Source organism: Thermoanaerobacter kivui (genome assembly GCF_000763575.1).
In the GTDB taxonomy this organism is placed as follows: domain Bacteria; phylum Bacillota; class Thermoanaerobacteria; order Thermoanaerobacterales; family Thermoanaerobacteraceae; genus Thermoanaerobacter; species Thermoanaerobacter kivui.
Genome location: NZ_CP009170.1, coordinates 1,655,858 through 1,713,528 on the forward strand (window position 1 = coordinate 1,655,858; position 57,671 = coordinate 1,713,528).

Annotated in this window: 59 protein-coding genes, 1 tRNA gene, 9 pseudogenes and 3 riboswitches (2 of these 72 running past the window's edge); of the genes and pseudogenes, 5 read left to right on the forward strand and 64 right to left on the reverse strand. The window is 33.9% G+C overall.

Annotated elements, in window-relative coordinates; translation table 11 throughout:
• From TKV_RS08400 to TKV_RS08490, 21 genes are all read right to left on the reverse strand, one after another.
• Positions 1-320 carry the 5' portion of a DUF134 domain-containing protein gene (locus TKV_RS08400; RefSeq protein WP_049685551.1) on the reverse strand. 31 nt of this gene lie to the left of the window's left edge, so the window shows 320 of its 351 coding nt (coding positions 1-320); it begins with the start codon at positions 318-320; the stop codon falls past the left edge of the window.
• Between the two features lie 67 nt (positions 321-387).
• A complete protein-coding gene (locus TKV_RS13580) occupies positions 388-765 on the reverse strand; it encodes an HD-GYP domain-containing protein (protein ID WP_322785821.1) in 378 nt (125 codons plus the stop codon).
• A gap of 9 nt (positions 766-774) precedes the next feature.
• The gene (locus tag TKV_RS13585; RefSeq protein ID WP_236617229.1) at positions 775-1,239 is read right to left on the reverse strand and encodes a GGDEF domain-containing protein; all 465 of its coding nucleotides are present in this window, start codon (positions 1,237-1,239) and stop codon (positions 775-777) included.
• Complete coding sequence (locus TKV_RS08405) at positions 1,196-2,839, reverse strand: PAS domain-containing protein (RefSeq protein ID WP_236617230.1); 1,644 nt, start codon at positions 2,837-2,839, stop codon at positions 1,196-1,198. The genes TKV_RS13585 and TKV_RS08405 overlap by 44 nt, the downstream gene beginning before the upstream one ends.
• Before the next feature lie 134 nt (positions 2,840-2,973).
• Positions 2,974-3,660 carry an anaerobic ribonucleoside-triphosphate reductase activating protein gene (locus TKV_RS08410; protein WP_049685552.1) on the reverse strand — a complete coding sequence of 229 codons (687 nt, stop codon included), beginning with the start codon at positions 3,658-3,660 and terminating at the stop codon, positions 2,974-2,976.
• Entirely contained in the window at positions 3,657-5,735 is a 2,079-nt protein-coding gene (locus TKV_RS08415; RefSeq protein WP_049685553.1) for a ribonucleoside triphosphate reductase, read from the reverse strand. The genes TKV_RS08410 and TKV_RS08415 overlap by 4 nt, the downstream gene beginning before the upstream one ends.
• A gap of 110 nt (positions 5,736-5,845) precedes the next feature.
• Positions 5,846-6,065: riboswitch (cobalamin riboswitch) on the reverse strand.
• A 187-nt stretch (positions 6,066-6,252) separates the two neighbouring features.
• Complete coding sequence (locus TKV_RS08420) at positions 6,253-6,729, reverse strand: Fur family transcriptional regulator (RefSeq protein WP_049685554.1); 477 nt, start codon at positions 6,727-6,729, stop codon at positions 6,253-6,255.
• A 148-nt stretch (positions 6,730-6,877) separates the two neighbouring features.
• Positions 6,878-7,480 (reverse strand): hypothetical protein, encoded by a 603-nt coding sequence (locus TKV_RS08425; protein WP_049685555.1) that lies wholly within the window; start codon positions 7,478-7,480, stop codon positions 6,878-6,880.
• Positions 7,481-7,494: 14 nt separating this feature from the next.
• Positions 7,495-8,685, reverse strand: coding sequence for a type III-A CRISPR-associated RAMP protein Csm5 (csm5, locus tag TKV_RS08430; RefSeq protein ID WP_322785804.1), 1,191 nt, complete (start codon positions 8,683-8,685; stop codon positions 7,495-7,497).
• On the reverse strand, positions 8,678-9,661 hold the full coding sequence (csm4, locus tag TKV_RS08435) for a type III-A CRISPR-associated RAMP protein Csm4 (RefSeq protein WP_049685557.1): 984 nt from the start codon (positions 9,659-9,661) through the stop codon (positions 8,678-8,680). The genes csm5 and csm4 overlap by 8 nt, the downstream gene beginning before the upstream one ends.
• Positions 9,662-9,674: 13 nt before the next feature.
• Positions 9,675-10,472: a type III-A CRISPR-associated RAMP protein Csm3 gene (gene csm3, locus TKV_RS08440; protein WP_049685558.1), complete on the reverse strand. Its 798-nt coding sequence runs from the start codon at positions 10,470-10,472 to the stop codon at positions 9,675-9,677.
• A gap of 42 nt (positions 10,473-10,514) precedes the next feature.
• Positions 10,515-10,916 carry a type III-A CRISPR-associated protein Csm2 gene (gene csm2 / locus TKV_RS08445; protein ID WP_049685559.1) on the reverse strand — a complete coding sequence of 134 codons (402 nt, stop codon included), beginning with the start codon at positions 10,914-10,916 and terminating at the stop codon, positions 10,515-10,517.
• A gap of 29 nt (positions 10,917-10,945) precedes the next feature.
• Positions 10,946-13,270 (reverse strand): type III-A CRISPR-associated protein Cas10/Csm1, encoded by a 2,325-nt coding sequence (gene cas10 / locus TKV_RS08450; protein WP_049685560.1) that lies wholly within the window; start codon positions 13,268-13,270, stop codon positions 10,946-10,948.
• On the reverse strand, positions 13,267-13,596 hold the full coding sequence (locus TKV_RS08455) for a hypothetical protein (RefSeq protein ID WP_148307259.1): 330 nt from the start codon (positions 13,594-13,596) through the stop codon (positions 13,267-13,269). Before TKV_RS08455 ends, cas10 begins: the two co-directional genes overlap by 4 nt.
• Before the next feature lie 178 nt (positions 13,597-13,774).
• Positions 13,775-15,217 (reverse strand): CRISPR-associated CARF protein Csx1, encoded by a 1,443-nt coding sequence (csx1, locus tag TKV_RS08460; RefSeq protein ID WP_049685562.1) that lies wholly within the window; start codon positions 15,215-15,217, stop codon positions 13,775-13,777.
• Positions 15,218-15,462: 245 nt separating this feature from the next.
• Positions 15,463-15,864: a CRISPR-associated protein Csx20 gene (gene csx20 / locus TKV_RS08465; protein WP_049685563.1), complete on the reverse strand. Its 402-nt coding sequence runs from the start codon at positions 15,862-15,864 to the stop codon at positions 15,463-15,465.
• A 256-nt stretch (positions 15,865-16,120) separates the two neighbouring features.
• Complete coding sequence (locus TKV_RS08470) at positions 16,121-16,630, reverse strand: FmdE family protein (protein ID WP_049685564.1); 510 nt, start codon at positions 16,628-16,630, stop codon at positions 16,121-16,123.
• 11 nt (positions 16,631-16,641) lie between these two features.
• Complete coding sequence (gene tsaA / locus TKV_RS08475; RefSeq protein ID WP_049685565.1) at positions 16,642-17,064, reverse strand: tRNA (N6-threonylcarbamoyladenosine(37)-N6)-methyltransferase TrmO; 423 nt, start codon at positions 17,062-17,064, stop codon at positions 16,642-16,644.
• Between the two features lie 23 nt (positions 17,065-17,087).
• Positions 17,088-17,840: an ABC transporter ATP-binding protein gene (locus tag TKV_RS08480; RefSeq protein WP_049685566.1), complete on the reverse strand. Its 753-nt coding sequence runs from the start codon at positions 17,838-17,840 to the stop codon at positions 17,088-17,090.
• Entirely contained in the window at positions 17,837-18,901 is a 1,065-nt protein-coding gene (locus TKV_RS08485; protein ID WP_049685567.1) for a FecCD family ABC transporter permease, read from the reverse strand. Before TKV_RS08485 ends, TKV_RS08480 begins: the two co-directional genes overlap by 4 nt.
• A gap of 61 nt (positions 18,902-18,962) precedes the next feature.
• Positions 18,963-20,108 carry an iron ABC transporter substrate-binding protein gene (locus TKV_RS08490; RefSeq protein ID WP_049685568.1) on the reverse strand — a complete coding sequence of 382 codons (1,146 nt, stop codon included), beginning with the start codon at positions 20,106-20,108 and terminating at the stop codon, positions 18,963-18,965.
• A gap of 605 nt (positions 20,109-20,713) precedes the next feature.
• On the opposite strand from TKV_RS08490, the gene TKV_RS08495 reads away from it, so the two are divergent.
• Positions 20,714-20,808, forward strand: a tRNA-Sec gene (locus TKV_RS08495).
• 72 nt (positions 20,809-20,880) lie between these two features.
• Here the strand turns inward: TKV_RS08495 and TKV_RS08500 are convergent.
• The 3 genes and pseudogenes from TKV_RS08500 to yedF form a co-directional block, all read right to left on the reverse strand.
• Positions 20,881-21,060 carry a SelB domain-containing protein gene (locus TKV_RS08500; RefSeq protein WP_049685569.1) on the reverse strand — a complete coding sequence of 60 codons (180 nt, stop codon included), beginning with the start codon at positions 21,058-21,060 and terminating at the stop codon, positions 20,881-20,883.
• A gap of 232 nt (positions 21,061-21,292) precedes the next feature.
• Positions 21,293-21,452: pseudogene (locus TKV_RS13590) on the reverse strand (selenide, water dikinase SelD); the annotation flags it as partial.
• A 318-nt stretch (positions 21,453-21,770) separates the two neighbouring features.
• Complete coding sequence (gene yedF / locus TKV_RS08510; protein ID WP_049685571.1) at positions 21,771-22,340, reverse strand: sulfurtransferase-like selenium metabolism protein YedF; 570 nt, start codon at positions 22,338-22,340, stop codon at positions 21,771-21,773.
• Positions 22,341-22,670: 330 nt separating this feature from the next.
• Between yedF and hydE the strand changes: the two genes are divergently transcribed.
• Entirely contained in the window at positions 22,671-23,714 is a 1,044-nt protein-coding gene (hydE, locus tag TKV_RS08520) for a [FeFe] hydrogenase H-cluster radical SAM maturase HydE (RefSeq protein ID WP_049685573.1), read from the forward strand.
• 114 nt (positions 23,715-23,828) lie between these two features.
• On the opposite strand, the gene TKV_RS08525 is transcribed toward hydE, so the two are convergent.
• From TKV_RS08525 to TKV_RS08565, 9 genes are all read right to left on the reverse strand, one after another.
• On the reverse strand, positions 23,829-24,647 hold the full coding sequence (locus TKV_RS08525) for an MBL fold metallo-hydrolase (protein ID WP_049685574.1): 819 nt from the start codon (positions 24,645-24,647) through the stop codon (positions 23,829-23,831).
• A gap of 18 nt (positions 24,648-24,665) precedes the next feature.
• Positions 24,666-25,010: a NifB/NifX family molybdenum-iron cluster-binding protein gene (locus tag TKV_RS08530; RefSeq protein WP_049685575.1), complete on the reverse strand. Its 345-nt coding sequence runs from the start codon at positions 25,008-25,010 to the stop codon at positions 24,666-24,668.
• Positions 25,007-25,879, reverse strand: a complete 873-nt coding sequence (locus TKV_RS08535) for an ATP-binding protein (protein ID WP_049685576.1) — start codon at positions 25,877-25,879, stop codon at positions 25,007-25,009. The genes TKV_RS08530 and TKV_RS08535 overlap by 4 nt, the downstream gene beginning before the upstream one ends.
• Positions 25,876-26,724, reverse strand: coding sequence for an ATP-binding protein (locus tag TKV_RS08540; RefSeq protein WP_049685577.1), 849 nt, complete (start codon positions 26,722-26,724; stop codon positions 25,876-25,878). The genes TKV_RS08535 and TKV_RS08540 overlap by 4 nt, the downstream gene beginning before the upstream one ends.
• A gap of 2 nt (positions 26,725-26,726) precedes the next feature.
• Positions 26,727-27,095 (reverse strand): NifB/NifX family molybdenum-iron cluster-binding protein, encoded by a 369-nt coding sequence (locus TKV_RS08545; protein WP_049685578.1) that lies wholly within the window; start codon positions 27,093-27,095, stop codon positions 26,727-26,729.
• A 221-nt stretch (positions 27,096-27,316) separates the two neighbouring features.
• On the reverse strand, positions 27,317-27,670 hold the full coding sequence (locus tag TKV_RS08550; protein WP_049685579.1) for a DUF5320 domain-containing protein: 354 nt from the start codon (positions 27,668-27,670) through the stop codon (positions 27,317-27,319).
• 151 nt (positions 27,671-27,821) lie between these two features.
• Positions 27,822-29,438 carry a dynamin family protein gene (locus TKV_RS08555; protein ID WP_236617231.1) on the reverse strand — a complete coding sequence of 539 codons (1,617 nt, stop codon included), beginning with the start codon at positions 29,436-29,438 and terminating at the stop codon, positions 27,822-27,824.
• A gap of 236 nt (positions 29,439-29,674) precedes the next feature.
• Positions 29,675-30,097, reverse strand: a complete 423-nt coding sequence (locus TKV_RS08560) for a universal stress protein (RefSeq protein ID WP_049685580.1) — start codon at positions 30,095-30,097, stop codon at positions 29,675-29,677.
• Positions 30,090-31,226 carry a cation:proton antiporter gene (locus TKV_RS08565; protein ID WP_049685581.1) on the reverse strand — a complete coding sequence of 379 codons (1,137 nt, stop codon included), beginning with the start codon at positions 31,224-31,226 and terminating at the stop codon, positions 30,090-30,092. The genes TKV_RS08560 and TKV_RS08565 overlap by 8 nt, the downstream gene beginning before the upstream one ends.
• 164 nt (positions 31,227-31,390) lie before the next feature.
• A riboswitch (Fluoride riboswitch) is annotated at positions 31,391-31,450 on the reverse strand.
• A 223-nt stretch (positions 31,451-31,673) separates the two neighbouring features.
• On the opposite strand from TKV_RS08565, the gene TKV_RS08570 reads away from it, so the two are divergent.
• On the forward strand, positions 31,674-32,303 hold the full coding sequence (locus TKV_RS08570) for a class I SAM-dependent methyltransferase (protein WP_049685582.1): 630 nt from the start codon (positions 31,674-31,676) through the stop codon (positions 32,301-32,303).
• A 10-nt stretch (positions 32,304-32,313) separates the two neighbouring features.
• Here the strand turns inward: TKV_RS08570 and TKV_RS08575 are convergent, their stop codons facing one another.
• The 9 genes and pseudogenes from TKV_RS08575 to TKV_RS08610 all read right to left on the reverse strand — a co-directional run bounded on the left by TKV_RS08575 (position 32,314) and on the right by TKV_RS08610 (position 37,970).
• Positions 32,314-32,736, reverse strand: coding sequence for a hypothetical protein (locus TKV_RS08575; RefSeq protein ID WP_049685583.1), 423 nt, complete (start codon positions 32,734-32,736; stop codon positions 32,314-32,316).
• A gap of 23 nt (positions 32,737-32,759) precedes the next feature.
• Positions 32,760-32,891, reverse strand: a complete 132-nt coding sequence (locus TKV_RS13845; RefSeq protein WP_268870081.1) for a hypothetical protein — start codon at positions 32,889-32,891, stop codon at positions 32,760-32,762.
• A 119-nt stretch (positions 32,892-33,010) separates the two neighbouring features.
• Entirely contained in the window at positions 33,011-34,087 is a 1,077-nt protein-coding gene (locus TKV_RS08580) for a bis-aminopropyl spermidine synthase family protein (RefSeq protein WP_049685584.1), read from the reverse strand.
• Positions 34,088-34,509: 422 nt separating this feature from the next.
• Positions 34,510-34,719: a hypothetical protein gene (locus TKV_RS13595; protein ID WP_236617232.1), complete on the reverse strand. Its 210-nt coding sequence runs from the start codon at positions 34,717-34,719 to the stop codon at positions 34,510-34,512.
• 15 nt (positions 34,720-34,734) lie between these two features.
• Positions 34,735-35,922: an MFS transporter gene (locus TKV_RS08590; RefSeq protein ID WP_049685585.1), complete on the reverse strand. Its 1,188-nt coding sequence runs from the start codon at positions 35,920-35,922 to the stop codon at positions 34,735-34,737.
• A complete protein-coding gene (locus TKV_RS08595; protein WP_049685586.1) occupies positions 35,912-36,337 on the reverse strand; it encodes a HEAT repeat domain-containing protein in 426 nt (141 codons plus the stop codon). Before TKV_RS08595 ends, TKV_RS08590 begins: the two co-directional genes overlap by 11 nt.
• Complete coding sequence (locus TKV_RS08600) at positions 36,334-36,666, reverse strand: hypothetical protein (protein WP_049685587.1); 333 nt, start codon at positions 36,664-36,666, stop codon at positions 36,334-36,336. Before TKV_RS08600 ends, TKV_RS08595 begins: the two co-directional genes overlap by 4 nt.
• A pseudogene (locus TKV_RS08605) lies at positions 36,659-37,335 on the reverse strand (DUF6062 family protein). Before TKV_RS08605 ends, TKV_RS08600 begins: the two are co-directional and overlap by 8 nt.
• 42 nt (positions 37,336-37,377) lie before the next feature.
• A riboswitch (Fluoride riboswitch) is annotated at positions 37,378-37,437 on the reverse strand.
• Positions 37,438-37,778: 341 nt separating this feature from the next.
• Positions 37,779-37,970 (reverse strand): hypothetical protein, encoded by a 192-nt coding sequence (locus TKV_RS08610; RefSeq protein WP_049685588.1) that lies wholly within the window; start codon positions 37,968-37,970, stop codon positions 37,779-37,781.
• A gap of 391 nt (positions 37,971-38,361) precedes the next feature.
• On the opposite strand from TKV_RS08610, the gene TKV_RS08615 reads away from it, so the two are divergent.
• Positions 38,362-39,969 (forward strand): peptidoglycan D,D-transpeptidase FtsI family protein, encoded by a 1,608-nt coding sequence (locus TKV_RS08615; protein ID WP_394213820.1) that lies wholly within the window; start codon positions 38,362-38,364, stop codon positions 39,967-39,969.
• 203 nt (positions 39,970-40,172) lie between these two features.
• Here TKV_RS08615 and TKV_RS13160 read toward each other — a convergent pair.
• Positions 40,173-40,340: pseudogene (locus tag TKV_RS13160) on the reverse strand (ABC transporter substrate-binding protein); the annotation flags it as partial.
• A gap of 317 nt (positions 40,341-40,657) precedes the next feature.
• Between TKV_RS13160 and TKV_RS08625 the strand changes: the two are divergent.
• On the forward strand, positions 40,658-41,251 hold the full coding sequence (locus tag TKV_RS08625; protein WP_236617234.1) for a transposase: 594 nt from the start codon (positions 40,658-40,660) through the stop codon (positions 41,249-41,251).
• An 80-nt stretch (positions 41,252-41,331) separates the two neighbouring features.
• On the opposite strand, the pseudogene TKV_RS08630 reads toward TKV_RS08625, so the two are convergent.
• From TKV_RS08630 to hprK, 21 genes and pseudogenes are all read right to left on the reverse strand, one after another.
• A pseudogene (locus TKV_RS08630) lies at positions 41,332-41,766 on the reverse strand (ABC transporter substrate-binding protein); the annotation flags it as partial.
• A gap of 137 nt (positions 41,767-41,903) precedes the next feature.
• Entirely contained in the window at positions 41,904-42,554 is a 651-nt protein-coding gene (fsa, locus tag TKV_RS08635; RefSeq protein WP_049685591.1) for a fructose-6-phosphate aldolase, read from the reverse strand.
• A gap of 123 nt (positions 42,555-42,677) precedes the next feature.
• Positions 42,678-43,985, reverse strand: a complete 1,308-nt coding sequence (locus TKV_RS08640) for an ATP-binding protein (protein WP_173402336.1) — start codon at positions 43,983-43,985, stop codon at positions 42,678-42,680.
• Between the two features lie 255 nt (positions 43,986-44,240).
• A complete protein-coding gene (gene galE / locus TKV_RS08645) occupies positions 44,241-45,230 on the reverse strand; it encodes a UDP-glucose 4-epimerase GalE (RefSeq protein ID WP_049685592.1) in 990 nt (329 codons plus the stop codon).
• A gap of 16 nt (positions 45,231-45,246) precedes the next feature.
• Positions 45,247-45,503 (reverse strand): annotated as a pseudogene (locus TKV_RS12475) (galactokinase); the annotation flags it as partial.
• Between the two features lie 242 nt (positions 45,504-45,745).
• Positions 45,746-46,717, reverse strand: a complete 972-nt coding sequence (gyaR, locus tag TKV_RS08650) for a glyoxylate reductase (RefSeq protein WP_049685593.1) — start codon at positions 46,715-46,717, stop codon at positions 45,746-45,748.
• A gap of 17 nt (positions 46,718-46,734) precedes the next feature.
• Positions 46,735-47,655: an AEC family transporter gene (locus TKV_RS08655; protein WP_049685594.1), complete on the reverse strand. Its 921-nt coding sequence runs from the start codon at positions 47,653-47,655 to the stop codon at positions 46,735-46,737.
• A 102-nt stretch (positions 47,656-47,757) separates the two neighbouring features.
• Positions 47,758-48,543: pseudogene (locus tag TKV_RS08660) on the reverse strand (sugar phosphate isomerase/epimerase family protein); the annotation flags it as partial.
• Positions 48,540-48,665, reverse strand: a pseudogene (locus TKV_RS12860) (sugar phosphate isomerase/epimerase); the annotation flags it as partial. The pseudogenes TKV_RS12860 and TKV_RS08660, both read right to left, overlap by 4 nt.
• A gap of 1 nt (position 48,666) precedes the next feature.
• Positions 48,667-49,417, reverse strand: a pseudogene (locus TKV_RS13600) (Gfo/Idh/MocA family protein); the annotation flags it as partial.
• 57 nt (positions 49,418-49,474) lie between these two features.
• Complete coding sequence (locus tag TKV_RS08670) at positions 49,475-50,467, reverse strand: LacI family DNA-binding transcriptional regulator (RefSeq protein ID WP_049685595.1); 993 nt, start codon at positions 50,465-50,467, stop codon at positions 49,475-49,477.
• A 180-nt stretch (positions 50,468-50,647) separates the two neighbouring features.
• Positions 50,648-50,986 (reverse strand): hypothetical protein, encoded by a 339-nt coding sequence (locus TKV_RS08675; RefSeq protein WP_049686263.1) that lies wholly within the window; start codon positions 50,984-50,986, stop codon positions 50,648-50,650.
• Between the two features lie 68 nt (positions 50,987-51,054).
• Positions 51,055-51,282 carry a hypothetical protein gene (locus TKV_RS08680; RefSeq protein ID WP_003869407.1) on the reverse strand — a complete coding sequence of 76 codons (228 nt, stop codon included), beginning with the start codon at positions 51,280-51,282 and terminating at the stop codon, positions 51,055-51,057.
• A gap of 136 nt (positions 51,283-51,418) precedes the next feature.
• Entirely contained in the window at positions 51,419-52,405 is a 987-nt protein-coding gene (gene amrS, locus TKV_RS08685; RefSeq protein WP_049685596.1) for an AmmeMemoRadiSam system radical SAM enzyme, read from the reverse strand.
• Between the two features lie 66 nt (positions 52,406-52,471).
• Positions 52,472-53,878 carry an AmmeMemoRadiSam system protein A gene (gene amrA, locus TKV_RS08690; RefSeq protein ID WP_049685597.1) on the reverse strand — a complete coding sequence of 469 codons (1,407 nt, stop codon included), beginning with the start codon at positions 53,876-53,878 and terminating at the stop codon, positions 52,472-52,474.
• Positions 53,879-53,978: 100 nt separating this feature from the next.
• A complete protein-coding gene (locus tag TKV_RS08695) occupies positions 53,979-54,140 on the reverse strand; it encodes a nucleotidyltransferase domain-containing protein (protein ID WP_049685598.1) in 162 nt (53 codons plus the stop codon).
• 106 nt (positions 54,141-54,246) lie between these two features.
• Positions 54,247-54,492 (reverse strand): annotated as a pseudogene (locus TKV_RS08700) (DUF624 domain-containing protein); the annotation flags it as partial.
• Positions 54,493-55,965, reverse strand: a complete 1,473-nt coding sequence (locus tag TKV_RS08705) for a long-chain-fatty-acid--CoA ligase (protein ID WP_049685599.1) — start codon at positions 55,963-55,965, stop codon at positions 54,493-54,495. It abuts the pseudogene before it with no gap.
• Positions 55,966-55,977: 12 nt separating this feature from the next.
• On the reverse strand, positions 55,978-56,916 hold the full coding sequence (locus tag TKV_RS08710; RefSeq protein ID WP_049685600.1) for an ROK family protein: 939 nt from the start codon (positions 56,914-56,916) through the stop codon (positions 55,978-55,980).
• Complete coding sequence (locus tag TKV_RS08715) at positions 56,913-57,650, reverse strand: phosphatase (RefSeq protein ID WP_049685601.1); 738 nt, start codon at positions 57,648-57,650, stop codon at positions 56,913-56,915. The genes TKV_RS08710 and TKV_RS08715 overlap by 4 nt, the downstream gene beginning before the upstream one ends.
• Positions 57,651-57,665: 15 nt before the next feature.
• A protein-coding gene (hprK, locus tag TKV_RS08720) for an HPr(Ser) kinase/phosphatase (protein WP_049685602.1) crosses the window boundary here: on the reverse strand, positions 57,666-57,671 show its 3' portion. 912 nt of this gene lie beyond the right edge of the window; 6 of the gene's 918 nt are visible here — the last part of the coding sequence; the start codon falls outside the window, past its right edge; it ends in the stop codon at positions 57,666-57,668.

The window sequence follows — 57,671 nt, forward strand, 5'->3', positions numbered from 1 at the left end:
ATACCTCTATGACCTCTTTGTTCTTCTTCATAAACTCTGTAATTTCCACCTTCCACTCTTATCGCTTTACCATTAACCAGAGCATCTGCCACCTTTTGGCGGGCAGAATTGATTATTCTAAAAAATGTTGGCCTTGATACCTTCATCATATCCGCACATTCTTCTTGTTCCAAACCCTCAAGGTCTTTAAGTCTTATAGCTTCAAGCTCTTCTACTGTCAAAATAACTTCCTCTAATAAGTGCATAGGTACACCCATTGGTTTGAAATAAGTTACATCCGGTTCACTTTTTACCCATCTACATTTTGGAGGTCTTGGCATTTTCTCACACCCTATTGTTTAATAAATTACGATTACTTTAATATTTTATACCTTACTAAGAAAAATATCAATCCTTCATATATGCCAAAAATTTTTCAACAAGAATCGGATCAAATTGTATCTCCGCCATCCTCTTAATCTCCTCTAACGCTTTTTCTTTAGGCATTGCCTTTCCTTCGGTATCCGTCATACTCACATATGCATCTACTATAGCCAAAATTCTGCATTCATAAGGTATATCTTCACCTTTTACTCCTAAAGGATATCCACTGCCATTCCACCATTCATGATGCATTAAAATCATATCCGCAAGATGAGCCAAGTCAGGTGATGTCATGGCAATCCTATACCCTATTTCACAATGCTTTTGAAACGCCACTCTTTCTTCTTCACTTAAATTATCTAATTTTGAAAATATGTAGTCCGTTGTGCCAATTATTCCTATATCATGGAATTATGCCAAAAGTTCCAAATTTCTTATTCTATTTTTGGAAAGCTTAAGATATTCAGCAAAACTTACCAAAAGCTCTTTTACCATATTTTGATGCCTTTTTAATGCGGGTTGTCTCACTTCAAAAATCTTTAAAATAGAATCTAATACTTTTCTATAACTGCTGCGTTTATGAAAAAGCTTTTCTCTATACATGTTATTATCTGCTTCTTTAAAAACCTCTTCTATCTTATCAAAACTGTTGTTTTTAACAGCATACCCTATAGACACGCTCAAAGCTATATTGTCCTTTTCAAAAGTAAACTTGCTGTCTTCCACCATTTTGCGTATTCTTTCTGTAGCTTTTTCAACGACATCAATACCTGTATTTGGCAATATTACTGCAAACTCGTCTCCGCCTATTCTCGCTATAATGTCTTGGCTTCTAAAACACTTTCTCAATATATCGGCAGCAGTTTTCAAAAGCATATCCCCAGCTTTGTGGCCCATAGTATCGTATATCCATCTTTAAAAGTTCCTCCAATTCGTAACCATAAGCCTCTACTGCAGCTTTATTTGCCTCTATAATCTTACCGTCTTGGTACCTTGCAAACAATATTATGTCATTTATATTGTTAAAAAGCAGTTTATACCTTTTTAAAATTTGTTCGGCTTTTTTGTTTTCTGTAATATCGCGAGAAATAAAAGATATACCAATATACCTACCTAACTCATCTTTTAAAGCAGCAACTGAAACAAGCACATGTATGGTTTTTCCCTCTTTTGTAATCCGTATTCCTTCATAACTTTTTATTTCTTCTCCTTTTAACAGTCTTTGTAAAATATTTTTGACTTTTTCTTTTTCAAAATCTGGAATCAAAGTGTATATGCTCTTACCTATTATTTCATCAGCTTTATAGCCGTATATTTTTTCACAGCCTTTATTCCAAGTTTGAATAATGCCTTCAAGGTCAAAACTCCCAATTCCTTCATTAGAAGATTCTACAATAAATTCATACTGTTTCAATAGCTTTTCATACTCTCTTTTATCGCTTATATCTCTAAAAACCATCACTGTACCTATAATGTTTCCTTCCGCATCTTTTATTGGAGCAGCAGAATCAGCAATGGATATCACACGACCATCTTTTGATATCAACGCAGTGTGATTTGCAAGCCCTGTAATCTCACCGGTTTTAAGAACTTTTTCTATAGGAATTTCAGCCTTTTCCTTAGTATCCTCATTTATTATGTTAAAAACTTTATCAATTTTTTCTCCCAAAATTTCTTCTTCTTTATATCCCGTAAGCTTTTTCACTGTAGGGTTCATAAATTTAACATTGCCATTGGCATCTGTGGCAATAACCGCATCTCCAATGCTTTTTAATGTAACTTTAAGCCATTCTTTTTCTTCATGCAAAGAATTTATAAGTTCTTTTTGTTTGCGGTCAATTGCTGCTAATCTATTTCTCGCAATTTCATAAAATTGCATCAATAAAACAATTGCCATGATAATTTTTAGGGAATACAAAAGGTCAAAGTCTACCAAATAATTTAGCAAATTAAAATGGTTAATAACAGGATACGTTATTTCTCTAATACCTATCAAAATAAATAGTATTCCTATAACCAAACTGGAAACAACTTTCAAAAGATTGATATTTTTAAATACCAATACACCAGAAATTATACTCATAACACCTAAAAAAACGTACATCGGCAAGACATCTATGTAATTACTTTTTTCTAAAATCTTACCTCCGCCATACCACCCACAACAAAGTAAAATTAGCCATAACACTTTTTTTGAAAAATTTATTTCAAAAAAAGAATAAAAACCATAAGTAAATAGTATAGAGCTAATTAAAAGCAATATAAAAATTGATACTTGCGTAAAAGGAACATTTTGAATTGTCTTATACTCTATCATATACTCTAAAGCATACCTTATTAAATCAAGTCCCCACGCACTCCCCCAAAACTTAATATACTTTTCTTTTTCTGCATTATGTACAAATAAATAAAACATCGCTAACACTAGCAAAATAATAATTTGATAATTTAAAGAAATATGTACAGCATCAAACATAAATTTCCCCTCTCTCCCCAAAAAAGCAAATACTTCTAACTATGTCTAAGTATATTATAAAACCTTTTAAAACTTATGTCTATTAGCAAATTTCTTTTTTCCGAAAACAATAAAAAGAGAAAATTCCTCTCTTTTTATTGTCTAATCAGTATTTCACTGAATTTTCCACTAATTGCCTTTTTTATTTCTAATAAAAATTTAATATCGCAGTCCTCTATACCACTTATATTTTTATCCAAGACTCCTTCAGCATATTTATACCTTTGCAAGGCATATCTTTTTGCGGGAGAAATCCAATCAGAAATAGAAATAAAATCTTCTAAAGCAAGAAGTTTATCATTTACAGTAGTTCTAAACTCATAATCCACTCCAGAATTTTTAATTATCTCCACACTTTTTTGTATATTATTTATATCTGCTTTATTTTTCAAAAACAAATCGTATTTTTCTAGAGGAGCTTTTACATCCATAGCTACATAATCAATAAGCTTTTCCTCTAACAAATTTTTTAATATCTGAGGTCTTGAACCATTAGTATCAAGCTTTACACTAAAATTTAACGCCTTTATCTCCTTTATAAAATCTTTTAATCCTTTCCACAGCGTTGGTTCTCCCCCTGTTATGCAAACCCCTTCTATTACATTTGCCCTTTTTTTGAGATAGTCAAAAAATTCTTTTTCACTGCGAACTCCTTCTCTTAAAGGGATTAAATAACTATTGTGACAGTAAGAACACAGGAAATTGCAGCCACTTACAAAAACAGTGGCTGCAATTTTTCCCGGGAAATCGACAAAAGAAACAGGCATAAAGTCGTACATCATATAGCAAATTCCTTTCTTTCTTTAAACTCTTTTTGCTTTCCTTTATTCCAATTTTTAACTGGTCTGTAGTATCCTACAACTCTACTGTAAACTTCACACTCTTTTCCACAGTATGGGCATTCAAAATATTCTCCCGATATATATCCATGGTCTTCACATATTGAAAAAGTCGGCGTTATTGTGTAGTAAGGTATTCGGTAATTGTGAGCTATCTTTTTAACCAAAGCTTTGCAGGTATTTACATCATTTATGCTCTCACCGATAAATCCGTGAAACACTGTGCCACCTGTATATTTGCATTGCAATTCCTCCTGCAAGTCGAGAGCAGTAAATATATCTTCTGTAAAGTCTACAGGAAGCTGTGTTGAATTAGTATAATAAGGCACATCGCTACCTGCAGTTATTATATCGGGGAATAATTCTTTATCTTTTTTAGCCAATCTATAGGAAGCTCCTTCTGCAGGGGATGCTTCTAAATTGTACATGAAATTAAATTCTAATTGATATTGTTCTAATTTATGCCTCATAAAATCTAATACTTCAACTGCAAATTTCCTTCCCTCTTCACTGGCTATACTTACTCCCATGAAATTTAATAGTGCTTCATTCATTCCAATGAGTCCTATTGTGTTAAAATGGTTTTGCCAGTAAAATCCAAATCTCTTTTTTATATCTCTTAAGTAAAATTTTGAATAAGGATACAATCCCATTTCAGTCATTTTCTCTAAAATTTCTCTCTTTATTTCAAGGCTTGTTTTTGCAATATCCATAAGCCTTTCTAACCTTTGGAAAAACTCTTCTTTTGATTTAGATAAATATCCAATTCTTGGCATATTTATTGTTACAACCCCTATTGAACCTGTAAGAGGGTTCGCTCCAAAAAGCCCTCCCCCACGCTTTCTTAATTCTCTGTTGTCCAACCTCAACCGACAGCACATCGACCTCACATCATTGGGATCTAAATCACTATTTACAAAATTGCTAAAATAGGGTAAACCATACTTTGCAGTCATTTCCATTATTTTATCTATGACAGGACTATCCCAGTCAAAATTTTTAGTTATATTATAAGTGGGTATTGGAAAAGTAAATATCCTGCCACTGGCATCCCCTTCCATCATAACTTCTGCAAATGCTATATTTAGCATGTCCATTTCTTTTTGAAATTCTTTATATGTTTTATCCATCAATTGACCACCAATTATAACAGGTTCATCTGCCATAATCTCCGGTACCACAAGGTCCATAGTTATGTTTGTAAAAGGAGTTTGAAATCCCACTCTAGTTGGAACATTTATGTTAAATATAAACTCCTGTAAAGCCTGTTTGACCTCTTTGTAAGAAAGATTATCATAATATATAAAAGGTGCCAAATAAGTATCAAAATTAGAAAAAGCTTGTGCACCAGCTGCTTCCCCTTGAAGTGTATAGAAAAAGTTGACAATCTGTCCAAGAGCGGACCTAAAGTGCCTTGGAGGTTTGCTTTGAACTTTCCCCTCCACCCCTGTAAATCCAGAAAGCAGTAAATCCCTTAAATCCCATCCACAGCAATACACAGATAAAAGACCTAAGTCATGAATGTGCAAATCTCCATTTACATGGGCATCTCTAACTTCTGGAGGATATATTTTGTTTAACCAGTAATGAGCTGTTATCGTACTGGAGATATGGTTATTTAAACCTTGGAGTGAATAACTCATATTGCTATTTTCATTTACTCTCCAGTCCTGTTTTCCTATGTATTCGTCCACCATTTTTTCAATATCCATGAACATGTTTCTAAATTCCCTAATATCTTGATGCTGCTTTCTGTATAAAATATACGCTTTTGCAGCCTTAGCGTAGCCGTGTTTTATAAGATACTGTTCAACAATATCTTGTATTTGCTCCACACTGGCTATTCCCTCTAAATGCTTTTCAACATAATCAGTAACCTCATCTGCTACTTCAACTGCTTGTTCATATTCTCCTTCCCCCACTGCTTTAAAAGCTTTATATATAGCATTTACAATCTTAGATTTATCAAATTCAATCTCTCTTCCATTTCTTTTTATGACCTTCATAGCGATTTTCATCTTTTTAAACCTCCATTTCATTGTTCTTTTGCAAATAATTAACCCTCTTAACTCCTACGGCCAGTTAAGAGGTATACAAAGGTACCTCACCTCCTCTATACACCGTAGAGCAAGTGATGCAAATACAGGCAGGTCTCCTGACTTAGGGTCACCGCTCTTTACGCCTTCCCATCTTTCAAACATTGGGGACGGTTCCTTTTGTCTGAACAGACAGTGGCATAATGTAAAGAGCTCACCATCACAGTGGCGGGACCGTGCAGGACTTTCACCTGCTTCCCTTTTAACCCAATTTTGAAGCCAAAATTGGGCACCTGTATTTGATATTATTGAATTTTCTACAAAATGTAGTATACATAATTATATTTACCTCAATATTTAGTATATCATTGCCTTATAACCTTGTCAATAAAAAATAATTTTTTAACATCCTTTTTTTGTAAACCTACAGAAATATTATAATTAAGACGGCAGGATTTTCTCCTGCCTCCTTCCAAAAATTTTTTAATAGCCACCCATATCAATGTTCCTCATCTCTTTGAATAGTTTTTTTACATTTACTACATATTCCATAAAAATTTAACTCTCCATAATATACATCAAAATCGTATTTTTGATCTATCATTTTTATATATCTAATCAAATCAGGACTGTAATATTCATCTATACTGCCACAATATTTACAAATTAAATGAGCATGAATCTTTTTTTTGTTAAACATTTTAAGTTCATAGTATTTTTTATCCCCAATCACATTTTCTGATAATATACCTCTGTCTACAAAAATTTTTAAATTTCTATAAAGAGTTGCTACACCATAATGGGGACATTCTTTCTTTACTTCTTGGTAAAGGGTATCAAAGTCAAAATGAGTATTTGGATTTTTTAAAAACACATCTAGTAAGATCTGTCGCTTTTCAGTTATTTTTAAGCCATTTGCTTTTAAAGCCTTTATTAAAAGGGGCATTAAATCATTTTTACTTTTAATAGTATTCATAATAAATCACCAAATTTCAAACATATGTTCAATTTAAATATACATCTTTTATTGACATATGTCAATAACTATTTGTACATTTTTCTCCACTTCTCCCACAATATTTCATCTATTTCGTCCACTAATACCGGTAGTGTCGAACTTTAATTTATCTCACACAGAACGTCTGGCAAAAAATCTCTGCAAGCTCATCTGATGAAAAAATTTCATAGTTTCCAAAAAACTCAAGCCTTGTAGGAAGTAAAACCTGCCTTTTTACATTATCCTTTATCAGGAAGAAAAACCTTGTATCGTCAGGTAATTTGCCAAACTTTTTTTCATACACCTTTATCAGAAACTTTCTCAAACTCTCTGAAAAAATCTCAGGTTCTTTTTCATAATCTAATGCAACACCGTTTAAACTTGCAAAAACTCCACTCAGAAGTGTGCCGCTCTTTTTTGCGCAAATCCTTTTGAAAGTAATTCTTTGAAGATAAATCCCTTCAAAAGGGTTTAAGAGAACATTGAATAGCCTAAACAAATTTTGGGACACAATTTCAACAAACGGTGTTGCAAGATAAATTCTAAAATCATTGAAAACCCAAATACCATCTTGTACCTCTTTTTTGTTTTTAGTTCTAATTGGTGTTATTGTGTACAAATGTGAAGAAAGCGCATCTCCTATCATACCAAAAATCTCATTGTAATAAGAGGATGGAAGAAAGACTCCATCCTCTCTTGCAAAAAAGTTTAAAACAAAGTAATGTGCCATTTTTTACACCACCTTTAAAAGTCTTTGAGCATTTCTTCGCCTATTGTCACCTTAACCCAGCCAGGAATTGTTGATATATTTCCGCTTTTGAAAACAACTCTCCTTGTTTTTGGGAAAAGCTCAGGGTAAATCTTTGAGTTATTGTCAACCACTTTTAGTTTTGCAAAGCTTTCTTTCTCGAAAAACATCCCAACTGTTTTTGAGTAGTATCCGGTTGAAAATCCAAGCTGAATCAAAAACTGATTTGGCGCAAGGCCTTTTAAAATCCCAATTAACTTTCTGTACTCTGCAACAATCTGTGTTAGTTTGTATTTGCTGTAAAACTCTATTTCACTTGATATATACTTCTCAGTTGCACTGTTGATTACTTCTGCCAGGAACTCAATGCAGTTTTTATAACTGGCGATGTTGACAAACTTGTCTTTTAAACCGCCTGTTGCCTCATTGCCTAAGACAAATCCATCTCCAACCTTTATTATGCCTTTTAGCTTTGTTAAGGGGTTTATCCCTTCTGCCACAATTGACAAACCACATTGAGGGTCATCAAAATTTCCTCGCCTATTATACCACTTGACTTTGTTGTCGCAGATATTCAAAACTTTTATCTCATAGCCGGACATATTTTCATACAGCACAAATTCAGTATCACTTATCTGAAGGAACTTAAAAGGCGAAAAATAAGATTGAAAAAAAATATTGACTTCTGCAGCATCATCAACCTCTTGAGGACTAACACCGTTTCTTCTTTGGTCAATTGCCTTTATCTTTTTCTCATAAGCAGAACTAAGAGCATTTTCATACTGCTTGAGCAAAGTACTTTTTAACGCCTTTGTTAAAAATGACCTCACTGCACCTTTTAATGACGCCCCCGGAATATATGCCCTTCCTGCACTTTTTACAAATGATACAACCTCATTTGGTAAAGACCTCACACCGTCTAATTTTATCTTATACCTTGTACATTTATCAACATCAATTGCATATTTTTTTACAACATCATCCAGTCTAAATCCTCTTGGATTTGTTTCAAGTGCGTGTGTTATTGTATCTATCAAGCCTTCTTTGGAAATACTCATCTCAAATAGCTTATCAAAATTGATAACCCTTAAAAAATCGCCCTCTTTTATGAACTCAAAGCTCTGCAGTTTATCTTGACTACCTATCACAAGTGGTGTTAAAACCTCAACTTCATATGTTTTACTCACCAATAAAACTCACCCCCTCTGGCAAGGGAATCAAAAACGCCAAACCATATCTTATCACGCTGTGTGCACTAAAACCGGTTGGTGTTACATCAACTACCCTGCCCTCAACTTTGTCTTTTACGATGCTCCCCTCAGAAAACATCCTAACAGTCTTCTTTTTTGTCCCAAAATCGCCTTTTGAGTAAATATATCCTCCTCTTGTTGTTATCTCATAAAACGTGAATCTCTCTATTTCCTTATTGTCTTTTGGACTTGTTAATGACAGTAGCATGTAATAGCTTCCATCTTTCTTTAAATTGTTGGTTGAAGATACCTCAATAAACTCAGGCTCAAATAGTCCTAATCCAGATGTTCTATCACCGCCTAAGCCTTCATCTCCCAAAAGCCTTATTGCAGCTTTTATCTCATCTTCTAAGTTTTGGTCTAAAATCTCTAAGTAAAACCAAAGCCCTGTGTCTTTTTTAAACTGGCAATGGGTAAAATAATATATATTTGAAGAAGAAGTAATTCTATCAATTGCCACCCTTGGTCTTTCTTTGATTTTCCATAAATCGGAATAAAATTGTGCCTTTTCTTCTGCTTTTAATAAAAAATCTCCTGCTGGCTCAAATGCACCTTTGAAAAGGTTTGATAAATCTTCCTCTCCAACAAATCTTACTTTTTTTATTTTTTTCTTATCATCAGATTTTACATATTCCTGTAAATCCAAACCCATTGGTTTGAATACAAAAAACTTATCCATTAAATATGGCATTGTAGATGAAACTTTGAATGCAGGTTTTCCGTCTAAAAAGCTATTAATCAGCTCATCTGTCTTTTGTTTGCCAAATAGCAACGAATATGAATTTATAATTCCACTCATAATTGTATCAGAATGTGCCATGGTATGTGTTGTATTGTATGTCTTTTCTTTCGAGCCAAAGTGAACAGGGGTTTTGAATTTGAGTTTGACTTTATAAAGATTCCTGTTGCTCATAGCTTATCATCCTTTAAAATTGAAGATTTTTAAGAGCAGCTGCCTCAGCTATAACCTGCGGCTGCTTTTGAGTAAAGTACGCATCCCTGTCCTTGTAGAAAATCTTTATATCAACAAACTGAACCTTGCCATTGCCTCTTGTGCCCTGACCACCAAGATAATCATCTTCCAATAGACGCATTGCCTGAATTAACTTTTTGATGTAAAGGTCACCATCATCCTCTCCATCAACCTTAAGCCTGTTTACAACAAACTCTGCCTCAAACTCAGCTCCAGCTGGGACTCTTTCACTCTGCCTTGGATTTGCTTTTGAGGTTATTCTATCTATGTTATTTTCAAACTTGACCTCTGTCCACTCCAAATCAAGATTCTCTTTCATTTTGTCAGTGATTGACTTTTTAATTAGTTTTGCATCACGGACAATTAATCTTGTTGGGAGAACTGCATCTGTGAAATCACGTTCTTCGCCGTTTTTGAGTTTATGTTTGCCATGATTCCTGCCAAAAAGCCCACAAACAACACAGTCTTCATCGCCGCAGATGTGAATGTGTATTCCAGATGTCCCATCTCTTTCTCCTTTAGTTACAACCAAAAGTTCATCCTTCACTTTGCCCTCTGCAAACTCCATAAGTGAACGCATTTTTCCTTTGAGTGAAGACCCCGGTATGTATGGCTTGCCTTCTGCATCCTTTACAACAGCATTGTCAATTCCACCAATCTCTAAGCTGTTATTACCTTCTCCTATGTGAAGACCTGTTACTGCCTTTATTTTGCATTTTACGATGTATTTGCCTTTTAAAATAACATCCATTTTAAATCCAACCTCCCAAAAATGTATAATGTTTTTTATTTTTTATTCTCTTCCGCCAAAGAATTTGTGGTATGCAACAACTGCCTCAAAAAAGTCTTTAAATCTCTCCAATGTTTTCTCATTTTGTTCTGCAATTGGCAATGCCTCATCGACTATATCTTGAAAATCTTTTAGCTTTGGAAATCTTCCTGATGTATATGCCATCTTTGCTTTTAAAAGCTTTAGTTTGTATTTGTAGTTCTCATCCTCTGGGGAAAGTCTTTTGACCTCTGTGAAAACCTTGCGCAGCTGTGTAACCGTTACATTGGATTCTTTTAAAAGATGCCCTGTTTTCTTTGCAACCTCAGAAAATACCTTGCCATCTTTGTCCTTATCAGGATTGATGGCAGTCTTAACTTCTTTTAATATCTCATTTTTTAGAGCTCTGATATTAACATTTGGCATATCAAAAATCCCTCCTTTAATTTAAAACCTTAGCTTCTTATCTCAAGCTCAGCCCAGCGGGCTGCTAAATATGCATACTCGTAAAGTGAATTTGTCTCCTTTTTGATTATTGCATTTAAAATTTCATCAAGCTCATCTTTTAGCCTTTTGTACCTATCTTTTAGCTTTGCTATATAGTATACAAATCTCCATGACTTGAACATCTCACTACTTTCATTCGCCATCTTTTCTAACTTGTCAACCGAATATATAACATTTATCAAGGCTTTTGAAACATTTTTGTCTTTTACAAGATGCACAATTTTTTCTTTTATATTTTTCAAATCCTCAAAATCTTCCCAACCGACAAAGTTACCACCAAATGCAAAGCAATCTTTCTTCTTGCCATTTTTGCGTTCAAACTTCTTTGCCCCATCAAGGTGTTCACCACACACTGTTGCAACTCTGTAGATGGGGTATTTTTTATCTGGTGCTATCTCAAAGCCCATGGACAGTGTTATGTCTTCATTCTGGCAAACATAATCTCTGAACTTCTTATAAATTGTGCTTGCTAAGTGAGGCATGTCCGACCACGGGCCAAGCACGCAAAAATCATCCCCGCCTGCGTAAATAATAACTGAATTAGGACCTTGCTCCTTTGTAAGTTTATTAAAGTAATATCCAAAGAACAGAGAAAACTCCTGAGACAACGTCATGACTCTTGAAAGTGAGTTTTTGTCTTTTAAGCCATCTTTAAATATCCTTCCAAGATTGTCAACATCACCTCGCACTATCCCCCACGTTTTTAGCCCCTTTGACTCTTTCACAATATCATCTAAAAGTTTGATATCACCATCTTTATCCATAGGCACATATGTTGATATGTCAAGTGCTTCATAATATTCAACCTCAAATATGTCTTTTTTGGACAGTGAATTTTCTTTCTCTAACTCTTGAATTTTTACCATGTCTATGATTATTGTGTTTGAAATACTCTCATAATGTGAGGAAAATTTAATTCTCCTTCCAAATTCAGCCAATATTTTATATATGTCACCCGGCTTTTCTGAAACTTCCGGCCTTCCCCAATTGTCAATTATAAACAAACTCTTCATGAGTTTTTGCCCAAGCTCAACAAAGCTGTCACAAAAAGTGCAGACATTCTCGTTTGTGTACGTTAAATTCCCACAATGTGGACATTTGTTTTCAAAATCATCAAAAGGCTCAAAAAACTTCAGTTTTTCATTTTTGATGATATCATCAAATTTTTTGCTCTTTCTAATCTGAATTTTCTTTGCAACCTCATCAAACTTCTCACCAATATTGCTCATAAATGATAAAAGGTCAATGCTGCAGCTTCCTAACAAAACACTCAAAGCTCCTTTGTGATATCTAAACATTATACTATTCATTATGCTTTGATAATTAGGAAGCCTTTCTTCAAATGACTTTGGCATCAGAAGGTAAAAATGCCCACCACCGTTGTATATAAGGTTGCAAATAGGCATGTTTTCTTCTTTCAAGATAAATCTTGCAATTGTGTCCAACAGGAATGCTATGTAAAATGATTTTCCTTTAAGAGCTTTTAGCGCACCGTTCATTTTGGTGTCAAAAACAAAATCCTGAATGCCAGAAACATCACCTTTTACAAGGCAAAACAGCTCCCCATCTCCTTTTTGAATAGAGCCTTTGTTTTTGAGCTTTGTCAAAATTGTCTCAAGCTCTTTTCTTATCCTTACCGTGTCACCTTTGAATCTGTATTTGAGCTCTCTGTCAAGACAAAAGGCAATTGCTGCTGTTGATTTGCTGTGTGCCCAAAGCGAAATATCAAGCTTGCTATGATAAAAAGCTGATGGGATGTTGTAGGTATACTGCTGCATGAGATTGTAAACTGCTGTTGCATAATCTTCTATATCAATTGATTCTTTGAAATTCTGGCGCAATTGATTCATTTTCAGAAAAAATTCTTTCCATAATTCTTCGTAATCTTTTGATGAGTTCTCTTTAGGTGAATTGTATGGAAACTCTATCTCATATTTTTTTGACAATAATTTATAGTACAAATCTTGATTTGATTTTTGCTCCTTTTCTTCTTCAAGTTTGATGTTTGAAAAGATAGAAATCATCTGCTTTACTTTTTGGCTCTCTTCTTCGATCTCGTCATAGCCTTCTCCGTCTGTTGCAGCAGAAATTTTAGCAGCAATGGAAGTCAAGAGCTCTTCATACTCAGAAGGCTTGTAATAGCTGGGAATGAGCGATGTTATTTGGAAATCTTTCAGAATTGTATTTTCTGTGTCGTGCAAAAGAGCACCTAAAAATAGCCTGTGGTCAAAAATTTTTTCTTCCTCAGATGAGTAAATATTGTAAAAAATCATGCCAAAAACCACCTTCTTTTCATCATCTTTTCAAACAGCCCTGACGCAGAATCAAATAGTTCTTTGAATGTAGCTAAATCTTCTAGATAGTTTTGATTGCTTCGTGCCGAAGAACCGTGTGAAGCCGCATTTCTAACATATTCAAGGTTTAGCAAAACTTCAGCATCCTCCTGCTCTTTGATTAATTTATTCTTCTCAGGATGATAACACTCTATGTTCTGCACCTCATCTTTTATTTTCTTCCTGCTTTCTTCACGAGCATCATAGTTCATATTGTCTCCGATAGTATATACATCAGAGAATAAAACAATTATTGCCTCATACAAAAGTATCAAAGCCTTTAGATACTGATTTTTTCAGAGAAAAATTGAGCTCTCTTGAACATAATCTGGAATAATTTATCTTGTCTGTTAATCTCTATAAATCATCTTTGCATGATGTCGGCTAAATATATCAAAACCCAACTCTGTACCCCTTCACTTATCTTAAAAATCCTCTCCCTTTTTACACTCTTGACTTTAACCAGTTGTTAATCGTCTCAAATTTAATATCCTCTGTATATCTAACAAAAATATTTTTACCATCAAACCTCACATCAGTCACATTTCCCTCAAACCCTGAGTGAGCAAAATAGTTTCTCTCATCACAACTACTCAACTGCTTTTCAGGATATAGAATTTTCAAAAGTTTTTCCCAGTAATTGAAACTCCCCTTTTCTAAAATCCACTTTTCTATTTTCTCTGAGTCATTTGAAATCTCATTACCAAGCATGACGTTGTTCATCGGAAGTGTAAAGATTTCATAAATCTTTTCAAATCCCTCTTTCAAAACTTTCAAATCAAGCCCAGTGTCTTGGTCAAATGAAGTAACTCCAAACACTTTTAAAACATCAACCAAACCCATGTAAAATCCTAAGCTCAAAATAGCCTTTAAATATGCTCCCTTGTCAAGCTTTGGTGAATTTAAATACCCCTGATTGAGTTTGCTTTCTGCATAGTTTATTAGCTTTTCAAGTTCCTCTTCAATGTCAGAAATGGTATGATAAGGCAGATAATAGATGTAGAGTGGTATGTTGTTCTTTATTGCAGAGAATATATAAACAAACATTTCAAGTTTTTCTCTCAAAGACTTTCGGTTTTGCCGAACCAGCTGAACCTGCTGTTTTTGTAAATCTACTAAGTTTCCTTTTCCATTGTTATTTATCTCTTCATAGATATTCTTCAAAAATGAAAAATTCTTCGATATAACATCCTCACGAGTGATAGGTGATGAAAAGAATGCTTTGTAAATTTGAGGCTGAATGTGTATATCAAATGAGGTTGCCGCACTGCCTAAAATTGGGTCAGAAAATACAAGGTAAACCTTTGGTATCCTTTCTTTGTGTATCCAATGCCTAAGCCTTGTAAAAACCACAAAATGTCTTGATGCCTCTATCATTGCAGAAATGTATATGTTGTGTCCACTGGAAATGTCTATATAAAATATATCTACAGTGCCTTTTAAATATCTTTTTATCATATCAAGTAAAATTTCTAAAACAATATCATCATATGAGCTGTCAAGTTCAATGGGATTTTCTTTTAAGTATGTGCCCAATGAGTGGATAATAATTTTTTCATCTCTTGCCTTTTCAAGAGGAATTCTCTCTATGAAGTCATTTGGATTTTTTAGATAGCTGCTTGGATTTTTGAAAATTTCTCTTAGCTCATTTTTCAAATCTTCATCAAAGTTAGCATTGCCAAGGCCTTCATTTAAAACTATACTCACAGGATAAATGAGGACAACTTTGCTATCTATCCCTTGGGATTTTAAAAATTCTCTTAACGCAAATGATGAAAGCTCATATTTTGCTTCAAATTTGTAATTTTTCCCTTCAAAATCTCTGACCACAAATTGCTGCAGGTCGGTTCTATAATCCATTCTTCCCACTTGATAGATTATTCTCAAAAATATCCCTCCAATTTGTGTTTGAAAAGAGTTATATTTTTGCAGTTAATACTTTTATATAAAAGTAATACCACAGTATTTTTTTTGATAAACCACTTAAATATTTCTAAAATCGTATTGTATAAAAAGGTAAAACAAATAAAGAACTAAGAACAAAATATGACTTATACTTCCCTGTTTTTTTTTAGGAATCGATAAAAATTTTTATGTGACTTAGTCTGTTGAAAAATGTTATTAGTAATTTACTATACATAACATATTATATACCTTCTAAACCTCTCATGCTTGAAAAACTTTACTATCTCAACTGAGCCATCTGGCTTTCTTATCTCCTGGACAGCTCTTTTTGTTGTTGCGTATATAGGAATAAAGCCATTTTTCAAACACCAGCTAACCATGTAAACAGTTGCACCAAAATCCCCCTGCACAAGGCAAAAGTTTTGAACATCCGACTTGTTCTCAATCAAAAACTGAGTTAGCCCCAAAAACATATCATCTGTCAAATCAATATCGGGCGGGATGTTACACCAAAAATTCTGCAAATCCTCTGGAAGTGAAATTATTTGTGATACATCTAACTTATTCTTTGCCTCTTCTTCCTGCTCCTTAGTTAGGTAATGGTTGAAAATCAAAAACAGTTTGTTCATGTCATTGACACTCCTATAAAATTGTTTTAATGTTAAAATATTGAATTATATGGCCTATCACCTCAAATACTATATCCCTTCTTTCAACGGTAGGACAATTTTTCGGAAAATTAGTCTCCCCTTTAGCACAAGGCTTCTTAAGGTATACTCCACATGTATAAATTAATTTCTTTTTATTCACCTCTTATATACTGTCTATAAAATTCATCAAAAAATATACTATAATCCTCCCCCTTCTGTAAGGGGAGGATTTCCTCTACTCTCCAAAACAATCAATACAAACTTTTTTACCTTCTTTAAATCTTATTTTATTTTCTGCTGCATATTCACCACATATTTCACATTGTATTGAAGGGTATATTTTTGCTTTTGGAGGTATGTCATAATTCGGAACTTTAAAATCAAAAATTTCTTCTAAGGACGCATTTAGCAAATATTCCTGCCACTCTTTTCTGTCGTTTGATTTATTGAAAGCTTTTAATACTATCCTTATGCCTTCATTGGTATCTCTTCTAAAAAAAGTAAAAGCTTGTTTGCCTCTATCTCTGTAAATGAGATTTCCTTTTCCAAAAGTGCATCCTGTAATATATTGAACTGCATCAACACCACAGGCATTATTCTCTGTCACACAGACTACTTCTTCATCTCTTGAAAATTTAAGATTAAGGTTTGAAATAGCAGCTTCACAAGCTCTAAAACCTATAGCAAGGCCTGGACATTCATGGCCGTGAAAAGCCACACATTTTTCCCACAATTCTTTGTCCATTCTGCATCCTCCTAACATTGCAATATATCTTCAGGTCCTTTTATACTGTCAAGTTCATAAACATAAGGTTTTATATCAAGTATAGGACTTCCATCTAAGGCATCTATACCCTTTACATATAATTTATTGCCTTCCACTTTTATAAGGTCAGCAACGCAAAAAGCTATGGGATTAGGCCTTGAAGGAGACCTTGTAGCAAACACCCCTTTTATTTCAGGGGCAAAAGGAGTGATCGTTTTTAAAACATCTCGTTTTCCTAAATGGCACCAATAAAGTACAATTATATGTCTTTTATTTTCAATGTCTTGAAGTCCCTCTTGAAATTCAGGGTATATTTCCAAAACAGCCTCTTTATCAGATAATCTTCCCTGTCTGGGAGCCTCTCCCCTTTTACTATAAGGACTACGTATAATTCCTATAGGTATTAAGTCCAAGCTAAACTACCCCTTTCCATAATTTAAAGTGGTACAACTATTGGTATATTGTGGCACTTTTCAACTGCAACGGGTATTCCATAGACAGCTTCTATGTTCTCTTCAGTCATAACTTCCATTCCACCATAGGCGAAAATAGTATTGTTTTTTAAAAATAAAAATTTGTCAGAAAATCTAAGAGCGAGATTTAAATCATGAAATATTACAATAGCCGCAATGTTTTGCTCTTTAACCGCCTCTTTTACAATTCTTAGAACTTCAATTTGATTTTTTAAATCCAAGTTGTTTGTCGGTTCATCTAACAGCATTACAATAGGTTGCTGTGCCAATGCCCTTGCTATGACCACTTTTTGTAGTTCTCCACCACTTAATTCGCTTAAATACCGCAAAGATAATTTTTCCAAGTCAAATTTTTTTAACACGTTATTTACAATTTTTATATCTTTATCAGTAACGTCCCATTTTATATGGGGTTTCCTGCCTAAAAGCACAGCGTCAAATACAGTAAACCGGGCATTTTCATGCCTCTGAGCTACATAACCTATTTTTTTGGCTACTTCTATTCTACTTAATTTTGAAATTTCATCTTTTTCAATGTATATCGTACCTTTGTGGGGCTTTAAAATTTTATTTATACACTTTAAAAGAGTGGATTTACCTGCTCCATTGTTTCCTAAGATAGACAACAATTCTCCTCTTTTAAGAGTAAATTTGACATCTTTTAAAACAGGCACACTGCTGTAACTAAATTCAATTCCATTTATATCCAAAATCATCTTCTGTACCCCCTTGAAAGGACGTAGAGAAAAACCGGAGCTCCTAAAAAAGACGTTATCGCTCCGACAGGAAGAACTATAGGGGAAATAATAGTTCTTCCTAACGTATCTGAAGCTAAAAGTATCAAGCCTCCAATTACAGAAGAAGCAGGAATCAAAAATCTGTGGTCTCCTCCAATCAACCTTCTCATTATGTGTGGTCCAATTAATCCAATAAAACCTATAATTCCTACAAAGGAGGTAATAACCGAAGCAATCAACGATGCCATAAACATGCCTAATAATCTCACTTTTTCAACGTCAACCCCAAGCCCCTTTGCTGTTTCTTCTCCGCTATCTAATGCATTGTAATTCCACCTGTTAAACATGAAGTATATTAAAGAAATGCCGATTACAGCAGACATTATCCCCAACTCTTTCCAGGATGCCCTTCCTATGTCTCCAAATGTCCAAAATACAACAGAAGCCAGTTTTACATCATCGGCAAAATATTGTAAAATCGTGGTACCCGCTGAAAACAATGAGCCAAGTGCTACTCCTGCTAAAACCATTGCTTCAGGAGTTACCCTAAACCTTTTTGCCAGCATCAATACCACTATTGTTGAACCCATAGAACCTAAAAAAGCAAAAAACACTACTAAATAAGGATTATTTATAATCACAGAATCAGGATTTGTAGTACTACCTGCTCCAAATACAATGATAGCTACTGCCGCTCCAAAAGCCGCTCCTTGTGAAATACCTAAAGTAAAAGGAGAAGCCAAAGGATTTCTGAGAATGCTTTGAGTTACACATCCTGCAACTGAAAGACCAATTCCCGCCACAATTGCTGATAAAATTCTTGGCATCCTAATATTCCAAATTATAATGCGAAATCTCTCTTCCCCTTGTCCTAAAAGAGTTTTTATGACATCGTAAACACTAAGCCCGGCAGAACCAGCATTTATCGCATATATTGAAAGGATTAAGGTCAATAAAGCAGTTAAAAGTATTATAAATACCTTCCTCTTGATGTATCGATTATAACTCTCTGGTATAGTATTTATAAATGACTGTCTCAAGGCTTCATCCCCTTATCTTTGTAATTCCCCCACCTTTTAAGTGGGGGAACTTTATTATACACTAAAACTTAATTTTTTCAAAACCAGCGTACACTTCTTTCATTTTGTCATACACATTTTTGCCGTAATCCTCAAAGAAGAAGGTGTATATTTCCTTTGCTTTTGCCACAGGGTCAATATCTTTAAATTGTTCAGGGAACAGCACTTTACCTACCCAGTAGGAATCAACTAAAGCTGTATCTATATTTGTCGTATAATTGTTATAAGGAAGAATTCCATACACATTATCGTTTTTTACCGCTTTTAAACTTTTGTAAAAATCAGCATTCTTTTGGTAATCTTGTTTAACTAAATTGAAGTTCCCTTCATCGATAAATATTATATCGGGATTCCAAGCTAATAATTTTTCTCTTTCTATCATGATACTGCCTTTTTGTCCTAAAGTATCAGCAACATTCTTTGCATGTACTGCCATAAAAGGGGGATAATTTCCTTGCGTACTTTCTATACCGTGAGCACCTTTAAATCCTAAAGCACCAATGTAAACTGTAGGCTTTTTATCCTCAGGTATATCTTTCGTCCTATCATTCAAATCTTTTTGAATATCCTTTATACAATTGACTAATTTCTGTGCCCTATCTTCTTTTCCCATAATTTTACCTACAATATTTAAAGAAGTATATACATCTTCTTCAAAGGTTCCAAGCTTACCATAACTTAAAACTACCACAGGAATTCCTGTTTTGGCCTGTAGGTCATCAGCTTTAGCCTTGTCAAGCAAAGATATCACAAAAATAACATCTGGATTGACTTCTACCAGTTTCTCTGCATCTGGGGTAGAATCAGGACCTCCTTGCCCAATAGTAGGAAGTTGAGCTAATTTATCTTGAAAAATCATGTTGTAAGTTCTCCCGTTTGCAAGTTTTTTGTCTATATTTTCTACTCCTACTACTCTGTCAATTCCATCTACATAAGTGATGAGTCTAAGTGCTCCTGGACCTATTCCTACAACTTTATGTACTGGCAGCTTTATCTCCACTTGTCTCCCAGCTAAATCCGTCACTGTAATTGTTTGAGAAGTTTCTTTAGGCTTTTCAGATGTTTGTGTTTGATTTTGTAAAGATTTACTGCTACAAGCTGTTAAAGAAATGACAAGTATCAACAACACAGCAATAACAACGTTTACTTTTTTTGATACCTTTGACACCTTCATACCCCTCCAGAAATAATTTTTTTAATAATTTAATTAATATATACGGACAACACGATCGTGTTACTTCTTGAAAAATTATAACATAAAAAAAATAAACAAATCAATAGCATTTATATCGAATTTTTGGGAATTAATAAAATAAAAAGAGCTAAACGCTCTATAGTTGCCCTGCATTTTTATTCTCCTTTCTCATAAATTCACTAGTATATATTAACAATGTCCGTGTAAAATTTAAGTAGGTAAGGAGCTGACATTTTGCACAAGAGAAGCGACTTGACAGCCCGGCACTCAACTGAACGGGCTGGTCCTTTCTCTTATTCTCCTTTTTTAACATTTTCGGTTGAGTGCCGGGAAACTTAGCGAGACTGAGAGGCGAAAGCGGGGCTGGAGGCAAGGATGCCGGAGGCGGGCCCCTGAGGCAAGGACGCCGAATGGGCCCGGAACCCCGTCGGAGTCCAAGGTCGAGCGTTAGTTTAGTCTGCTCTATCACCGGAGCAAACTGTGCAAAATGTCAGCTGAATGAATCACCTACTAACTCTTGACACATCAACAATTAAAAGAGTTGAAAAACTTCAAAAAATGATATAAAATATGTTATCGGGAGTAGATAGGTGCTGGTGTGCCTACTAGACTTCAAATCTAGCTTCTCGCTTAAATAGCGAGAGGTGGGTTCGATTCCCACATACTCCCGCCACCCTAATTATATCACTATCCCTCCCCTATTTTCTTTTTTTATTTTTTATACTTTTATACAAAGAAAAAAGGCCTATTCGCCTTTATATAAAATTCTTACATTATCTATCCTTTTTGTCAACTTTATCGAATCAAAATATTCTAAAATCGACATGGCATATTTTCGGCTGGTCTTTAGTAAATCCCTATAGATACCCAAGGTTATTTCTCCATGTTGTTTTAAATATTCTACTAATATTTTTTGAGCTTCCATGAAATTCTTCCTGCTCAAATACATCTCATCGTCAATTTTTATTAGTTATCCTATCTCTGTTTTTTAAAGGTTTTGCCGTTTTTAAAAGAGATAACTTTACATCAACAATCATAGAAGGTGTAATAGCACCAACAGGAGCAATTACGTCTCCTCGTTTTATTTCTTCAACTTTTACATTTGCCAAATTTATTGCTGTCCTTTGACCTGCTCGTGCACATTCAACATCCCTTTCGTGCACTGCTGCGTCATCATTGCTATTTAAACCTACCAACAAGTTTTTGTCACAAAGTTATATCTAATTGACACAGAACCTGTGCCAAGGCCTCAGGGCCAATTTTTGCAGCTCAACCCGAACTTTTAGTCATTTGTGTAAGTCTTACTCGTTCCACCATTTTTATCACCTCATTTCTTTAGTAAATATAAATAGCCCCGGACCTTTTTGCAATAAATGCCTCTTTCCCATAACAGTTTTACCATATCGTCAAGTTCTAAATCAATTCCGCTACCAGGGCTCCGGAAGCTCTCGATAAAGTCATTATAAGCCTTTTGTAATTTTCTCCTATACCGGGGCCATAACCATAACCCAAAGATTATAATCGCTTTTCCATCATAACTTCCTTTATTTAGTCATTACCTTTTTATTTTTCCATTAACGTCAATACTAATTTGTTTTCACAACATCGACAATACTCACTAAAATTTGTCATATTTTAAACTTTTATTACTCTTGAATTAGTCATTTTTTCAGTAATTGTGTACATATTTGTAATACTTCCTATCAAAAGCTTATCTTTTATGCCATAAAAATCGAGGCAGGTTCCACAGGAAATTATCTCCACACTCATCTCCATCAGTTCTTTTAAGTCAACAATAGCTTCAGAGCCTTCTGTTGTAAGTTTAACACCGTTATTAATAAAAATTACACAATCCGGCTTTTTATTTTGCTCTTTTAGTGAAATAATAAAGCTCTTCATTAGAAGTTTACCTAGCCTTTCGTCTCCTTCTCCAAACTTATCAGAGGTTATAACTACTATATAGTTGTCACTTTTTTCACCGGTGCTTCCCTTCTTCTTGTAAATATTTATGTGAAATTCATTTTCTTTGACCTCCACTGCCACCTCACAGCCTGCACTTTTAGCATACTTTGAAACGTTATCTTTTGACACTTCATTATCTACTATTACTACCACTTTTCCTTCTTTTATTTCCTCCAGAGCTTTTTTAGTCATTATAACAGGTGTGGGACAACTTTTTCCTCTTGCATCAACTACAGTATCCATAAATTACCCTCCATTTAAAATTCTATTTAAAAAGAGCAGAATCTTGGCAAACCTGCTCTTTTTTTACTTAATTCCTCTTTTTTTACTTAATTCAATTATATCATTTATTTATATCTTTAACAAGGTATCTAAAGCAGCTGAATTTATTGGGTATGACATAGGAGAAGATGTAAGTAGTGGATGTGTCGCCACTTGGAATGTATTTAATTCTGACGCCATTGTTCCTTTTTATATTGCAATTTGCATAAAAAAATAGTTTAACAATTTTATTGATTTCTTATTAACAATTGTTTTATACTAACTTATAAAGAGAAAGAGAGAGTGATATTTATGATAAGAGAGAAAGATATTGATGCGTTAATTGAAACATTAGAAACACAGCACGACATTAATAAAGAAGGTCTTGTAACGCTTTTAGCTTTGGAAAATCCTTCTAAGCTTTATCAAGCTGCAGACAGAGTTAGAAAAAAATATGTAGGAGATGAAGTACATTTAAGAGGTCTCATAGAATTCAGTAACTACTGCAGCAACACTTGTTTTTATTGTGGACTCCGAGGTCCTAACAGGACAATTAAACGATATAGAATGGAACCTGAAGAAATCATACAATGTGCAAAATATGGAGCATCGGCTGGTTTGAAGACAATAGTTCTTCAAAGCGGTGAGGATAAATATTTTAAAATAACTACTTTATGTAAAATAGTAGAAGAAATTAAAAAAATGGATATGGCAGTAACTTTAAGCATTGGAGAACTTTCCACCAAAGACTACGCCGAATTAAAAAAAGCGGGTGCAGACAGATACCTACTTCGCATTGAGACCACAAACAAAGAACTATATCAAAAATTACATCCCGGCATGAGTTATGAAAATCGCGTAAGATGTCTTATAGATTTAAGAGAATTAGGCTATGAAGTCGGAACGGGAAGCCTCATAGGACTTCCAGGTCAAACTTTAGAAATGTTAGCAAAAGACCTTATGTTTTTCAAAAAAATAGATGCTGACATGTTGGGAATGGGACCTTTTATCCCTTGTGAAAACACCCCATTAGAAAATGAAAAAGGTGGAGATGTGGAAACAGTCTTAAAGATGATGGCTTTAGCAAGGCTTCTCATGCCAGATATAAATATGCCTGCTACGACTGCTTTGGGTGTCAAAGACAAATTAGGCTATATAAAAGGATTGCAATGTGGAGCTAATGTAATAATGCCAAATATAGGTATAGATGAGTATAAAAAGTTATATAAGCTCTATCCCGGAAAGGTACCTGACAACCCATCCGAAACTGTAAATAGCCTTGAAAATATCAAAAAACTTATTTTATCTCAAAATAGAACTATCGGAAAAGATAAAGGCTATCGCAAAAAATATTAAATTAATTTGCGATAGCCTTTTTTCTATGAAATCGACCCTATGCCACAGTCTCTGCACTTATTAAGGTCTATATGTGCAATTCCATCTTTTAACTTATGTTAAATTTGTGGGCTCTTAAGCAATAATGGAAGAACTTGTAGTTAAATAGGATAATTTTTCTTTTAGCACTGATTTTAAAATCCCATATTCGTCTATTCCTGTGCAATGGCCTGTATATATTTTCCCTATTCCATAGCTATCTATCTTTTTAGCTATTTCTATGATTTCTTCTTCTGGCATGCCCCTTAAATGGAAACCCCCAACTAATGACTTGAGAGAACTTCCTTCAAAACACCTTCTTACTGTTTCCAAAACATTTAATATACCTGCATGGGAACATCCTGTAATTACATTAATTCCATCTTCCTCTTTTACTACTACAAAAACCTCGTCTAAAAATTTATCTTCTATTTTTTCTCCTTTTTCTTCAATTAAAAAATTCTTAGTAGTGAATTCATTGTCATAAACTATGTCAATGTTTGTGATCACAAAAAAACCTTTTTCTACTTCTGTATCTTCATCTATTAGCATAAAATTATTTTTGTATTTATTATAAATTGCTAAATTAAAACCTATCTCATCTAAATTTCCATTTTTTCTCATCGCATATTTTTTATCTAAAATTCTCTTATGGGCATATATCTTTACATTAGGATTTTTCTCAAGCAAACCTTTGAGCCCACCAATATGGTCATAATGCCCATGGGTAAGGATCACTTTTTCTATTCTCCCCACCTCTATACCCATTAAACTGCAATTTTTTATAAAGTTTTCACTTTGTCCAGTATCTACCAAAACCTCTTTATCATCTTTTTTTACTAAAATAGATAATCCATGTTCTGCAACAAAATTTTTATTAAAAACTACATTTTCTATGAGTACCTGTATTTCCAATTATTCTCTCTTCCCCCTTTAGTGATGATATTTGTGCTCTTCACAAGGGCTATTAGAAGAAATCAAAGTGCCTTTAATATACTTTTCTACTACTTCCTTAACATCTCCTTCAGCACCAGTTATTACATCTATTCCGTAACTGTTGAAAAGCTCAATAGCACTGGTACCCATACCTCCAGAAATTATACAATTTACTCCTTTGTCTTTTAAATACTCTGGAAGAAATCCTGGTCTATGACCGGGATTCGGTAAAAAAGTAGAGTTTTTTATCTCCTCATTCTCCACATCAAAAATCCAAAAACCTTCACAATGTCCAAAATGCATTGAAACTTCTTTGCCTTCTGAAGCAACAGCAATTTTCATTTACTTTCCACCCTTTCATCTAAAATTTTTTTAATTTTAAGCCACATTTCATAAATTTGTCTGTAAACAATGCTGTCAGGATATTCGCTAAGACTTTGTAAATTCTTTAAAGCTTTTACAACTGTTTCGTCAAAATTTATTTTTCCAACAACTTCAATGTTATTTTCCTCGCAATATTTTTCTATTTGTTGTGATACTTCTTTATTCAAATCCCACTTATTAATGCACACAACAGAAGAAATTTTAAAACCTTCTATCGCTGATAATACTCTTTTCATGTCAGCAAAACCAGAAAGTGTAGGTTCTGTTACAATCAGTACCAAATCAACTCCTGTTGCAGAAGCAAGGACAGGACACCCTATTCCTGGAGTGCCATCAATTATCAAATACTCGCTATCTCCTATATTTTCTACCGCTTTTTTTCTTACCTGTGTGACCAATTTCCCTGAACCATCCGCTCCAGGGAAAAGCTCCGCATATACTACTTTTTCTCCGGCCTTTGTCTTGGCATATACTACATGGCCTGTTTTTTCCTCTACCAATTTAATCGCTTCAACAGGGCATTTATACATGCAAAGGCCACAACCTTCACAGTAGTAAGGATTTACTTCAAAATTAGAAATCGCATTAAAGCGGCAGAGCTCTTCACACAGCCCACATTCTATGCACTTGTTTTTGTCAATCACAGCCGTCTCTTTTCCATAAAAGTCCTCTTTCTCAACAATTTCTCCTTGCAAAATTATGTTTAAATTAGGTGCTTCTACGTCACAGTCCGCCATAATTTTATTTTTAACAATCGAACTTAAAGTAGTGGCAGCTGTGGTCTTCCCTGTGCCACCTTTTCCGCTTAAAATAGCTAACTGTTTCATTTTTTTATCAACTCCAATGCATCAGTTGACAATTTATCAAATATTTCTCTAACCTCATTGTCAACTTCAATCAATAATTTCCCCTTCGAATAGGCTTCTGCAAACTCTTTTTTAAAAGGAATTTTTGCTAAAACTTTTATACCTTCTTTTTCGCAGTATTCCTCGATAATATTGTCTCCTTCCCCAGCTTTATTAATGACAGCGGCCATAGGAATGCCCCTCTGTTTTACAAGCTGTACCGCTAAATCAAAGTCGTGCAAACCATAAGGAGTAGGTTCTGTAACCAGAATGCACAAATCACTTCCTTCAATAGAATGTATAACTGGGCAGGAAGTCCCTGGCGGGCTATCCACTATTACAGGTTTATCTACATTCTCAATCAATTTATTAATCTCTTTTAAAATAGGCACTCCAGTCGCTTCTCCATAATTTAATTTTCCGTCTATAAAATCTACGCTTTGGGCTTTGCCCTTCCTTATCGTTCCAATAGGTTTGTATTTTTCTATTATGGTATCATAAGGACACATCTCAAAACAAGCTCCGCAGGAATGACATAAGTGGTCAAAAACGAGGATTTTTTTGATTAACTTTGTCAAAGCGCTGAATCTGCAAGCTTTTACGCATTCACCGCACAGAGTGCACTTATCAGAGTTTATTTCGGGTATTATGACTTCAACAGTCTTTTCTTCTTCTATTTGAGGGTTTAAAAACAAATACCCGTTTGGCTCTTCTACATCACAATCTACGTACACGCTGTTATTGAGTACTTTGGCAAGGTTGACAGAAACAGTTGTTTTCCCTGTTCCTCCTTTGCCACTTAAGACTGAAATCTTAAACCCCCTCATTTTTAATGCCCCTCGTGATGATGTCCTTTATTTGTAGCTTCTGCAATTCTTTCAAGAGAACCTTTTTTAAATTCTTCTATATTTGTCTTTATATCTCCATCTACCGCTTTATACACAGGAATTTCTGCTGCATTGAATACTTCCATGGCATTTGGTCCTACATTACTTGAGATGAGAACTTCTATTCCCTCATCTATAAGCGTCTGTGCCGCTTTAGTGCCCGCACCACTGCCTTGGGCTACAGCAGCGTTGTCAATAACTTTATAATCCATCGTCTCACTGTCAACTATAATAAAATATTGAGCTCGTCCAAACCTTGAATCTACTCTCGCTTCAAGAGTTTTTCCTTCAGAAGAAACAGCTATTTTCATATGGCATCCTCCATTCATTATTGACATATGTTACTTACATTTACTAATATATAATTATTTTTGGCATATGTCAATAAAATTATTAAACAAAAAGTCGCACTTAGTTTAAAAGCACGCCAAAAACGCATTAAACAAGAAGACACCCATTAACTAAATTATGTCAATAAAAATCGACACAAAAAAGCAGCAGCCACTTTTGTGACTGCCACTTATCAAAATCATTATTCTTCTTTTTTATCGTCTTTTTTCTCTAATTGGTCCAATCTTTCTTTTATATATTTGAGCTGATCTTCCAAGTATTTTGCTTCAGCACTTAAGACATCCTTCTCATTTATGTTATATGCAGGATATGGAGGATATGCGTAACCATACCATCCTCTTGCCCATCCTGGAAGCCCTGTCAAGTAGTACATGTGTCTAAATCCTCTTCCAACCCCCCAGAAGCCTCTGCCAAATCCCCAGTATGCTCCTACGGGGTTTAAATAGCCAGGTACATTATATCCTGAGCAATATCCTAAGCCTCTTCCTGTTCTTGGACCTAATCCCATTGGACCTGTTCCATCTCCTCTTGGCATATCAATCCCTCCTCTTTTTTATTTTGGTCATATGACCATTACCTAGTTATATAATATCACCATTTTGGACTTATGTCAATAATATTTTATCCAAAAAAAATATTTTTTATTGTTGAATTTTTAAACTCTTTCACTTATATACTTCACTATATTATTTCAACATATTTAAAACATGATCTAATTCTTCACGTATTTTTTCAATGTCTTTTAGCAACGTCTGATAATAGGCTTTTTCTCTTTCAAAGCTATCTTTATCAAGTTTATAATCATTTATCGACTTGGCAAGGAGTTCTTTTACAGTATCATACATCATTTGTAATTTAAAATTCATATCTTTTTCAAATTCATTAAAGCTTTCTTCAATTCTTGTCAGCAAATCATAGCGAATGCGCCCTATGTTTCTATCAACATCAATGTCTACTCTATCTAAAATCCTTTTTAAAATAATTTTTCCAGCAAATTTTTTAGGCAAAAAATAGGTAAAATACACAGGGTCTATTTCTAATGCACCAACATCATATCCTATTTTGTATGTAAATTTACTCTCTGCTGTAATACCGCCTGCACTTTTAAAATATTCCAAATTTATGCCACACAGTTCGTTTGCCACTGTTTTTACTTTATCAATGACTGCATTGAGCCTTAAAAGATAATTAGACAAAGCTTTACCATATTGTTCTTCAATATCTCTTTCAATATAACCTTTTAATTTTTCAAATTCTTCTATAATAGCCCTTTCAAGGTACTTTTCAAGCTCTTTTTTCTGCTTAATCCGACTAAAGTCACGAATACTATGGTAATATTCTTTTATCTTTTCCGATACTCTTACACTGATAAACTGTTTATATTCTTCCATCTTTTTATCAAAATTTTGTAAAATATTTTTCATATCTCCTTGAAACAATAATGATATTTCTTTTTTGCTTTTTTCAACTTCTTTAATAAAATTTTCAAAAGATTTTATATTAGATTCAAGACGCTCTAATGGAATTTGTTTCAATTTTATACTGCTTTCGAAAAAAGTTTGACACATCGAAATAATTCTTTCAATATTTTTGGCATAGTTTTCAAGCAACACTTTTTCTTTTTCCTTTATTAAAAAATTCTGCAAATCATTTTCCAGCTTTTTAGTTCCACTCTTTTTAATTGCATTATTATCTTTTGATACTTTGCCTTCTAATGCTAACTTAGCGGAAATTGGATAAATAGAAATGTCATCATTCTTTGTAATTTCTCTTACAATATTTTCATTAAAATTGATTATTTCGTTTAATTCCATTTCATTTACATAGTCAATCTTATTTAAAACAAAAAATATTTTATTAATATTTTCAGATATTTTAGACAAAAACTCTTTTTCCAGTTCACTTATAGGTGGGTCTACTGAAAGCAAAAAAATCACAGCATCAGCTTTATTTATATAACTATATGCAACATCTGTATTATGTTTATAGACTGAACCAATTCCCGGTGTATCTATGATTACTACGTCATTACTTATAAACTCAAAAGGATATCCTATATGTATTTCTTTGACTCCTTTTATGTTTTTGGGGTTATTTTTTTCTGTGCAATACAAATCCAATTCTTTAATGTCAATATTTTCACTTCTGCCATCATCATATAGAACTTTTGCCCATATATCAGGGCTATATTGAATTTTTGTAATAACAGAGGTTAAAGGAACAACACCTGTGGGAAGTATATCAGCTCCTAAAATATAATTAGTAAATGTTGATTTTCCTCTTTTAAATTGTCCTAATACCACAAGATAAAAAATATTATTGCAAAATTTATTTTTAACTTCTGAAACAGCTTCTCCTACTGCTTTAATATTGATATCTTTTGATATTTTTTTATTTTTTCAAATATTACATCTAAATTTTTTTTCATTAGACTATATTGTTCATCCATAACCTCACCTCCTAGCCACAGTATAATCGAAATTCAGATATGGAGTAACCATACCTGAATTTCGATTCCTTCTATATAAGTTATTGCATTCTACTTCACAATGAGAACAGAACATTTTGCATGCCTTGCTATATTTTCTGCTACATTACCAATAATATACCTTTTTACACCGCTGGTACCTTTCTTCCCTACAACAATCAAGTCACACTCATGCTTTTCCGCAAAGCGAATTACTGAATCTACAGGATGACCCGGTATCACCTCTGTAAATATTTTTATCCCCTTTTCATTAGCCAATTTTCGCGCATTGCCAAGAATTTTTCCATAATATAATTTTGCTGCATTTAAAGCTTCATCCACTTCATCTTTTGAATTTACAAATTCCGGGATATTGGCAACGGAAATTAGATACACCTCACAACCACCATTTATTTGCGCTAATTCCAAAACATATTCATAGGCTTTATTTGCGTATTCTGAACCATCATATGCGAGTAAAATTTTTTTAAACATTTTCTACCCCTCCAATTAAATTATCTGTTTCTGGCCTGTAAAACCTTTCTGCAATCAAGGTGGGTATAATTGCGCTTAAAATAACTACAGTAACAAGAACAGTGTATTGGTCTGCCGTTATTATGTTATGTGATAATCCAAACATCGCAGAAATCGTTCCAAAGGTAAGTCCTGTAGACATTAGAAGTGTTGTATACATTCCTTCTCTTTTAGAAAATTTAAATATCATTGTAGTAGGTTTGACGCCTATATATTTTGTTGCAATTTTAATCAAAAGCAGTACCACAATTAAGAGGATATTTGAGATTACACCTGGAATAGAAACAAACAATCCTGCTTTTAAAAAGTAAAATGGTGTAAAAATTGCAAATGCTATTGCACGCATACGGAACAACAAGTTTTTTTCCTTCATAAAGAACCCTGACACCGCTAAGCCAAGTATATATGCTGGAAGGACGGCTTCACTGTTTGCCATTGACGCTAAACCACCTGTTAAAAACACCAAGAAAAATAAATATTTTATTTCCAATTGGCCTACCTTATTGCCATATATTTTAAAGAATTTTCTTGTAACTGAAGGCATAAGCACAGTTATTATTGCTGTAACAACTATAAACAACAACATCCATTTATTATAGTTCGCAAACAAAATTCCAAGCATTAAAACTGTTCCAAGGTCATTTATAAAACAAGCAGCTAAAATAATTTTACCAAGTTCGCTCTCATTAAGTCCGCTTTCTACCATTACAGCATATACTACTGCAACGGAAGTTGTTGAAAGGGCAATACCCGCGATTTCGGATGCCTGCAATGTCCATCCCGCCACAAAGTAAGTAAAAGCAAATGCCCCGGCAAAAGGGAAAATAAAAGCTAAAAGCCCTATTGTGACACTTTCTTTAAACTTCGATTTTAAAACTACTGGATCAACTTCTGCCCCAGCTAAAAACGTTAAGAAAATGCTTCCAACGCCTCCCAGAAAATTTACCCAATCATTTGTTTGCAAACCCAAATAATTACCGGCAATAACCCCTACCAAAATCTCAATCAAGGATATTGATATACCTGTCCAATCTGCAATTAATCCTGCTATTAAAGCTAAACCCAACCACCAACTGTAAGTCAGCCACATTAGTATAACCTCCTAATTTCATTATTCGGCTCTATAACGGTAGGAGCTATCAGCATCTTAGTGCATTAAGCGAGCTCCATCGCTCTAATAATTTTATAGCACTCAATATCCATCCCTTTTTGCTATCACCCCCTAAAAAGCAAAATAGTTCCTACTGGCTTTTACACCAAGTAGGAACTATCAGCCTTTCGGCGGTTAAAGTGAGTTCCATCACTTTTTATACAATTGTCAATACCATTATACCCAAAATGTAAAAACTTTGCAAGATAGTAAAAGCTAAATGATATGCGTGTATTATATTCTTTGTTATATGATATAATGAAAGCAAGGGGAGATTTATTAAAGAGTGTGTTTGACTTTTAAAGTGTGACTTTCAAAGAATGAGTCTATAAGTTTTGAAAGACAAGAAGAAAAAGTAGAAAAAAGTTTCAGAAGGGATGAGAAATTATGCCTAAAATATCTGCTTTTGAAAAACATTTTGACAGATATGAAGAATGGTTTAAAAAAAATGAATACGCCTATCAATCGGAATTAGATGCTGTAAAATTGCTTATGCCGAAATTTGAAAAAGGGTTGGAAGTAGGAATCGGAACTGGAAAGTTTGCAGTACCTCTAGGTATAAAAAGCGGAGTAGAACCTTCTTATCAAATGAGAAAAATTGCTTTAGAACGGGGTCTTAATGTGGTAGATGGAGTAGCAGAAAATCTTCCGCTTGAAGACAACTCTTTTGACCTTGTTTTAATGGTGACGACTGTATGTTTTGTAGACGATGTGCTAAAATCCTTCAAAGAATGTTTTAGAGTACTTAAAAATAGCGGTACAATTTTAATAGGCTTTGTAGATAGAGAGAGCACAATTGGCAAAATATATCAAGCAAATAAAGAAAAAAGTCTATTTTACAAAGAAGCAACATTTTTCACCACAAGCGAAATAGTAGAATTACTTTATGAAGCAGGTTTTAGAGATTTTAATTTTTCCCAGACCATATTTAAAAAACTTGATGAAATAAAAGAAAAAGAGCCTGTAAAATACGGCTTTGGAAAAGGTTCTTTTATAGTAATAAGCGCAAAAAAATAAAATTATAATTTTATTCTTTAGCAAGCAAAGTTTTTATTGCATTGTCTAAGAAACTATCATTTTGTAAGGGTGGGTCTTTTTCTGATGGAACAGGTATTATCTCCCTTAAAGTCCCTGACAAAACCACCTGCACGTTTTGATTTCTATCCACGATTATTGAAATGGGCTCTAACGCTCCGCTAAGTATAGCTAAAATTACCATTATCTGAGAAGGGGTTAGCACCCTTTTCTTTTTTTCCTCTCCTCCTGAAAGACTTTTCTCCTCAACATTCCCATTGCCATTTCCTCCACCAGAGTTTGGCTGTTTATCTTTTTCTCCATTTTTATTGCTGTCTTCTCCTTTATTTTTATCATTACCTTCGCCGCTTTCCTTCAATCCTAATTTTGACAATAAATCTTTTACTTGAGATTCTAAATTATCCGATGAAAACATCATTTCTCACCCTGACTTTGTAATCATCTAATAGGCAATGGGAAAATTATTATTGCCGGTTCCTCAGGCCGTGCATAACCTAAAGCAAAATAGAGAATTAAAGAAAAAATTACCACAAATAAATAGGCATTAAATCCCTCTTTTTCTTTTTCCATCTATATCACTCTTTCTACAAAATTTATCCGCTCATTTTTATATATGATTTTATAACTTCTCTTGTGCTTGTACCACTGGAAAAAATCATACAAATAGGCTTCCTCATGCTTATAGAAGCCTATTTGTTTTCTTCCTTGTAAATCAATGCCTCTTCGTCTACGTATAATTCGCAAGGTTTATATTCATTTTCAATCCCTTTTGAGTCTATTAAAGTTTCTATGCGATACATAGAAGACCTGTACCAATTAAGTCTTGGTTCCACTTGAACAAAGGCATAATCTTTTCCAACGCTTTTTAAAAGATAATCCCAATTTACATAATGGTTAAAGTCATCAATTATATCAGTAACAACTACTTTAAATTTGCTTGCTAAAATTTGTTGGAAAATATTCCATTTTCCCAATGACGCTTCTATTAGCGTCAGTCCGAAATACCCCGCACATCCTTCTTGTGAAAGGGCAGAAATCCCTCTTCCTATGCAAATTTCCAAAGCTTCTATCGTTTCTGGCGGGTCTGTAATAAAAGTATCAAAATACCCAACATATTCATCTGGTAGTTTGTCTCTAAAATCATATTTCATAGCTTTTATAGGCAGATTATATTTATTTGCCACTTCATTGATATATTCAACTATCCTATCGTCTATTTCCATCACAACAATTTCAGTTGGCATACCTGAAAGTCCTGCTGCTATACTGACAAGGTCATCATCACCTAAAACTAAAAGCTTTTTTCCTTCCAAATCTCCTCTTTCAGCCATGAGAACTATTCTGCTTACTACTGTTTGCGTCGTAACAAAACCTTGGTCATAATCGCTAATAGCTTTTGGACGATTTACTGTCACTTGGTCAAATTTTTTGATCAAGTCTTCTAATTTAGAAAGGTTTATCCCTCGTCCTTCACATGCAGGACAAGTATACACTCTTTTTGGAACTATTTTAAGGCTATTGAGATACTCTAAACCTTTAGAATTAAATTTTATATCTCCATTTTTCTCAATTGTCACCAAATTTTTTTGACGTAGTAACTCAATCATTTCTGCCACGACAGAAAAAGGTCTTTGAGACAAGGTTATAATCTCCCAAAAGTGCGGAGTTGCTGCAACGGCCGATAATATCTTTTCCACATCCTTAGAGGACGTCATAACCCCTGTTCTTTGGTAGACTTGGTGTGCTATATCTTGAAGGTTTTCCATCTTCTCACCCCCATAATAGTATTTCTACAAGCTTTTTGCACCTTCAAAATACCATACAGGGGTATTTTACATTTAAGTTAATATTTAGGCCAACACATAAAATTATATAACTGATTCAATAAAAAAGTCAAGAGAGGTCAAAATTCTTTAATTTAACACTCTTCTCATTATGCTTTGAACCATGTGCAAAATGTCAACCGTTTATAATACGGTTGACATTTTTGAAAACTGTTAATATTAAGATAATAGATTGATTATAGGCTTAAATATATTTTCAACAACAGTATTGTATTCAACAAGAGATGATTTTGTTTCACCATTTACATCTCCATTTATTTTTAACCACGAGTATAACAATATAGAACCGTTTTCAATATAGTTGATATTTTGAATGGGATATGAAACAACGCTAATATTATTTTTTACATTTTCAAGAAAAACGATGCTATTTTCATACAAAGTATAAGCTTTTCATTTGTTTTTCTTTTGCCCCAGCTATCAGCTGGAGCATATACACCATTTAAAAAACGACGTGAATCTTGAAAATTTTCATCATAATATTTTTTAAATATCTCCGGAATTTCTTCATAACCTTTGATAGTTCTTGCCCAGGAGTTTATGTCCGACGGCATTTATCTCTCCCCCTTTTAACTTTTTTCAATTTTAAACAGTGTTATTAAAGCAACTGCCATTATGGAACACAATGCTCCAAAGTAAAAGGGTGCAGCAGGAGATACATTGTCCCATAAATATCCAGCAATAAAGCTTGCGGGAAGTGCAAGTAGTCCCATCGATGCATTATACAGCCCAAAAGCAGTTCCTCTATTGCGATCATCGACTATATGTGCAACAAGAGACTTTGCAACACCTTCCGTTGTTGAATAGTAAACCCCATATATCGCGTACAAAACCCAAATATGCCACGGCAATTTTGCTAATGCAAAACCGAGATATGTAACTGCATAAATAATCCAGCCTAACCTTATTACATTAACTCTTCCTATTTTGTCAGACAATACTCCACTTGGTACTGATAATAAAGCATAAAACAGATTAAACATAGCTATAATTATCGGTATCGTTGAATCTTTTACACCAACACTGCGTGCTCTTAAAATCAAAAATGCATCACTACTGTTACCAAGCGTAAATATCAGCATTACAATGAAAAACAGCAGAAATTTTCCCTTAAAAATAGACAAATCTAATTTGAAAGATGAACTTACTCTTTCTCCCTTTTGCTCCACTACAAATAAACCTATGAGGATTATTGTGATAAAAGCTACAAGGCCAGCAATCAAAAATATTAATCTGTACTTTATAGAATCTATATATTTGGCAAACAAGAGCATTAAACCGGCAGTAATCAATGGCCCAAGGAAGGAACCTAATGTGTCAAGCATTCTTTGAAATCCAAACGAAAAGCCCATATTTTTCATTTTAGAAGATTTTGCAACAAGTGCATCTCTCGGCGCATCTTTTGTACCTTTTCCAATACCATCAACCAGTCTCAACCCAAAAGCCATGGCAGCACCATTCGCCAATGGCAGTAATACTCTTCCAACAGCGGAAAATAAATATCCAATAAACACAATAGATTTTCTTTTTCCAATTTTATCAGAAACTATTCCAGATATTATTCTCATAATGCTTACAACCGTAGTGACGCTTCCCTCTATTAAACCTACCATTTCTTTACTTAGACCGAGAATTTGAGTATAAAAAGTAGGCAAAATAGGTACAATCATATCCTGACTTAATCCGCCAAAAAATGCAACCCACCCTAAGACTTTAATGTTATTATTCTCATTGTTTTTTATTTCTTTATTTTCCAATTGTCTCACCATCCTTATTTGCCACTCTTGTTTTAATTTTCTTCAAAGAATTTTCAATAATATTTTTTGTTAAAACTGAAAATTTATCTCTGTTTTCTAAAAGAAACTTCTGAGACTTTTCGCCGCCAATCTCTCCAAGAGCCCACACAACTGCTTGTTCAATATATGGGTCTTTTTTTGTTTTTATACTGCTGTGCAAATATTCTATTAATTTTCTTTCTGCCTTTTTTATTTTAAGCTCTCCAATTAACTTCGCTGCCATATAAGCCACATTATAATCTGGATGATTTATGGCTTTTATAAGTTTTTCACTGTAATCATCATTTGATATATTTTTAAAATCATAGCCACAGTTGGAACACTTTTCTTCTCCCACTTCACCTATTTTAAAACACACAGGACATATATACCTCATTTTCCATCAACCCTTATACCTAAAACTCCTTTAAGATATCTATTTTCAGATTCGTAACCTTTTAATCTTATTTCAAGTGTTTGGTTGTCACGCATCAACTGAAAATTTTTAAATTTCATTGCAGAATATTTAGACGCCAGAGTAATTAGCTGCCTTCTTAAATCATCTTCATTTGGATTATTCCGTTCTATTTGATATGCCTTAATCCCCATTTCAAAAATAGCTCTATAGGCATCTTCTTCTGTAAAACCATCTTTTTCAAAATCTTTAACTAACTCTTTGATTTCTTCAAAGCTTTCATCGCTGATTTCAAAAGAAATCCTAATCATAATAGCCACCTCGCAACAATTTTAATGCTCTTTCAATTGAATCTTTAGAATCGTACCATGGCTCGTTATGAAACCTGTAATCAAATTTAGTTATAAACCATTCGAGGTCACTTATATTCTTTTCAATTGCCGCTTTATTTATTTCAAATATTTTTTCAATTTCAGGTGTTATATTTTTTGTAAGTTCCATAAGCATATTTAAATGATAAAAGCATAATTTTGATAAACTTTCACTGTGCCTTTCAACAAAATCTTTATCAGTCTGTAAAATATCTATCAATATATGCATTTGGTATTTATCTCTTTCACTTAAATAATCACAAACAAGGCATTTGTTTTTTGTTTCTTTTTTTCTTTTTTCCTTTTTTTCTTTAAAGATTTTTGTTTCTCCGTAATTTGATGTAATTTATAAGTGACGTTCTCTTTTAATGCGATTGCCAAACCCAATTTATCATATGAATTATTCAATAATTCCAAATGATAATGGCAAAAATTTGTCTCTCTTATTTTGACATACATTTCAGGGTCTTTTAAAACCTCATCTTCAAACAAATGCTCACAATAGGCTTTTTCTTCGTCTTTTATAACCTTGCATATTGGACAACCTCTCTTATATTTTTCAAAAACCTCATACAATGGAATAAATTCTAACTTCATGCAGATTCTCATCCTCTCTTTTTTGTCAAATAAACAAAAATGGCCTCTACATTCAACAATGTAGAAGCCATTAGCCTTCACGGCAATAAGGTGAGCTTCATCACCGTTATTTAATTTTTTCTCTACAATATATTATACATTTTTTAAACAAATTACAAGTGAAAAGGCTACATATTAAAGACTCTTGTTTGGATTTATGATTTTTATACACTAAGTTTTTAATTATCTTTTCTGTATACCATTGCACCTATTCCAACTAAGGCAACGAGGCTTATACAAACTATTGCAGAAATAAAAATTGTATCCATTTTTACACCTCAAAAATAATATTTTTTAAAATTCAGGGTTTATTTTTTTTTAAATTTAGGATATAATATATTTAGCAAGGAATTGCAGGATTAATCGTCCGAATATATGGTGGGCTTTTTAAATAGATTATGTTGTAATAACATAATCTATTTTTTTGTTTCTGCAGAGTTATCTTTTATTTCTACTTCTAAACCACTTTTGAATTTCTCTGTAACATCGGCGTGTGTCCGAATTTTTGCTTGTATTTTATCACGGTTACAAACCACAAGTGCAACAATACCGACTATTGCGACGATAGTAGTACAAAATATGAGTATTAATTGTACTGCTTCGCCCATGCATTCACCTCCATTTTTACTCCTGCAATTCCTTGATGTTGGGGGGATGGAGGTGAATGCTTCAACATATTCGAACTTCCCCCACTTTACTTTACAGAATTATTATATCATAAATTTCCTTTTATATCTATAGCAAAAAAGTGCTCAATAGCGTCAAAAATCTGCAGTCTTCATCTAAAGTCAGTTTCCCGTAAGTTATGATAAAAAAACTACAAATTGCTTAGCATTTAATAAAGCTTAATCATTTTTATCTTTTTATCTAATCATACTACAAAATATCTATGGTATAATTATGGTGAAATAAACAAAATCTTTATAAAAAGGGGTTAGAATAAAATTGACATCATATGTAAAAAAACGAACCTTTATTATATTTATCTTTTTTACTATCATGATTTTCGCACTTATTGTAAGGCTTATATGGATACAGGGTATAAACTCTTCAAAACTTGCCATGGCAGTCGAAAGGCAAAGTACTGCTGATATCATATTAAAGCCTCAACGGGGCAATATTTATGATGTAAACGGGAATATCCTTGCCTGTAATGTTCCAGCAGGAGATGTATTTGCGGCTCCTAAATTTATAAAAAATCCAGAAAAAGCTTCAGAAGAACTCTATAAATACTTAAATATGGACAAAGACTCACTTTATAAAATCCTTTCAAATAAAAATTCAGAGTGGGCTGTGCTCGGTAGGTCTGTACCTCTTGACAACATAAATAAAATAAAAAGCCTTAACATACCAGGTATATATGTAGAAAATACTTTTACAAGAAGTTACCCATATGGTAAAATGCTGTCACAGGTATTAGGCTTTACAGGAATCGATGGTAACGGCTTATATGGTCTTGAATACTCTCTTGACAGATATTTAAGTGGCATACCCGGGCGTGAAATCTCTCTTGTGGATGCAGAAGGTAGAAAGGTAGGACTTCCAGACAAACTTCATAAACCTGTAAATGGAGATAATATTGTACTTACAATTGACTCGGTCATACAGGGTTACACTGAAAAAGCTATAGAAAAAGCATATGAAAAATATAAACCGGAAGATGGCATAACAGCAATAGTCATGAATCCAAAAACTGGTGAAATACTTGCCATGGCTAATTTGCCTGATTTTGATCCAAATAATCCGCAAGATGTGCCTTCACAAGAATATTGGTCAAATCCTGCAATATCAAGTATTTACGAACCCGGTTCGGTATTTAAAGTGATAACCGCTTCTGCAGCATTAGAATCAGCTGTAGTTACGCCAGACGAAAGATTCTATGACCCTGGATACTATGTAGTCTCCGGTAGAAAAATTAGAAGTTGGACAGTTTTAGGAGATATAACTTTTTCGCAAGCTATTGAAAAATCAAGTGATACAGTTTTTGTCCAAATAGTTGAAAGATTAGGCGTCGATGCTTTCTATAAATACATAAAAGCTTTTGGCTTTGGTTCCCGTACTGGAATTGAGCTTCCTGGCGAAGTCAGTGGAATGGTTTTGTCAAAATCAAAAATATATCCTGTCGACCTTGCTACTATGTCCTTTGGTCAAGGAATCGCTGTAACCCCCATTCAAATGATTACAGCTTTTTCCAGTGTAATAAACGGTGGCAACCTTATGGCTCCACATATTGTAAAATACATCGAAAACGGCGATAAAATAATTAAAGAATATAAGCCTCAAATAGTTAGACAGGTAATCTCTAAAGAAACTTCCGATACAATGAGATATATACTTGAAAAAACAGTAACAGAGGGTACCGGACGAGCAGCACAAGTGCCTGGATATACAGTAGGTGGTAAAACTGGTACAACTGAAAATTATGCTCCAGGAAAATACGTAGCATCATTTGCTGGATTTGCACCAGTTGAAAACCCCAAAATTGCGGTATTAGTTCTTGTTAAAAATCCAACGCAAAATGGTTATATGGGGGGAGAAGTAGCAGCACCAATAGCCCAAGAAATATTAAGAGACGCTCTTAGATATTACGACACAGTAAAAAAATAATAATACCAGTTTATTTAGCACACCAATAAAAAATACAATTGTAAAAAAGTTATATTAAATAATAGATTCAAAAACATTTTTTTCTTTGAAAGAAACTCTTTATTAAATGTGTCACATTATTAAAGGGATAAAGAAAGTATATGCCAATAAAAAGAAAGTGTCCAAGCCTCTCATCATCACAAGAAAAACCATAAATATACCCTTTACTGACTCACACTGTTTTTTATTTCCTCTGTTATATCAAAAGCATTTTTGTTATTCTTTATCCCTTCTTTTATTTTTTCTATCACTTTGTTGTTTATTTTTCTCCATCCATCAAATGGAGGGATGATATTTGTATAATTAGTAGCCAATTCAATTTTTTTTATTTTAACCCACATCCTTTCGCTTTGCTCAAGCACAAATTGTAATGAAAGTGTCCTATTGAGCGATATTTTTGATATAATTTCTTTAAAATATATAGATATACTACAAAGCACGGAGGAGGGAGTGGAATTATTTCTACCACTCATTGGACTCAAGTCCGCATTTTAACATGTGTAGAATATCTTCTCAAGCACAAATAAGTGTGACTTTGATCACGTACACTAATCATTGTATAAGCAATTCCTTAGTGTTTTTGTGCTGGATATTCAGTCAATGTCTATATATTTTAATTTTTATCTCTAGGGTTGATCAATCAGTCAAGATGAAGGTTTGCGGAAAACACTATGACTTTATCAATCTTTGTGTTTCTGATTTGGATAAAGCCATTTCTCAATTAGCCAAACCTTATCAAGACTTGATTGATATCTCTGTTACCCTACCTGGCATAACCGAAAAATCGGCAACTTATATCATCGCTGAAATCGGCACGGATATGACAGTTTTTAAATCTGACAAGCACCTTTGCTCTTGGGCTGGTCTTACTCCTCAAAACAACGAAAGTGCAGGTAAGAAAAAATCTGTCCATGTCTCAAGAGCAGGTGTTTACTTAAAACTTCTCTTAATACAGTGTGCCAATGCAGCAATTAGGGATAAAAAGAATCCTTATTTTAGGATTAAATATGAACGTATTAAAAAGCGCCGCGGTCATAAACGGGCAATTGTTGCTATTGCTCGTATGATCCTCACTTGTCTCTATCATATGCTTTTGAAAAGGGAACCTTTTAATCCTTCTGACTCCGATTACACTAATATGCCAGAAAAACTTTATCAAAAGCATAGGCAACAATATATTAAGAAAGCTATTAAACTTTTAGAAAAAGAAGGTTGTACTATTATCCCTCCAAAAATTACTTAAACATTATATGTTACCATTATTTGGCTTTGGGCAGCTTCATTTGGTGCCCTTTTTGTCATGCCCAAATTTAACTATTTTACTTTCACACTATCATCTTCTGCAACTACATCTTTTTTAACTGGTACATAACCTAATTCAATCACCTTTTGTTGGTCTTCTGTAAGAAACTTTATAAGCTCATACTCCATTTCAATCTTTTTTTCATTTTTTTGTTTTTTTATGCCATAGGCATATATTTTAGGTGATAATGTCAAAGGTATGCCACTTTCCCCTTCAGGATACATCGCTACATCAAACTCAAATAATTTTCCTTTTGACTGTAAATTTTTAAGCTGTGCTATTTTATAGCTTTCTTCTACTAATACTGCAGTGTTTTTAGCAATAATAAAGTCTTGCCACAATTTTTCTCTGTCTCCCTCAAGTGAAACAGGATTGACTACTTTATATTTCTTAAATAAATCCAAAACTTTTTGCACTCCTGAAACTGCTTGAGGACCAAAAAATGAATACTTTTTACAAATATAACAAAAAAGTAAAAGGCTTTTTCACACTAACCACCTCTTATTATCTATATTCTCAAAATCATTCTTAAATAACCTAAAAAAGCAGGATAGATTTTTTATATCTACCCTGCTTTCTTTCATGTTTTAAATCATATTTTAAGTCCTGCTTTTCTCCAGTCCTCTTTAAATCTCTCTATTCCCGCATCTGTAAGCGGATGTTTCACCATCTGCATAAGCACTTTGTAGGGAACTGTTGCTATATGAGCTCCTAACTTGGCAGCTTGCAAAACATGTATAGGATGTCTTACACTTGCAGTAATTATCTCTGTATCTATATCATAATTGTTAAATATTTGGACAATATCCTCAATAATCTGCAGGCCATCTGTATTTATATCATCAAGCCTACCTACAAAAGGACTTACATACGTCGCACCTGCTCGAGCTGCTAATAAGGCTTGATTTGCTGTAAATATTAACGTTACATTCGTTTTAATTCCTTCTTTTGAAAGAACATTTACTGCTTTCAACCCTTCAGCCGTCATAGGAATTTTTATTACTATATTTTTATGTATCTTTGCAAGCTCTCTTGCCTCTCTAATCATGCCCTCACTGTCATCACTTATAACTTCTGCACTTATAGGACCATCTACAATTTGAGTAATTTCTTTTACTACCTCAATAAAATCTCTTCCTTCTTTAGCAATAAGAGATGGGTTTGTAGTAACACCTGATATTACACCTAATGCATTAGCTTCTCTTATTTCGTCAACATTTGCAGTGTCAAGAAAAAATTTCATCATTTTATCCCTCCGTTATCGATTTGTTTATCTTTATTATTATATATCTAATCTTCAAAAATTAAAAGTCATGCTTTATATCTATGAAACTTAGCCTGCCTTTAAACAAATTTTTCAAAAAATTTAAACAATATTTTTGTAAACTTCATATCTCAAATTATCTATAAATTGCTTTGCACTTCTTGGCGATTTTCCGTTATGCCATATAGCCCATTTTAACGCTTTTTCTTTTAAAAGATTCCACTCTATTTCTATATTGTGTTTTTCAGCTAAACCCTTAACAATTTTTAGATACTCTTCTTGGCTGGGTGAAACAAAGGTAACAGTTATCCCAAACCTATCACTTAAAGAAAGTTTTTCTTCTCTTGCATCTGTATTGTGAAGTTCATTGTCATTTATATTCTCTGTAATAATATGCCTTCTGTTTGATGTTGCATAAATTATTACATTTGGCGGTAAAACTCCTACACCACCTTCCAATGCTGACTTGAGTTCTTTATAATTTACTTCACTTTCGTCAAAAGACAAATCGTCAAAAAATAATATAAATTTTACTCCTCTGTCTTTAATTAAGTCAATTATGTATGGCAAATCTTTTATGTCATTTTTATTAATTTCTATAATCCTCAAACCCTCTCTATAAAACTTATTGAGCAAAGCTTTAATAGTAGAGGATTTTCCAGTACCTTTATCGCCGTATAAAAGTACATTATTAGCAGAAAAATTTTTTAGAAAAGCTTGTGTATTTTCTATAACTATTTTGCGTTCTTCTTCATAGCCTATCAAATCATCAAAAGTTATAGGGTCAACATTTTCTATTCCCTTTAGCTGTCTTAACCCATTTTCTATAACCCAGCGAAAGGCTCTATATCTTCCAAAAATGCCACATCCATTTAAATGGTAATAATTTGCCAAATATCCGGCAATTTCACCCTTTTTTAGCTCCCATAATTTTTCTAATGGCAGTTTGTTATTATCGATTTCTTTAAAAAAAATATTATTAGCATATTTTTCAAAGTCAGGTAACTCAGTCTTTAATAAATTATTTGCAGTTTCCGCTATGTTTATATAAGAAAATTCCCTTAAAATTCCTATTTCTTTTTCGACAACTTCAATCATTAAATCACTTACTGCATCAAAACCGTATTTTTCTGAAATGCGGCTAAAAGGATTTTCATCATAGGCAATTTCCTCCGATAAAAAACTGCGCAAAACGTTTTTATGAATTCCCTTTTTAAAAGCATATTCGGTAATATCTTTGTAAAAGCTGCTGTATTCAGAATAAATAATTTCAGTAGAGGGTTTTTCCTTTAAAAGCCCATGTAAAATTTTAATTACTCTTTTTATCAGGCTATGATTGATAATATTCCTATAAATCACTATTTTATTTAACTCGCCTAACATATTTTTTAATTTTTCTTTATCTTTCAACTGCATCATCTCCTACACCCTAGTTTTGAAAAAAGCTCTACTTTATTTCTTTGTTTTATTAAATTATATCATAAAGATGTATTTTCTGAAATTTATGTTGCCATGTCCCTATCATTGCAATATCTAGTAAAGGTTGATGTACACTCTACCCTTTGTCAAACGGTTCTCACTGCCATACCTATAACAACACTTCATTGCTTAAATTTATCCTGTGCCTAGCGCACACAAAAAAGTTTTCCATTAAGATTTCTTCCTTTACTGCTTGTAAAAACCTTGTGGATGATTTTTGTGCCATTTCCATGCGCTTTCGATTATTTCTTCTAAAGAAGCATATTTTGGAGTCCATCCTAATTCTTTCATGATTTTTTCTGATGAAGCTACCAATACTGCGGGGTCTCCCGGACGGCGCCCGGTAACCTCTGCAGGAATAGGATGTCCTGTCACTTTTCTTGCAACTTCAATAACTTCTTTTACACTAAATCCTTCTCCATTTCCCAGGTTATAAATCGCACTTTCATTGTCTTTTCTTAATTTATCCAGTGCAAGTATGTGTGCATCGGCAAGGTCCATCACATGAATATAATCTCTTATACACGTTCCGTCCTTTGTAGGATAATCATCTCCGTAAATAATTATTTTTTCCCTTTTGCCAAGTGCAACCTGAAGTATAATCGGTATAAGATGCGTCTCCGGTGAATGGTCCTCTCCAATTTCGCCTGTTTCAATAGCTCCCGCAACATTGAAATAGCGCAAAGCGACATACTTGATTCCATAAGCATTGTCTGCCCATTTTAACATCTTTTCAACGGCAAGTTTTGTCTCACCATAAGGACTTGCGGGATTAGTTCTATCCTCCTCTTCTATTGGAATTCTCTCCGGCTCTCCGTATGTTGCAGCTGTTGAAGAAAATACAATTTTGTTGACATTGTACTTTTTCAACGCTTTTAAAAGGCTCAACGTCCCACACACATTGTTTTCATAATATTTAAATGGCTCATTTACACTTTCTCCGACAAGTGAAAATGCTGCAAAGTCGATTACTGCTTCAATTTCATTTTCTGTAAATACTTTGTCTAAAAAATCTTCATCTCTCAAATCCCCTATATACAGTTTCCCTCCTAAAACAGACTCTTTATGACCTGTGATAAGATTATCTACAACGACAACTTCTTCATTTCTCCTTAAAAGTGCTACAACAGTATGGCTTCCAATATAACCTGCCCCACCGCATACAAGAACCGCCATATTTTCTTCCTCCTTCAATGTTTAATTTCTCCTGCTCCTCACCTATTCCCGTTATATATACTGTTGGTGCGTAGCCTATTTTTTGAGTGTAATTACGGGTAACCACTTCTATAAATTCTTCTTTTACAATGCTTACAGTGCATCCACCAAAGCCCGCTCCAGTCATACGGACCCTATTACTCCCTTTAATTTTAACGCTTCTTCTACCAAAGTGTCCAATTCTTTTCCTGTAACTTCGTAATCATCTCTTAAAGAGTTATGAGATTCAACCATTTATATGTGTAATCGTATTATGAGGGATAAGCTCTCCATTCTCTAATCAGGTTGGTGAAGCAGAAACAGAGTATAAAAATATTTATGATTTTAAATATGAGGTTCAAGTATTAGATTTTAAAGAAATACGGAGGTAGAGAAAATGGGACTCCCGCAATGCACTTTGCGCATAAAAGCGGAAACTTACTAAATACTTTAGCTGAGTTTAAGGAATCCCCTACAAGAGGATTCATTAAGAATAATTATTTATTTAGTACTTCTTTATTGACAAGAGTGCGAGGCACTCTTCCTTCTATTATATCAATTATGTTTTGAGCCACAAGTATTGACATGTCCCTTCGCGCTTCTTCTGTTGCACTTCCTATATGAGGAAGCATTACGACATTGTCAAGCTGTGCTAATTCTTCTTCAAAGAGAGGCTCTCTTTCGTACACATCTAAACCTGCTGCATATATGTCCTTGTTTTTTAACGCTTTTACAAGGGCTTTTTCGTCTACAACAGGACCTCTTCCTGTATTTATCAATATGGCAGACTCTTTCATCAATTTTAATTCCCTTTCTCCAATCAAATGTCTCGTTTCAGGAGTTAATGGCACGTGTATGGAAACAAAATCAGATTCTTTTAACAAAGTATCCAAGTCTACATATTGCGCTCCTGTCTCTTCTTCAAACTCCTTCTTAGGACTTCGTGCAGTGTACAAAATCTTCATATCGAAGCCTTTTGCCATTTTAGCAAAAGCTTGTCCTATGCGGCCTGCACCTATTATTCCTAATGTCTTGCCTGTTACGCCTTTTCCTAAGAAAAGCATTGGCGCCCAACCTTGGAATTTTCCTGCTCTCATAAATTTATCAGATTCTACCACTCTTCTTGCAGTTGCAAAAAGAAGAGCCCAAGCCAGTTCCGCAGTAGCGTTTGTCAACACATCAGGAGTATTTGTTATGTACACTCCTCTTTTTGTAGCTTCTTCTAAATCTATATTGTCAAATCCTACAGCATAATTTGCAACAATTTTTACTTCTTTTGCAGCTTCAAAAAACTCTTTGTCTACTTTGTCTGTAAGCTGTGTGATTACAGCATTTTTGCCCTGTACTTTTTTAAGTAACTCTTCTTTTGTAAGCATTCTGTCGTAAGGGCTTACTTCTACCTCGCAATACTTTCTCAAAAGATTAAGTCCCTCTTCAGGAATAGCTCTTGTCACAAAGACTTTAAACATTTGTATCACTCCTCCAATTAAAATATGTTAATCAATACCAAAAATATTGGTATTGTCAAAAACGAAATCAAGTTTGTAACAAACACCCCTGCAGAAGCAAAACTATTTTTTTCGCTCATTTGCCTCGCAACAATGGCTACTGTCATCATCGTTGGCATTGCTGCCTCTAAAGCTGCAACCTTTTTGGCATCAAGGGGTAAATTTAAAAAGTACACAATCCCAAAAGCTATTAAAGGAGACAAAATGAGCTTTATTATTGCTGCAAGATAAACAAAATAGTCTATATTGCTTTTTTTGATTATATACATGTTCATCCCTATAAACATTATAGCCAGAGGAATAGTTACACTGCCTATCATTTGTGCACTTTTCAGTATTGCATCTGGTATTTTGATTCTTGATATCACTATTAAAAAACTCAAAGCAAGAGAAACAAAAGAAGGATTTAGAAGTTTTTTGAAACCATTCATATCAAAAGATTTTTCTTCAGACAAAATCCAAACTCCTAAAGTCCAAAATAAAGCTGTGTGCCCTAAATCGTAAAGGACAACATAAGGTATACTTTTATCTCCAAATAAGGCAATGTTTATGGGAAGCCCTAAAAATAAAGTATTGCTAAAAGAGGAGAGGGCATATAATGCATTTTTCTTTTCTTCTGGAGCTTTAAGTAATTTAAAAAAAGCCATTGAAACTAATAATGTCAAAACTAACGTGGAGGCGCTTACAAAAGGCAGTATGTAAGCAGTTCTAAGTAGTGCTGGCGTATAATTAGAATACATGTTGTGAAAGATAAGTAAAGGTGTTGTAACTAAAATGATTAAATCCGCCAGCATTTTAAAATGTTCTTGCTTAACTAATTTTATATAGGTGATATAATATCCTACTGCCATTACAATAAAAATCTCTACAAGTATCTCTGCCATTTTTGATATGACCATTTTGTTCCACCTCAATTGCCCTTACTTTTGATTATACCATAAATTTTAACTTTATATAAATAAAAGCAAAAGCTCAACCGCTGTGGTTGAGCTCATTTATTTCTACTTTACAAATTGGCTTAAATGTTTTAATCCTAAAAGAAGCCCTTCTTTTACTTTTTCTTCACTGCCTTCATATAGAGGGCCTTCATGTTCTATGCTTATTACCCCATCATATCCGTTGTCTTTTAACACCTTTATAAACTTGCCCCAATCTACATTTCCCATACCTGGCATTCGGTATCTCCAGTATCCAAATTCGCCATGCGTTCCTGTGTAAAGCTGTCTGTTGAAAACTCCATATCGCTTAAATTTATCCTCAAACACTTCTGTGTCTTTTGCGTGTACATGAAATATTCTATCTTTAAACTCTGGTATCACATCTATATAGTCTATAAACTGCCAAACAAGATGGGAAGGGTCAAGATTTAGACCAAAGTTTTTAGAAGGTATCCTTCTAAACATCTCCTCCCAAAGCTCTGGTGTAAAAGATATGGTTCCTGGAAGGCCAGGTACCTGCCATCCTTCCATAGGGCAATTTTCGATTATAATTTTTATTCCTTTGTCTTCCGCATAGCTTACTATATCGGTAAAAACTCTTTCAAATTCATCAAAATTGTCTTTGATGCTTTTTTCAATGTTCCTGCCTACAAAAGTCCCCACCATGTCAGTCCCAAGCATTTTAGCTACATCAATGCACTTTTTTAAGTGATTGTTTATAAACTTTCTCTTTTCTGGGTCTCTATCAAGGTGGTTGTCATAATATGCAAGAGATGAAATTGTGAGCCCGTACTCCTTAAAATATTTTTTTATTTCTTCCGCCTCTTCAGGTGTGAGATTTTCTACATCACTTCCTCAAGATTGTTTTTCAATAAATCTATTCCTACATGACTACCAGCAGCTTTTAATCCTAATTTATCAAGCGTTTTTCTTAATTCTGATGCTTTTAAACCGCCATATCCTGCAAACTTAGAAAGATTCATTTGTAAACCTATTATTTAATCCTATCATAAACTTCCTTTTGTATTTATTTTTTGATTCAATGACCTCATAAGCTTCCTTTGCATTTAGAGTTATAGGTTTTTCACAATGCACATGAATTCCCTTTTCCATCGCTTTTATAGAAATAGGTGCATGTAAATAATTAGGAGTACATACGCTTATAAGGTCTAGTTTTTCTTTTTCAAACATTTCTTCATAATCTGTATAAACGTGAGGTATATTGTACTTTTCCGCTAATCTTTTTGCAGCCTCTATATCCGGATCAGATATGGCTACAATTTCAAGGCGACGTATAGCATGAGCCTTAGCAAAATATATTTCCCCTAGTTCACCATTTTGACAAACTTTATGTAAATATTGAGAATCTGGTCTAAATCGATTTTGATACCCTATAGTGAGTTTCTTACCTGTTTTCTTATATGCTTCCACCATCTTCTGGCATCTGCAGCAGTCTTAGCCATAGGCTTCTCACACATTACATGTTTTCCTGCATAAAGAGCATCAACAGTTATGTCTGCATGAGACTTGTTGGGAGTGCAAACATGAACCACATCTATCGTTTTATCTTCAAGAAGTTTTTTGTAATCCGTATATACTTTCGCGTCTTTTGTACCATATTCTTTTGCCGCTTTTTGAGCCCTCTCTTCTATGATGTCACAAAAGGCCACCATTTTAACATTGTCTAGTTTTTAATTCCTACTCTAAGTTTCTCTTTTACCATAAAAATTCCTCCCCTAATTATATTTAAATTTGTATTTTTAAGACAAAACTTTATTCTTTATTTTACTGTCGACTCTCTTATTATTAACTCATGCTCTAAAAAAATCCTCTGTGGTTCTTCTAATTTGCCACTCATGTGTTTTATCAGTAGTTCCATAGCAACACATCCTAAATCGTATTTTGGCTGTGAAATAGTTGTAAGCATAGGGTCATACATAGAAGCAAAGCTTATATCATCAAAGCCTACAACCGCTATATCCTCAGGGACTTTAAGCCCTTCTTCCTTTATCGCTCTTATAGCTCCAATAGCCATGATGTCAGAGATTGCAAATATGGCAGTAGGCCTTTCTTCCACCACCAAAAGCTGTTTCGCTGCTCTTACTCCGCTTTTAAAGCTGTAATCTCCGTATTTTATAAGCTTTTCGTCAAATTCTATCCCTGAATCTTCAAGAGCTTTTTTATAACCCGCTTCCCTCTGCTTTGTAGATACAAAGTTATTTTCACAGCTTATCATTCCTATTCTTTTATGTCCCAATCCTATCAAGTGCTTTACTGCTTTGTAAGCTGCAGAAAAGTTGTCTATAGATACATATGAAACACCAGCTCCTTCTATGTATTCACAGCACTGAACGACAGGATAATTTTCTCCTATCAAAGTCAATTCTTCCTTACTCATTGTAGGCGCCATAAAAATAACGCCATCCGCTAATCTGTTTTTTAAAATTTCAAGATATACCTTTTCTCTGTTAATATCAGAATCAGTATTGCAAAGCATTACATTGTAACCATTTTTATGGGCTACATCTTCTATTCCTTTTACAACCCTTGCATAAAAAGGATTTGACACATTAGGCATCAAAGCCAATATCATTTTCGTTTCAGAACGTCTTAAATTTCTTCCAAGGAGATTTGGATGATAATTTAATTCTTTTATCGCTTTTAATACTCTTTCCTTTGTTTCTTCAGACACCGAGTCACGGCCATTTAAAACTCTTGATACTGTTGCAACAGAGACTCCCGCTCTTTTAGCAACTTCTCTAATATTAGCCATTGTAACCTCCTGTGTAACAGATTACATAATATTTTTCCTTGATTTTCAGAGACATAGCTAACAAAATGTGTAACGCATTACATTTACTATTATACCTCTAAATTAAAAAAAAAATCAATAGCAACAAATAAATTTTCATACTTTTACAAAAAGCTCAACCTTATCGGTTGAGCAAAAGTATCATTCTAATGTTTTTATTTGCTCTTCAAGAGCTTGTATCTTATTTTTAAGGTATTCTAATTGCTGTAGTGCTTGTTGTTTTTGTTGCATCATCTCTTCTTTTTGATTGCCTTGCTGTCTTAATTCTTCCATCTTATTTTTAACTGTTTCAACTATTTTTTGTTTGCTATTGTCAAAAAACTCCATAGCTTTATTAACAGCATCTTGCATATCTTCTATGCTCTTTTCTATTGATGGTTTCATATTTTCTTTTGCTTTTGGATAGAGCATTAAACTTAAAGCTGCTGCTCCAATCCCCCAGTAAAGCTTTCTGGAGGAAAGAAATTTTAAAATACCCATTTTCTTCTCTCCTCCTCTCTTTTGTTCCATTAATATTTTGCCCTCAATTTTTTATATAATTTAATGTTTTATTTGCCAAAAATTATAACTTTTGTTATTGCTTTATATAAATCCTTTGCATTATATTTTTCACTAATTTTAGAAAAATATTGTAAAAATTCTCCTATTGTCTCTTGCCATAAATTTACTATTTCATTCTTTTTAGACGGGTCTTTTTTATATTCCTTAAAAGACAATTCCATCGCATATTTTAAGGCATCAACTGCCTTTTGAAATTCTTTTTTTATGTCATCCATTATTATTTACCTCCAAAAAAGTATAATCTAAAGATAATATATGAAAATTATCACGATAGTGTCACAAAAAAGAAAAGGCTTTGTAGCCTTTTTATAAGTTATTAAAAAATCCTTTCTTTGGTAGTATTTTACATCTTTAATTAACTATATTTATACTGTTACCACATTTCTTACACTTATTGCCTTCCAATCCTTTTACATTAACATACCAGTTTTGCCTCTCTACAAGCAAATTGCCACAATAAGGGCAATTAGTATTATTGTCAAATCCTATTACATTTCCTACATAGACAAAATTTAAATATTTTTTCCCTATCTCATAAGCTTTTTGAAGTGTAGCTATAGGAGTAGCTGGATTATTCATTTGATAATTTGGAAAATATCTTGAAAAATGTAATGGTATATTTTTGTCAATTTGAGAAAGCCATTTCACTAAGTTTTCTATTTCTTCTTCTTTGTCATTTAAATCAGTAACAACTAAATTAGTAACCTCTACATGGCAATATTTCGAAACTTCTTCAACGGTTTTTAAAACGGGTTCTAATCTTCCACCAACAATCTTTTTATAAAAATCTTCTGTAAAGGCTTTTACGTCTATGTTCATGGCATCTACATAAGGAAGTATCTTTTTTAATGGCTCTAAATTTATATATCCATTTGTCACAAGTACAGTTTTTAACCCCTCTTTTTTAGCCTCAATCAATCCATCGTGTACATATTCATACCATATTAAAGGCTCATTGTAAGTAAAAGCAATCCCTATATTGTCTCTTTGTCTTTTTGCTGCAGCAATCAATTGTTGGGGAGAGATGTAATCTCCTTCCCATTTTTGATGTGCTATTTCCCAATTTTGACAAAACTTACACTTTAAATTGCAGCCATAAGTCCCCACAGAAAATATATATCTGCCTGGATAAAAGTGATAAAGTGGCTTTTTCTCAATTGGGTCCATAGCTACAGAGGTTATAATTCCATAGTTTTCCGTCACAAGCCTACCATTTACATTTTTCCTCACATTGCAGACTCCGTACTTCCCTTCATTTATACGGCAATTGTGAGGACATAATAAACATTCTACAACATTATTCTCTAGTTTTTTATAAAACATAGCTTCTTTTACCATTTTAAAAAGCGCCACATCTCCATTACTAACTCAAATGGAGAAATGGCAATCCCTCCCTTTAAGTTTTTATTTATGCCTTTCAACTTCAAATTTTTCTATGGTGTAATCCTCATCTGGACTAATTCCAGCTTTTCTCAAAGCAATAGAAATTTGTTCTTCAACAGTGTCTACTCCTTCTAAGTCAGGTAAAAGCAATCCTGAACGATAGCCTTTTCTCACTATTACTCCATATTTTTTGGGGTTAAGCTCTTGTTTTGATTTAACAGGTTGAGGAGGTGTCAAAACATCCACTGAATACTCAATATCCTTTAGCTCACGCTCTTCTACATGTTCAAAACGAGGGTCTTCAAAACCTGCACTTATGGCATTTTTTATTATTTCTTCTGCTATATTCTTTCTCTGTGGAACTACTGTACCTATACATCCTCTAAGTTCCCCATCTTTATGAAGAGAGACAAATACTCCTGCTCTTTTTGTATACATTTCTTCAGGCAAACCTTCTGGAACTGGCATTGATTTTCTATATTTCACATAATATTCAAGGCTTTCTCTGGCAAGTTTGACATATGGGTCTTCTTTTTGCCTTATCTCTTCAATTCTTTGTCTTTTTAACCTGTACAACTTTTCTAAAAGGCTTGTTCCTTTATACTGATCCACTTCAAATTGCGCAACACCATATCCTACGCCAAATGGCCCTTCATGGGATAATACTTTCGCTTTAACTTCATAACCATCAAGAGCTCCCAACATAACGCAAACCGATCTAAATCCACACTCTGCGGCTTCTTCAATTAAGCCTTTGTCCATGCCTATTATTTCTTCTACTTTCATATCAGAAAGCAAGTTTAAAAGTTTCTTGTCAAAAACTTCTCCCTTTGGCGTATAGCCATTCGGACTATTGGGAGTCAATTTGTGAGATAAATCCCCACTGGCGATAAAAACGACCTTTTTGTTTGAATTTCTTATAGCTTCTCCAATTGCAGTACCAAATTCATAAAGCTGTTCACAGGACAAAAATCCATAAGAAATATGGACTAATTTAAAGTTAGAATAATGTTTTGTAACAAAATATAGAGGTACAATAGTTCCATGGTCAAGCTTTTTTGGAAGCACATATTTTTTGGCTAATTCATCATCTACTTCTGCAATAGGTATATCTCTCTTTCTAGATTCTTCTACAATTTTTTCAACAAGCTCTAAATCATTCTCAAATTCAAACCTTACACCTCTTGCACCAAACTGTCCAAGGTCTCCTTCTAAACGAGGAAAAACAGTCACTGCCACAGCATCTCTAAAAACGTATCCATGAGGAGTGACAACTATTATTGTATCAGGCTTTTTTTCTTTTATGTTGCTTGAAACAGTATTAAGTGAATCTATCGTCTTTTGAATCTTTTTTTCTTCTCCTCTCCCTACCTCAGGGACGATTATCGGTGGATGAGGCATGAGATAACAAGACAACAAAACTCCCATTTTTAACACCTCGACACTTCTTCTTCTCATAATTGATTATACCACAATAGCAAAAGCTTCATCCCAATTAAATTAATATAAGGGTGAAGCTTTTTAAAAATTACATAATAACAGCAATATCAATATCACTTTCACTAGTATAATTGCCTTTCGCATAAGAACCATATAAATAAACTTTCTCAATGTTCATTTCTTTTTTGACTAATTCGGCGTATTCTCTAGCAATCTTTTCTACGGTTTTTCTATCAATGAAAGTAGCCATTATCTCATCACCTTTATCTTCTCAATGCTAAAGTGGTAAATTCATATTTTAAACTACTATACCTCATTCCTCATCTTTCTTTATATATTTCCTAATTACTCCCTCAAAAATAATATCTAATTGACAATAATAAGCCAGCAAGAATATATGCAAAAGCTGTGTTTTGTTGTATAAAAAATCTCACGTCTACGTAAAGTATTAAAATAACAGCAACAGTAATCACAAAGTTTATAAGCATCCACCAAAAGTGTTTTTTAAAGGCTTTCCAAAATTCTTTCCAGACTCCTTCTCTTTCGTCTTTTCTTAAAAGATGCACAGAATGAAAAAGAGCTTCTGTGGATTGAAAAATTGTTTATTTTAACAATTTCTTTTGTATTTTACCAGCTGCATTCTTGGGAAGTTCGGGTACAAACTCAAAAATCTTTGGAATTTTATAGGATGCCAATTTATTCTTTAAAAAGTTTTGAAGCTCTTTTTTGTCAGCTTTCGCTCCTTCTTTTAGCACCACAAAAGCTTTGACTTCTTCTCCTTTCAATGGGTCTCCTACCCCTATTACAGCCACTTCTAAAACATCTGGATGTTCTAACAAGGCATCTTCTACTTCCCTCGGATATACGTTAAACCCACCTAATATTATCATGTCTTTTAGTCTATCTACAATGTAAAAATATCCGTCTTCATCTTTTTTTGCAAGGTCACCTGTGTGGAGCCAACCACCCCTTAAAGTCTTGGCGGTTTCTTCTGGCATGTTGTGATAACCAACCATTATATTTGGTCCCCTTAAAACAAGCTCTCCTACTTCTCCAACGGGAAGTTCGTTATCATTTTCATCCACTATCTTTGCTTCTACACACGGAAGTGGCAATCCTACAGACCCCGGCTTTCTTATGGCATCAGGCTCTAAAGGATTTAAAAGTGCAACAGGAGCTGCTTCACTTAAACCATAGCCTTCTACAAGCGGGAAATTGAATTTTTCCTCAAACCCTCTTTGTATCTCAGGGGCTAATGGAGCTCCACCTGATATAGCTAACCTTAAAGCTTTAAATTGTCCTTTTTCTACCATCCTCATGAGAACAGCAAACATCGAAGGCACTCCGCAAAATACAGTTACATCTTCTTTTGTCAGTATCTCCAATGTGTCTTTTGGCATAAAACTTTCTTTTATTGTAATAGCAGAACCCAAATAAAATCCAAGAAGTATGTTGACTGTCCAAGAAAAGCTGTGGAAAAGCGGCAATACGCACAAAAAGTTATCCTCTGGCCCTAAGTCAGAAACATCGTCTAATGCTTTTACATCAGCAATGAAGTTATTGTGAGTAAGCATCGCACCTTTAGGTTTCCCTGTCGTTCCAGAGGTATATATATACGTACATACTTCGTCTGGTTCTATTTCAACATGTTGAGAAGGACCCATTTTTAAAATTGCATTAATGGTATTTTCATCTAAAACGACCACATTTTTGAGATTCAATCTTCCTAATTGAGACTTATCAATTTTTTGAGCTATTAAAGGATGAATGACTATAGTATTAGCACCTGATTCAATAATTATATATGCAATTTCTTCAAGTATAAGCATCATGTTTAGCGGTACAACAATTGCTCCTGCTTTAGATGCTCCCATAAAAGAAAAAATATATTCAGGGCAATTAGGAAAACTCAATGCTACTCTATCACCTTTTTTTACACCTATTGATTGAAAAAAAGAAGCGTATTTATCTATTAAAGTGTCCACTTCTCCGTAAGTATAAACTCTGTCTTTAAATTTTATCGCCACATGGTTGTCAGGCACTTTTGCGTTTTTGTGAAGTTCATGAATTTTCATAATTATCCTCCTTTAACTTAATATGGCGGCGCCGATGATCCCTGCATCATTTCCAAGCTCTGCTTTTCTTATGTCAGCATACGGTAGCTCTTTGAATAAAATATTCTCTGCCACTTCTTTTTTAAGAGGCTTTATGAGAAAATCCCCTGCATTTGCAACTCCTCCACCCAATATTATCACTTCAGGGTCAAACATGTTTATCACATTTACAATTCCAATAGCTAAGTATTTGACGTAGTCATTGAAAATTCGCATTGCTTGCTCATCGTACTGCTTCGCCGCGTCAATTACATTTTTAGCCGTTATGCTGTTTATATCTCCATTTGCAAATTTTAAAATAAGTGTGTCAGGATTTTTCTCTGCTGCCTTTTTACCTTCTCTTATTAAAGCAGTTGCTGAAGCATATGTCTCTAAACATCCAATTTTACCACAGTTACATCTTATACCATTGTCTCCTATCACTATGTGTCCAAGCTCAGGAGCAAAATGATGGGCACCATTGTATATTTTGCCATCAAGGATAAAACCAGAACCTACTCCTGTTCCTAAGGTAATTATCACTGAGGACTTAGAACCTTTGCCAGCCCCATATACTGCTTCTGCCAAAGCCGCTACATTTGCATCATTGTCCATATATATTGGCAAATCAATGTATTTTCTCATTTCTTTTGCAAGGGGGATTTTTATCCAAAAGAGATTCACTGCTCGTATTACTATGCCTTTTTCGCTATCTGCTACACCCGGGACTCCTATTCCCATTGACTTAATGTCACTTACACTTAGATTACTCCTCTTAATAAGTTCAAGAGCTATATCCGCTATGTCTTTGGCAATCGCTTCATATCCCCTTTCCGGTTTTGTCGGCCTGCTGCCTCTAGCTACTATACGTCCTTCTTCATCCACCAATCCAACAGCAATATTAGTGCCTCCAAGGTCAACACCAATTCTCATTCTTCCTCCTCTCCAATTTTCCGTTTTTTCTCTTTAAGATATTCTTTTATTTTTCCAACATCAGTATTAAGCACTAAATCTTCAGTTATACCGGCATTCTTAATAACTTTGAGAGCTTCCTCAAACCTTCCTACATCAAAGCTTACATGGGCATCGCTTCCTACAGCAATTTTTACTCCCATTTCTTTCGCTTTTTTAGCAATGAGAAAACAATTTTCTTCACTGCCTTTTCTTGAGCTTACAAAGGAGCTGTTGTTTATTTCAATGAATTTGCCGTATTCTTTAGCAGCCATTAAGACTTTTTCAATATCTATTGGATATATTGGATTCCCCGGATGCCCTATTATGTCTACATAAGGGTTTTTTAGCGCATTAATAATCGCCTGGGTGTTTTTTTCTACATCGTCACTGGGCTCAAAACATACGTCATGCAAACTGGCGATCACTATATCGAGGTTTTTTAGTATTCTTTCGGGAAGGTCTAAGGACCCATCTACATCCATTATATTAGCCTCTACTCCCTTTAATATCTCTACCTCCTCTATTTTTTCAGGTATTACCTTTAAATTTCCAAAATGCCAAAGGTGAGCAGCCCCTGGCATTTTAGGCCCGTGGTCTGTCATGCATATGAGTTTAAGACCTTTTTTATAAGCCTCTCTTGCGTTTTCTGTAATAGTGCTGTAAGCGTGACCGCTGGAAATTGTGTGAGTGTGAGTGTCCAAAACTAACTTCAACTTTATCCTCTCCCTTTAATT

Bases quoted from the DNA above. Each gene is read 5' to 3' on its own strand.
- TKV_RS08580 (WP_049685584.1), bottom strand. From the start codon at position 34,087: ATGGAAAACCTTCAAGATATAGCACACCAAGTCTACCAAAGAACAGGG.
- hydE (WP_049685573.1), top strand. From the start codon at position 22,671: ATGATAAGAGAGAAAGATATTGATGCGTTAATTGAAACATTAGAAACA.
- TKV_RS08680 (WP_003869407.1), bottom strand. From the start codon at position 51,282: ATGGATGACATAAAAAAAGAATTTCAAAAGGCAGTTGATGCCTTAAAA.
- csx20 (WP_049685563.1), bottom strand. From the start codon at position 15,864: ATGAACAAACTGTTTTTGATTTTCAACCATTACCTAACTAAGGAGCAG.
- TKV_RS08550 (WP_049685579.1), bottom strand. From the start codon at position 27,670: ATGCCAAGAGGAGATGGAACAGGTCCAATGGGATTAGGTCCAAGAACA.
- TKV_RS08500 (WP_049685569.1), bottom strand. From the start codon at position 21,060: ATGGAAGCTCAAAAAATATTAGTAGAATATTTAAAACAACATGGAGAA.
- TKV_RS08600 (WP_049685587.1), bottom strand. From the start codon at position 36,666: ATGATTAGGATTTCTTTTGAAATCAGCGATGAAAGCTTTGAAGAAATC.
- TKV_RS13595 (WP_236617232.1), bottom strand. From the start codon at position 34,719: ATGCCGTCGGACATAAACTCCTGGGCAAGAACTATCAAAGGTTATGAA.
- TKV_RS13845 (WP_268870081.1), bottom strand. From the start codon at position 32,891: ATGGAAAAAGAAAAAGAGGGATTTAATGCCTATTTATTTGTGGTAATT.
- TKV_RS08480 (WP_049685566.1), bottom strand. From the start codon at position 17,840: ATGATTTTGGATATAAATGGAATTGAATTTAGTTACAGCAGTGTGCCT.
- TKV_RS08695 (WP_049685598.1), bottom strand. From the start codon at position 54,140: ATGGCTACTTTCATTGATAGAAAAACCGTAGAAAAGATTGCTAGAGAA.
- TKV_RS08540 (WP_049685577.1), bottom strand. From the start codon at position 26,724: ATGAGGGGGTTTAAGATTTCAGTCTTAAGTGGCAAAGGAGGAACAGGG.
- TKV_RS08535 (WP_049685576.1), bottom strand. From the start codon at position 25,879: ATGAAACAGTTAGCTATTTTAAGCGGAAAAGGTGGCACAGGGAAGACC.
- TKV_RS08595 (WP_049685586.1), bottom strand. From the start codon at position 36,337: ATGAGGTATATATGTCCTGTGTGTTTTAAAATAGGTGAAGTGGGAGAA.
- TKV_RS08420 (WP_049685554.1), bottom strand. From the start codon at position 6,729: ATGAATACTATTAAAAGTAAAAATGATTTAATGCCCCTTTTAATAAAG.
- TKV_RS08530 (WP_049685575.1), bottom strand. From the start codon at position 25,010: ATGAAAATTGCTGTTGCTTCAGAAGGCAAAGAAGTTTCAATGCATTTT.
- csm2 (WP_049685559.1), bottom strand. From the start codon at position 10,916: ATGCCAAATGTTAATATCAGAGCTCTAAAAAATGAGATATTAAAAGAA.
- TKV_RS08415 (WP_049685553.1), bottom strand. From the start codon at position 5,735: ATGAAAATCGCTATGAAGGTCATAAAAAGAAATGGAAGAGAGATTGAA.
- csm4 (WP_049685557.1), bottom strand. From the start codon at position 9,661: ATGAGCAACAGGAATCTTTATAAAGTCAAACTCAAATTCAAAACCCCT.
- gyaR (WP_049685593.1), bottom strand. From the start codon at position 46,717: ATGTTTAAAGTCTTTGTGACAAGAGCTATTCCTGAAGAGGGACTTAAT.
- TKV_RS08470 (WP_049685564.1), bottom strand. From the start codon at position 16,630: ATGGACAAAGAATTGTGGGAAAAATGTGTGGCTTTTCACGGCCATGAA.
- TKV_RS08710 (WP_049685600.1), bottom strand. From the start codon at position 56,916: ATGAGAATTGGTGTTGACCTTGGAGGCACTAATATTGCTGTTGGATTG.
- TKV_RS08425 (WP_049685555.1), bottom strand. From the start codon at position 7,480: ATGGCACATTACTTTGTTTTAAACTTTTTTGCAAGAGAGGATGGAGTC.
- TKV_RS08575 (WP_049685583.1), bottom strand. From the start codon at position 32,736: ATGTTTTCATCGGATAATTTAGAATCTCAAGTAAAAGATTTATTGTCA.
- amrS (WP_049685596.1), bottom strand. From the start codon at position 52,405: ATGGTAAAAGAAGCTATGTTTTATAAAAAACTAGAGAATAATGTTGTA.
- TKV_RS08565 (WP_049685581.1), bottom strand. From the start codon at position 31,226: ATGTGGCTGACTTACAGTTGGTGGTTGGGTTTAGCTTTAATAGCAGGA.
- fsa (WP_049685591.1), bottom strand. From the start codon at position 42,554: ATGAAATTTTTTCTTGACACTGCAAATGTTGACGAAATAAGAGAAGCT.
- csm3 (WP_049685558.1), bottom strand. From the start codon at position 10,472: ATGGATGTTATTTTAAAAGGCAAATACATCGTAAAATGCAAAATAAAG.
- TKV_RS08545 (WP_049685578.1), bottom strand. From the start codon at position 27,095: ATGAAAATAGCTGTTTCTTCTGAAGGAAAAACTCTTGAAGCGAGAGTA.
- galE (WP_049685592.1), bottom strand. From the start codon at position 45,230: ATGGCGGTTCTTGTATGCGGTGGGGCAGGTTATATTGGAAGCCATACT.
- TKV_RS08625 (WP_236617234.1), top strand. From the start codon at position 40,658: ATGAAGGTTTGCGGAAAACACTATGACTTTATCAATCTTTGTGTTTCT.
- TKV_RS08675 (WP_049686263.1), bottom strand. From the start codon at position 50,986: ATGGGTATTTTAAAATTTCTTTCCTCCAGAAAGCTTTACTGGGGGATT.
- TKV_RS08610 (WP_049685588.1), bottom strand. From the start codon at position 37,970: ATGGGCGAAGCAGTACAATTAATACTCATATTTTGTACTACTATCGTC.
- TKV_RS08570 (WP_049685582.1), top strand. From the start codon at position 31,674: ATGCCTAAAATATCTGCTTTTGAAAAACATTTTGACAGATATGAAGAA.
- yedF (WP_049685571.1), bottom strand. From the start codon at position 22,340: ATGGATACTGTAGTTGATGCAAGAGGAAAAAGTTGTCCCACACCTGTT.
- amrA (WP_049685597.1), bottom strand. From the start codon at position 53,878: ATGGGAGTTTTGTTGTCTTGTTATCTCATGCCTCATCCACCGATAATC.
- TKV_RS08560 (WP_049685580.1), bottom strand. From the start codon at position 30,097: ATGTTTAAAAAAATTTTACTCGCATATGATGGTTCAGAATACGCAAAT.
- TKV_RS08405 (WP_236617230.1), bottom strand. From the start codon at position 2,839: ATGTTTGATGCTGTACATATTTCTTTAAATTATCAAATTATTATTTTG.
- TKV_RS08615 (WP_394213820.1), top strand. From the start codon at position 38,362: ATGATTTTCGCACTTATTGTAAGGCTTATATGGATACAGGGTATAAAC.
- TKV_RS13585 (WP_236617229.1), bottom strand. From the start codon at position 1,239: ATGCTTTTGAAAACTGCTGCCGATATATTGAGAAAGTGTTTTAGAAGC.
- TKV_RS08670 (WP_049685595.1), bottom strand. From the start codon at position 50,467: ATGGCTAATATTAGAGAAGTTGCTAAAAGAGCGGGAGTCTCTGTTGCA.
- TKV_RS08655 (WP_049685594.1), bottom strand. From the start codon at position 47,655: ATGGTCATATCAAAAATGGCAGAGATACTTGTAGAGATTTTTATTGTA.
- TKV_RS08410 (WP_049685552.1), bottom strand. From the start codon at position 3,660: ATGATGTACGACTTTATGCCTGTTTCTTTTGTCGATTTCCCGGGAAAA.
- cas10 (WP_049685560.1), bottom strand. From the start codon at position 13,270: ATGATTTTTTACAATATTTACTCATCTGAGGAAGAAAAAATTTTTGAC.
- TKV_RS08705 (WP_049685599.1), bottom strand. From the start codon at position 55,965: ATGAAAATTCATGAACTTCACAAAAACGCAAAAGTGCCTGACAACCAT.